This window comes from Streptomyces sp. NPDC051183 (genome assembly GCF_040682455.1).
Taxonomy (GTDB): domain Bacteria; phylum Actinomycetota; class Actinomycetes; order Streptomycetales; family Streptomycetaceae; genus Streptomyces.
On record NZ_JBFBBA010000018.1, the window covers coordinates 57,672 to 115,342 of the forward strand.

At 72.8% G+C, this 57,671-nt stretch carries 40 protein-coding genes and 2 pseudogenes (2 of these 42 cut by a window edge); 23 read left to right on the forward strand and 19 right to left on the reverse strand.

Features of this window, described 5'->3' with window-relative positions:
- A protein-coding gene (locus AB0M99_RS17855; RefSeq protein WP_365921363.1) for a sugar ABC transporter substrate-binding protein crosses the window boundary here: on the reverse strand, positions 1-102 show its beginning. 1,233 nt of this gene lie to the left of the window's left edge; 102 of the gene's 1,335 nt are visible here — the first part of the coding sequence; the start codon lies at positions 100-102; its stop codon lies off the left edge, out of view.
- A gap of 317 nt (positions 103-419) precedes the next feature.
- Positions 420-785 carry a hypothetical protein gene (locus AB0M99_RS17860; protein WP_365921365.1) on the reverse strand — a complete coding sequence of 122 codons (366 nt, stop codon included), beginning with the start codon at positions 783-785 and terminating at the stop codon, positions 420-422.
- A gap of 201 nt (positions 786-986) precedes the next feature.
- Here AB0M99_RS17860 and AB0M99_RS17865 point away from each other — a divergent pair, with 201 nt between their 5' ends.
- A complete protein-coding gene (locus AB0M99_RS17865) occupies positions 987-1,436 on the forward strand; it encodes a universal stress protein (RefSeq protein WP_365921367.1) in 450 nt (149 codons plus the stop codon).
- A 13-nt stretch (positions 1,437-1,449) separates the two neighbouring features.
- Here AB0M99_RS17865 and AB0M99_RS17870 read toward each other — a convergent pair whose 3' ends face one another.
- From AB0M99_RS17870 to AB0M99_RS17880, 3 genes are all read right to left on the reverse strand, one after another.
- The gene (locus tag AB0M99_RS17870; RefSeq protein WP_365921369.1) at positions 1,450-2,439 is read right to left on the reverse strand and encodes a hypothetical protein; all 990 of its coding nucleotides are present in this window, start codon (positions 2,437-2,439) and stop codon (positions 1,450-1,452) included.
- A gap of 124 nt (positions 2,440-2,563) precedes the next feature.
- Positions 2,564-3,502 carry a serine/threonine dehydratase gene (locus AB0M99_RS17875; protein ID WP_365921371.1) on the reverse strand — a complete coding sequence of 313 codons (939 nt, stop codon included), beginning with the start codon at positions 3,500-3,502 and terminating at the stop codon, positions 2,564-2,566.
- Between the two features lie 14 nt (positions 3,503-3,516).
- Positions 3,517-4,158, reverse strand: a complete 642-nt coding sequence (locus tag AB0M99_RS17880) for a TetR/AcrR family transcriptional regulator (RefSeq protein WP_365921373.1) — start codon at positions 4,156-4,158, stop codon at positions 3,517-3,519.
- A gap of 171 nt (positions 4,159-4,329) precedes the next feature.
- On the opposite strand from AB0M99_RS17880, the gene AB0M99_RS17885 reads away from it, so the two are divergent.
- The 6 genes from AB0M99_RS17885 (at position 4,330) to AB0M99_RS17910 (ending at position 12,819) form a co-directional block, all read left to right on the forward strand.
- Positions 4,330-6,027: a ricin-type beta-trefoil lectin domain protein gene (locus AB0M99_RS17885; protein WP_365921374.1), complete on the forward strand. Its 1,698-nt coding sequence runs from the start codon at positions 4,330-4,332 to the stop codon at positions 6,025-6,027.
- A 23-nt stretch (positions 6,028-6,050) separates the two neighbouring features.
- Positions 6,051-8,318, forward strand: coding sequence for an alpha-N-acetylglucosaminidase (locus AB0M99_RS17890; protein WP_365921376.1), 2,268 nt, complete (start codon positions 6,051-6,053; stop codon positions 8,316-8,318).
- A 232-nt stretch (positions 8,319-8,550) separates the two neighbouring features.
- A complete protein-coding gene (locus tag AB0M99_RS17895; protein ID WP_365921378.1) occupies positions 8,551-8,889 on the forward strand; it encodes a hypothetical protein in 339 nt (112 codons plus the stop codon).
- The gene (locus tag AB0M99_RS17900; RefSeq protein ID WP_365921380.1) at positions 8,882-9,916 is read left to right on the forward strand and encodes a polyprenyl synthetase family protein; all 1,035 of its coding nucleotides are present in this window, start codon (positions 8,882-8,884) and stop codon (positions 9,914-9,916) included. Before AB0M99_RS17895 ends, AB0M99_RS17900 begins: the two co-directional genes overlap by 8 nt.
- 99 nt (positions 9,917-10,015) lie before the next feature.
- Positions 10,016-11,203 carry an oxygenase MpaB family protein gene (locus AB0M99_RS17905; RefSeq protein WP_365921382.1) on the forward strand — a complete coding sequence of 396 codons (1,188 nt, stop codon included), beginning with the start codon at positions 10,016-10,018 and terminating at the stop codon, positions 11,201-11,203.
- Positions 11,204-11,235: 32 nt separating this feature from the next.
- Entirely contained in the window at positions 11,236-12,819 is a 1,584-nt protein-coding gene (locus AB0M99_RS17910) for a molybdopterin-dependent oxidoreductase (protein ID WP_365921384.1), read from the forward strand.
- A 28-nt stretch (positions 12,820-12,847) separates the two neighbouring features.
- Here the strand turns inward: AB0M99_RS17910 and AB0M99_RS17915 are convergent, their stop codons facing one another.
- Together AB0M99_RS17915 and AB0M99_RS17920 are read right to left on the reverse strand one after the other, a co-directional pair.
- Positions 12,848-13,801 carry a DNA repair exonuclease gene (locus AB0M99_RS17915; RefSeq protein WP_365921386.1) on the reverse strand — a complete coding sequence of 318 codons (954 nt, stop codon included), beginning with the start codon at positions 13,799-13,801 and terminating at the stop codon, positions 12,848-12,850.
- A gap of 86 nt (positions 13,802-13,887) precedes the next feature.
- Positions 13,888-14,709 (reverse strand): hypothetical protein, encoded by an 822-nt coding sequence (locus AB0M99_RS17920; protein ID WP_365921388.1) that lies wholly within the window; start codon positions 14,707-14,709, stop codon positions 13,888-13,890.
- Between the two features lie 188 nt (positions 14,710-14,897).
- On the opposite strand from AB0M99_RS17920, the gene AB0M99_RS17925 reads away from it, so the two are divergent.
- Positions 14,898-15,968, forward strand: a complete 1,071-nt coding sequence (locus AB0M99_RS17925) for an alpha/beta hydrolase-fold protein (RefSeq protein WP_365921390.1) — start codon at positions 14,898-14,900, stop codon at positions 15,966-15,968.
- 114 nt (positions 15,969-16,082) lie between these two features.
- Here the strand turns inward: AB0M99_RS17925 and AB0M99_RS17930 are convergent.
- From AB0M99_RS17930 to AB0M99_RS17940, 3 genes and pseudogenes are all read right to left on the reverse strand, one after another.
- Positions 16,083-16,388, reverse strand: a pseudogene (locus tag AB0M99_RS17930) (transposase); the annotation flags it as partial.
- A 321-nt stretch (positions 16,389-16,709) separates the two neighbouring features.
- The gene (locus AB0M99_RS17935) at positions 16,710-17,120 is read right to left on the reverse strand and encodes an SMI1/KNR4 family protein (protein WP_365921392.1); all 411 of its coding nucleotides are present in this window, start codon (positions 17,118-17,120) and stop codon (positions 16,710-16,712) included.
- Positions 17,121-17,333: 213 nt separating this feature from the next.
- Positions 17,334-22,577, reverse strand: coding sequence for a DUF6531 domain-containing protein (locus AB0M99_RS17940; RefSeq protein WP_365921394.1), 5,244 nt, complete (start codon positions 22,575-22,577; stop codon positions 17,334-17,336).
- 527 nt (positions 22,578-23,104) lie between these two features.
- Here AB0M99_RS17940 and AB0M99_RS17945 point away from each other — a divergent pair.
- Positions 23,105-23,950: an IS5 family transposase gene (locus AB0M99_RS17945; protein WP_365921396.1), complete on the forward strand. Its 846-nt coding sequence runs from the start codon at positions 23,105-23,107 to the stop codon at positions 23,948-23,950.
- A 29-nt stretch (positions 23,951-23,979) separates the two neighbouring features.
- Here the strand turns inward: AB0M99_RS17945 and AB0M99_RS17950 are convergent, their stop codons facing one another.
- Positions 23,980-25,236, reverse strand: coding sequence for a putative Ig domain-containing protein (locus AB0M99_RS17950; protein WP_365921398.1), 1,257 nt, complete (start codon positions 25,234-25,236; stop codon positions 23,980-23,982).
- Between the two features lie 165 nt (positions 25,237-25,401).
- Positions 25,402-26,295 carry a LysR family transcriptional regulator gene (locus AB0M99_RS17955; protein ID WP_365921400.1) on the reverse strand — a complete coding sequence of 298 codons (894 nt, stop codon included), beginning with the start codon at positions 26,293-26,295 and terminating at the stop codon, positions 25,402-25,404.
- A gap of 539 nt (positions 26,296-26,834) precedes the next feature.
- On the opposite strand from AB0M99_RS17955, the gene AB0M99_RS17960 reads away from it, so the two are divergent.
- The 9 genes and pseudogenes from AB0M99_RS17960 (at position 26,835) to AB0M99_RS18000 (ending at position 46,716) form a co-directional block, all read left to right on the forward strand.
- Entirely contained in the window at positions 26,835-33,968 is a 7,134-nt protein-coding gene (locus AB0M99_RS17960) for an SDR family NAD(P)-dependent oxidoreductase (RefSeq protein WP_365921402.1), read from the forward strand.
- Positions 33,965-38,517, forward strand: a pseudogene (locus AB0M99_RS17965) (beta-ketoacyl synthase N-terminal-like domain-containing protein). The gene AB0M99_RS17960 and the pseudogene AB0M99_RS17965 overlap by 4 nt, the downstream one beginning before the upstream one ends.
- Positions 38,507-38,890 (forward strand): acyl carrier protein, encoded by a 384-nt coding sequence (locus AB0M99_RS17970; RefSeq protein ID WP_365921404.1) that lies wholly within the window; start codon positions 38,507-38,509, stop codon positions 38,888-38,890. Before AB0M99_RS17965 ends, AB0M99_RS17970 begins: the two are co-directional and overlap by 11 nt.
- Before the next feature lie 7 nt (positions 38,891-38,897).
- Positions 38,898-39,746, forward strand: coding sequence for an alpha/beta hydrolase (locus tag AB0M99_RS17975; RefSeq protein WP_365921406.1), 849 nt, complete (start codon positions 38,898-38,900; stop codon positions 39,744-39,746).
- Positions 39,743-40,915, forward strand: a complete 1,173-nt coding sequence (locus AB0M99_RS17980) for a glycosyltransferase (protein ID WP_365921408.1) — start codon at positions 39,743-39,745, stop codon at positions 40,913-40,915. The genes AB0M99_RS17975 and AB0M99_RS17980 overlap by 4 nt, the downstream gene beginning before the upstream one ends.
- A gap of 182 nt (positions 40,916-41,097) precedes the next feature.
- Positions 41,098-42,873, forward strand: coding sequence for a class I SAM-dependent methyltransferase (locus tag AB0M99_RS17985; protein ID WP_365921410.1), 1,776 nt, complete (start codon positions 41,098-41,100; stop codon positions 42,871-42,873).
- Positions 42,870-44,075, forward strand: coding sequence for a galactokinase (locus tag AB0M99_RS17990; protein ID WP_365921412.1), 1,206 nt, complete (start codon positions 42,870-42,872; stop codon positions 44,073-44,075). The genes AB0M99_RS17985 and AB0M99_RS17990 overlap by 4 nt, the downstream gene beginning before the upstream one ends.
- A gap of 38 nt (positions 44,076-44,113) precedes the next feature.
- Positions 44,114-45,367: an alkaline phosphatase family protein gene (locus AB0M99_RS17995; protein ID WP_365921414.1), complete on the forward strand. Its 1,254-nt coding sequence runs from the start codon at positions 44,114-44,116 to the stop codon at positions 45,365-45,367.
- 23 nt (positions 45,368-45,390) lie between these two features.
- On the forward strand, positions 45,391-46,716 hold the full coding sequence (locus AB0M99_RS18000; RefSeq protein WP_365921416.1) for an MFS transporter: 1,326 nt from the start codon (positions 45,391-45,393) through the stop codon (positions 46,714-46,716).
- Here AB0M99_RS18000 and AB0M99_RS18005 read toward each other — a convergent pair.
- Complete coding sequence (locus AB0M99_RS18005) at positions 46,640-47,422, reverse strand: hypothetical protein (protein ID WP_365921418.1); 783 nt, start codon at positions 47,420-47,422, stop codon at positions 46,640-46,642. The two genes, AB0M99_RS18000 and AB0M99_RS18005, sit on opposite strands and share 77 nt — an antisense overlap.
- A 150-nt stretch (positions 47,423-47,572) precedes the next feature.
- On the opposite strand from AB0M99_RS18005, the gene AB0M99_RS18010 reads away from it, so the two are divergent.
- Positions 47,573-48,499, forward strand: a complete 927-nt coding sequence (locus AB0M99_RS18010; RefSeq protein WP_365921420.1) for an SDR family oxidoreductase — start codon at positions 47,573-47,575, stop codon at positions 48,497-48,499.
- Positions 48,500-48,521: 22 nt separating this feature from the next.
- Here the strand turns inward: AB0M99_RS18010 and AB0M99_RS18015 are convergent, their stop codons facing one another.
- Complete coding sequence (locus AB0M99_RS18015) at positions 48,522-49,334, reverse strand: TetR/AcrR family transcriptional regulator (RefSeq protein WP_365921422.1); 813 nt, start codon at positions 49,332-49,334, stop codon at positions 48,522-48,524.
- Between the two features lie 39 nt (positions 49,335-49,373).
- Here AB0M99_RS18015 and AB0M99_RS18020 point away from each other — a divergent pair, with 39 nt between their 5' ends.
- Positions 49,374-51,677: an excinuclease ABC subunit UvrA gene (locus AB0M99_RS18020; RefSeq protein WP_365921424.1), complete on the forward strand. Its 2,304-nt coding sequence runs from the start codon at positions 49,374-49,376 to the stop codon at positions 51,675-51,677.
- Positions 51,678-51,699: 22 nt separating this feature from the next.
- Here the strand turns inward: AB0M99_RS18020 and AB0M99_RS18025 are convergent, their stop codons facing one another.
- On the reverse strand, positions 51,700-52,767 hold the full coding sequence (locus AB0M99_RS18025; RefSeq protein WP_365921426.1) for an enoyl-CoA hydratase/isomerase family protein: 1,068 nt from the start codon (positions 52,765-52,767) through the stop codon (positions 51,700-51,702).
- Between the two features lie 46 nt (positions 52,768-52,813).
- A complete protein-coding gene (locus tag AB0M99_RS18030; RefSeq protein WP_365921428.1) occupies positions 52,814-53,569 on the reverse strand; it encodes a helix-turn-helix domain-containing protein in 756 nt (251 codons plus the stop codon).
- Positions 53,570-53,659: 90 nt separating this feature from the next.
- Here AB0M99_RS18030 and AB0M99_RS18035 point away from each other — a divergent pair, with 90 nt between their 5' ends.
- The 3 genes from AB0M99_RS18035 (at position 53,660) to AB0M99_RS18045 (ending at position 56,034) form a co-directional block, all read left to right on the forward strand.
- The gene (locus AB0M99_RS18035; protein WP_365921430.1) at positions 53,660-54,892 is read left to right on the forward strand and encodes an MFS transporter; all 1,233 of its coding nucleotides are present in this window, start codon (positions 53,660-53,662) and stop codon (positions 54,890-54,892) included.
- Positions 54,893-54,965: 73 nt separating this feature from the next.
- The gene (locus AB0M99_RS18040; protein ID WP_365921432.1) at positions 54,966-55,409 is read left to right on the forward strand and encodes a MarR family transcriptional regulator; all 444 of its coding nucleotides are present in this window, start codon (positions 54,966-54,968) and stop codon (positions 55,407-55,409) included.
- A 52-nt stretch (positions 55,410-55,461) separates the two neighbouring features.
- Positions 55,462-56,034 carry a hydrolase gene (locus tag AB0M99_RS18045; RefSeq protein WP_365921434.1) on the forward strand — a complete coding sequence of 191 codons (573 nt, stop codon included), beginning with the start codon at positions 55,462-55,464 and terminating at the stop codon, positions 56,032-56,034.
- A 21-nt stretch (positions 56,035-56,055) separates the two neighbouring features.
- Here the strand turns inward: AB0M99_RS18045 and AB0M99_RS18050 are convergent, their stop codons facing one another.
- The 3 genes in view from AB0M99_RS18050 to AB0M99_RS18060 are tightly spaced (at most 32 nt apart) and all read right to left on the reverse strand, a layout consistent with a single transcriptional unit that may run on beyond the window.
- On the reverse strand, positions 56,056-56,610 hold the full coding sequence (locus AB0M99_RS18050) for a DUF6434 domain-containing protein (protein ID WP_365921436.1): 555 nt from the start codon (positions 56,608-56,610) through the stop codon (positions 56,056-56,058).
- A gap of 9 nt (positions 56,611-56,619) precedes the next feature.
- Complete coding sequence (locus tag AB0M99_RS18055) at positions 56,620-57,114, reverse strand: aldehyde dehydrogenase family protein (protein WP_365921438.1); 495 nt, start codon at positions 57,112-57,114, stop codon at positions 56,620-56,622.
- Positions 57,115-57,146: 32 nt separating this feature from the next.
- Positions 57,147-57,671, reverse strand: partial view of an ABC transporter ATP-binding protein gene (locus AB0M99_RS18060; RefSeq protein WP_365921440.1) — the 3' portion only. 1,308 nt of this gene lie beyond the right edge of the window; only the last 525 of its 1,833 coding nucleotides appear in the window; its start codon lies beyond the right edge, outside the window; it ends in the stop codon at positions 57,147-57,149.

A 57,671-nucleotide genomic window follows, 5' to 3' on the forward strand; every position in this document is an offset into this window, starting at 1 on the left:
CACCTCGTCGGCGCCGCCGCTCACGCCGCACGCGGAGGCCGATAAGAGGGTGCCGGCCGCCAGCGCGGCAATGGCTGTACGGGTCACGTTCGAACGGGTCATCGTCGCCGCCTTCGTGAAGTCCGGCCTCGCTGCCGGAGAGCGGTGCCCACGTTCGCCCGAGTTCAAGACGGCGTCAATGGGCCCGAAGTCCCGCTGGCCGACGGCATGCACCCGTAAAATCCGGAGAGGGGACCGGCCGGGCCCCGAAACCGCATGATCAACTGCGACTTGATCTGCGCTGATGCGCTTTAGTCCCAAATCCCCTTGCAGGTACCATCAGTTGAATGACGAAGCGGCTCGTCCGTCAAATTTTGACTCCTTGACACCGGTCCCCGAAGCCCCGCACTAATGCGCTTTACCACGCACACCGACCGGACCTACTTCATGCGGTACTGGACCTTCTCCGCGAGCTTGCCGTCCTTGTAGCAGAAGCGGTAGACCGTCTCGGCGGCGTCCTTGCCGTCGCCGCCGGACGCGTACCAGGAGCAGGACGTGCCGGGCGGCTCGGCCGGGCCGCCCTCCTTGAGGGCGGACTTGATGAAGGTCTCGCCGGACGGCATCTTGCCGCGGACCGCGTCCTCGGCATCGCCCACGTTCACCGACTGGTAGACCCCGGGCTCCAGGAAGGCCTTGTCGGCGACGTCCTTGAGCTTCCCGATGCCGAACAGCAGCAGCACGAGCGCACCCACGCCCAGGACCAGCGCCACCCCGCAGCCGATCAGACAACCCTTGCGCTGTGCCACGCCCGTTCCTCCGTACGTCCCCTGCCCGGCGCGGTTCGCCGGGCCCTCAGACCTTCGCAGGGGGCGGGGCCGCGGAGCTGTCCTCGAAAGTCTTCGACTGCCGCAACGATCGTCGTTCGGGGCAGGGTGCACCGCGTTCGGGGGGCATATCCGTGTATACAGGGAGGGAACGACCATTCGGACGAACCGAGAGGAACCACCGTGACTGACCCCATCGAGCCTCTGATCGTCGTCGGCGTGGACGGCTCGAACCATTCGAGGCAGGCGCTGCGCTGGGCCGTCGATCAGGCCAGGGCCATCGGCGGGCGCGTGCACGCCGTCATGAGCTGGGAATGGAACACCAATCCCTTCGGCGTGAGCCCCACCGTCCAGGACGAGCTGGTCGGCGCCGAGGAGGCCGCCCGGCAGAAGCTCGCCGACACCGTGGCGGAGTCGATCGGCAACTCGCCCGGCGTGCCGGTGTTCCGCCGGGTCGAGCAGGGCGCGCCGGCCCAGGTGCTGGTGGACGCCTCGAAGGAGGCCGAACTGACCGTGGTCGGCACCCGCGGCTACGGCGGCATCAAGGGTGCGCTGCTCGGGTCGGTGAGCCAGCAGGTGGTGCAGTACGCCGCCAGCACGGTGGTCGTGGTGCGCGAGAACGACGGCGTCTGAGCGGGCGCCGGGCTCAGGCCGCCGGGCAGAGCTGCGTGTACGTCCGGATGTAGGTCCAGGGACTCTCGTTGCCCTGTACGTCGGTGGCGCGCAGGGCGTAGACGTGCGGTTCCGGCGAGACGCCGAACAGGCTGATGCTGTTGTTCAGCTCGGAGCCCGGGGCGAGGCCGACCGGATCCCACTTGTTCCTGTCGAGCGAGTGGTGCAGGTCGTAGCGGTGGATGCGGTGCACTGCGAAGGGCTGCCAGTTCAGGACGATCTGCTTCGGCGTGGCGCCGCAGTGCCAGCTCGGGCTCACCAGGAACGGCGGCGTGTCCGTCAGACGGTCGTTGCTGATCAGGAAGGTGTTCAGCCGGCCGACCAGGTCGTCCGCGTCGAGGACGGCCAGTTGCGGGCAGTTCTTGAGGGTCAGCGACACGAGCGTCTTCACCGCGCCGACGGCCCGCAGGTCCGCCCGGCCGAGGTACGCCCCCAGGGCCACCTCGGGGGTGCCGAGCCGCACCGACTGCCGGCACAGCTCGGCCGCCAGGTTGCCCACCGTTTCGCCACTCGCGCCCTGCGCTCCCGCGGCGTTGAACAGCGCTGCGGCCTCGCCGGCGGACTGCTCGTCCGTGCCGCCCGGGGCCGGTGCGAAGTTCGCATCGTAGTCCCGGCGGCTCGGGGGGTCCCGGAGGTCGCCGCTCAGGTACGGGAGCGACTGGACCGCGGGGAGGAGGACGTCCTTCGGGCACTTGCCGTTCGCGAAGTCGAGGACGGCCGTCGACCCCAGACCGAAGAGGCCGTCCCAGCCCCCGGCGCGGCCCGTCCCCGCCGTGATGTCACCGACGATCCCCTTCGCGGCCGCCTTCAGGCGCTCCTTCCCCTCGGGCGTCGGGTCGTTCCACACCGTCGCCTTCAGCTTCTCGCACGTGTCGGCGACCCGGTCGGTCGGCGCCGCGCGGGCCGGCGCCGCGCCGGCCGCACCGACGGGCGGCGCCAGCAGGGCCAGCACGGCCGCCGTCACGACGGTTCCGCGACGACGACAGCGGCGACCACGGCCCGAGACGGGGTTACCGGCGCGAACGGACATGGCTTCACGGCCCCTTGGCAAGAGCTCGAACGTCCGCCCCCATCTTAGTCCCGGCGCCCTACGACGGCGCGCCGCCGGCCAGGTCCGCCGGGTCGGTGTTCGCCCCGCACAGGACCACCGCGACCCGTTCGCCCGGCGCCCGCGGCACGCTCCGCAGGCCCGCCAGGGCCGTGGCCGCGCCCGCCTCGACCACGATGCGGTGCTCCTCCCACAGCGCGCGCCGGGCGGCGGTGATGGCCGCGTCCGGGACCAGCACGGACTCCACGTTCTTCTCCTGCGCTGCGGCCAGCGCGGCCGCCGAGACGCGGGTGGCGCCCAGCGAGTCGGCGGCCACCGAGTCCACGGCCACGTCCACGGGGCGCCCCGCCGCCAGGGCCGCGTTCAGCGCCCGGCAGTTCTCCGGCTCCACCGCGAGCACCCGTACGCCGTGTTCGCGCGCGGCGGTGGCGATCCCGGCGAACAGCCCGCCCCCGCCGACGGCGACGACCACGGCGTCCAGGCCGGGCAGGGCGGCCCGGATCTCGTCCAGCAGGGTCCCGGCGCCCGCGGCGATGAGCGGGTGGTCGTACGCGTGGCTGCTCAGGGCCCCGCTCGCGGCGGCGAACTCCTCGCACGCGGCCAGCGCTTCGGCGTACCGGCCGCCGACGAGCCGTACGTCGGCCCCGTAGCCGCGCAGCCGCTCCACCTTGACGCGCGGGGCGTTGGCGGGCAGGAACACGGTGGCGGGCACGGCGTGGGCGCGGGCCGCCCAGGCGCAGGCGAGGCCGGCGTTGCCGCCGGAGGCGATGGTGACGCCGGCGTCCGGGAGGGTGCCGGCCCGGTGGTGGGCGGCGAGGAAGTTGTGTGCGCCGCGGGCCTTGAAGGAGCCGGTGTGCTGGAGGTGCTCCAGGGCGTACCAGACACCGTCGGCCGCGGGCACCACCGCGACGGGCCGCAGCGCCCCGGCCGTCCGGTCGGCGGCGGCGCGTACGGCGGCGTAGTCGAGCTGCTCTTCCATGGACTCACTCCCCATCAGGCGGCAGGCCGGGCGGCCTCGATCAGCTGGCGCAGGGCGCCGTAGTACACCTCGTGGTCGGTCAGGGCGGGCAGTACGTCGGCCAGCCCGCCCGAGAGGACCGGGAACCGCTCCGGGTCCAGGGCTGCGAGGGCGGCCCGCGAGGCGGCGGTGGCCCCGGCCGGATCGCGGTGGTCCACGAAGGCGGCGCTGCCCAGGGTCAGCAGGTACATCCGGCGGTACGCGGTCATCGCCTCGGCCGGGGTCATCCCGGCGGCCACGCTGTCGGCGAGGGCCGGTTCCACGAGCCGGGCCAGCAGCTGCCGCCCGAGCCAGGGCCGGCCGCCGCGCAGCACGAGCAGTCCGGGGTGCGCGGTGAGCAGCCGGTACAGGGCGGTGAACCGCTGCTCGGCGGCCTCCGCCCAGCCGGTCCCGGCCGGGATCTCGGGCAGCTGCGCCGCGAGGTGCTCGGTGCAGAGGTCGAGCAGTCCGGCGAGGTCGGTGCAGCGACGCTGGACGGTGGCGTGCGAGACCTCCAGCCGGTCGGCGAGGGTGCGGAAGCTCAGCACTCCGGGCCCCTGCTCGTCGAGGATCCGCAGGGCGGCGACGGCAATGGCCCCGGGCGTGGCGCGGTCCAGGGCGGCTGATCTCCTCGGCATGAGATACAGCGTATCAGCCGACGTACCGTACGCCGTATCGACCCCTTCGCATGACGCCGACTACACCCATATTGCTGGTCATCGGCCAATAATCAGCGCCTTATGTTGACAGCGGGTAGTCACACCGCTGCACTGAGCCGTCGACAGCCGTCCCCACGTCAAGGAGACTCCGTGCCGCCTCGCCTGCGCGCCTCGCTCCCCTGCCTGACCGCGGCCGCCCTGCTCGCCCTCTCGCTCTGCCCCGCCCCCGCGGCGGCCGAGCCGACGGCGACCTCGGACACCCCGCTCGCGCTGACCCCGCCCATGGGCTGGAACAACTGGGCCCACTACATGTGCGACATCGACGAGGCCAAGGTCGTCGCGAACGCCGACGCGCTCGTCTCCACCGGACTCGCCGCCAAGGGCTACGACACGGTGACCATCGACGACTGCTGGATGACCAAAAGCCGCGACGCGCAGGGCAACCTGGTCGTCGACACCGCGAAGTTCCCGCACGGCATGGCCTGGCTGGGCGACTACCTGCACGCCAAGGGGCTGAAGTTCGGCATCTACCAGGACGCCGGCTCCCTCACCTGCGAGCGCTACCCCGGCAGCGGCTCCCCCGAGGGCGGCGGCCCGGACCACTACGCACGCGACGCCCGCCAGTTCGCCTCCTGGGACGTGGACTACGTCAAGATGGACGGCTGCAACCTCTGGGTGCCCCCGGGCAAGACCAAGGAGCAGGCCTACCGGGACGCGTACAACTCCGTCGCCAGGGCCCTGCGCGACAGCGGCCGGGACATGGTCCTGTCCGCCTCCGCGCCCGCCTACTTCCAGCAGGGCGAGTGGGGCGGCCCCGACTGGCACAAGGTGCTCGGCTGGGTCGGCGAGACGGGCCAGCTGTGGCGCGAGGGCCGCGACATCAAGGTGTACAAGCCGACCGCGCCGAACACCTCGCGGTGGAGCTCCGTCATGGGCAACTACGGCTACAACCGCTGGCTCGGCCGGTACGCGGGCCCCGGCAACTGGAACGACCCCGACTTCCTGATCGCGGGCGCCCCCGGCCTCACCGAGGCGGAGAGCCGCAGCCAGGTCGGCCTGTGGGCGATGATGGCCGCGCCGTTCATCCTCTCCTCCCAGGTCTCCGAGCTCTCGCCGGCCGGGCTGGCCGCGCTCGGCAACACCGAGCTGATCCGGCTGGACCAGGACCCGATGGGCCGCCAGGGCGCGGTGGTCTCCTCCAACGCCACCTTCGACATCCTGGTGCGCCCGCTGGCGGGCGGCGACCGCGCGGTGGCCGTGCTCAACCGGTCCGGCGCGGCGCGCGACATCAGGGTGCCGCTCGACGAGATCGGGCTGCGCGACGGGCAGCACGGGGCCTGTACGGCCGAGGCGAAGGACCTGTGGAGCGGGGAGCGCCGCGAGGTCTCCGAAGCGTTGACCGGGAAGCTGGGCGCCCACGACACCGCGGTGTGGCGGCTGACCCCGCGCGGCTGCGCCGAGGCCGTGCCCACCGGCCAGATCACCGGGGACGGCGTCAAGTGCGCCGACGGGGCCAACACCACCGGTGTCGGCGCCGTCGTGATGGCCGGGTGCACCGGCGCTCCCGACCAGCGCTGGACCGCGGGCCGCGACGGAACCCTGCGGCTGGCGGGCGAGTGCCTGTCGGCGGGCGAGGACGGCCTGGTGGAGCTGGCCGACTGCGCGGACCGCCGGCAGCCGGGGCAGAGCTGGACCCCGCGCCGCGACGGGGCCCTGATCGAGGACGCGAGCGGACTGTGCCTGACCGCTCCGGCTCCGGTCGCGACCCCGGACGCTCCCGCCGAGCGGCTGCGGCTGACCGAATGCGGCGATCACCGGGTCGACCAGGCCTGGGCGCTGCCGGTCTGACGGGTACGGGGATGAGCGATCAGATGCCGCGTACCCGACGCCTGTCCGCCTCTCTCGCGGTGCTGCCCGCCGCGCTGCTGACCCTGGTCTGCGCGGGGGCCGCGCCCGGAGCCGCGGCGCCCGCGGCCGAGCCGGGGGGCGCCGTACCGGATGCCGTACGGGCGCCCGCGCGGGTGACGCCGAAGCCGCGGGCCCTCGACGCCGGTCCGGCGCGGGCCGCGCTGCAGCGGCTGCTCCCGCGGCACGCCGCGCAGTTCGCCCTCGTACCGGACCCGGCCGCCGGGGCCGACACCTTCACGGTGTCCGGAGTGGCCGGTGCGATCACCGTCCGGGGCTCCACCGGCGCCACCCTGCTCACCGGGGTCGGCTGGTACCTCCAGCACGTCGCCGGCGCCGACATCGGCTGGCCCGGCGACAGCATCACCATGCTGCCCGCCGTACTGCCGCGGGTTCCCGAGCCGGTCACCCGCAGTGCGCTGGTCCCGCACCGGTACGCGCTCAACGACACCGACGACGGGTACTCCGGCCCGTACCGCTCCTTCGAGGAGCACCAGCGGCAGATCGACCTGCTCGCCCTGCACGGCATCAACGAGGTGTTCGTGCAGGTCGGCGCCGAGTACCCGTACTACCGGGCGCTCCAGGATTTCGGCTACTCCGCCGAAGAGCTGCGGGAGTGGATCCCCGGTGCCGGGCACCAGAGCTGGTGGCTGCTGCAGAACCTGAGCGGCTTCGGCGGCCCGGTCACCGAACGGCTGATGCGCGAGCGCGCCGAGCTGGGCGGGCGGATCGCGGAGCAGCTGCGCGGGCTCGGCATGACGCCCGTGCTGCCGGGCTACTTCGGCACCGTGCCGCCGGGGTTCACGGCGCGCAATCCGGGCGGGGCCACGGTCGCGCAGGGCGACTGGGCGGGCTTCGACCGGCCGGACTGGCTGGACCCGAACTCGGCGGCCTTCGGGAAGCTGGCCGCCGCGTACTACCGGGAGCAGCGGGCGGTCTTCGGCGACAGCACGATGTACCGGATGAGCCCGCTGCACGAGGGCGGCCAGACGGGCCCGGTCGACGTGAAGTCGGCGGCGGGTGCGGTGCAGTCGGCCCTGGAGGCAGCACATCCGGGCGCCCTGTGGGCGGTGCTGGGCTGGCAGGACGACCCGACGAAGGAGCTGCTGGCCGGGGTGGACACCTCGCGCCTGCTCATCCTGGACGGGCTGTCCGACCGGTACAACCGCCTGGACCGGGAGGCCCGTTGGGGCGGCACCCCGTACGCGATGGGGACCATCTACAACTTCGGCGGGCACACGACGATCGGCGCCAACACCTCGGTGTGGATCGACCGGTTCGGCTCCTGGCGGTCCAAGGCGGACAGCGCGCTGGCCGGCATCGCCTATCTGCCGGAGGCCACCGGGACCAATCCGGCGGCCTTCGACCTGTTCACGGACCTGGCGTGGGAGCCCGGTCCCGTGGACCAGCGGAAGTGGTTCGCGCAGTTCGCCCAGCGGCGGTACGGGCGGGCCGACCCCGCCTCGGCGGCGGCCTGGGAGGAGCTGCGCAAGGGCCCGTACAGCACTTCATCGGGGCTGTGGTCGGAGTCCCAGGACAGCCTGTTCACCGCCCGGCCGGACCTGGCGGCGGTGGGGGCGGCGTACTGGAGCCCCAAGTCCATGCGCTACCAGGCCGGTTCGGTGCGCCGCGCCCTCGGTCACCTGCTCAAGGTGGACCCGGCGCTGCGCGGCTCCAGCGCGTACCGCTTCGACCTGGTGGACACGGCCCGGCAGGCCCTCGCCAACCACTCGCGGGTGCTGTTGCCGAAGATCAAGGCGGCCTACGAGGCCAAGGACCTGCCCCGTTTCCGCGAACTCACCGCCGAATGGGCGTCCAGGGAACACCAGTTGGACGCACTCGTCGGATCCGATCCGAACTTCCTGCTCGGCGGCTGGCTGACGGCGGCCCGGTCCCGGGGCGCGGACGCGGCCGAGCAGGACCGGCACGAGTACGACGCCCGCTCGATCCTGAGCGTGTGGGGCCGGCGCAGCACGAGCGAGGGCGGTTTCCTGCACGACTACGCGAACCGCGAATGGGGCGGTCTCGTCTCGGAGTTGTACGCCAGGCGGTGGGCGTCCTACTTCGCGTCGCTGGAGGAGGCCCTGGTCCGGCGGGCCGCGCCCCGCCCGATCGACTGGCACGCCTTCGAGGAGGAGTGGGCGCGGCGCACCACCCGCCACCCGGACCGGCCGGAGGGGGACCCGTACGCCCTGGCGGAACAGGTCGCCGCCTCCCTCCCCGCCACCGGCTGACGTACCTCACCCGGACGGTGGCGATCACATCATGCGGTGATCGTCACCCTCCCGTGGGAATCTCGGTACCCGTGCGGGGGAGATGGCCCGCTGCGGTTCGTCGCGCGGGGCGGCCACTCGGTTCACTGGCTCGGAAATGATCAGGGGCGGTCGTCGGCGCGATCCGACTGCCGCCCCTTCCGACGCCATGACGGCGCGCCGCCGTCGTGCATCAGGCAGGAGTGCGCCGAAGATGTCCGACACCGAACAGGGACGGCCCGAGGCCGCCGCGCCGACGGCCGCACCGGCCGCACCGGCCGCGGGAGGGTTCAACCCCTCCGCGACGCTGGAGTTGCTGACCCTCCTCGCCGCCGGGGTCGCCGATCTGGCCCTCGACCAGTTACGCCAGTCCGCCGACAAGGCCCAGGACGTGCTGCGCCGATCCGATCTGCGGGAACTGCTCACCGACGGGGTCGTGGAGCTGCGCAAGCGCGGGGAGCTGGCCACCGCCAGAGTCGGAGCGGGCTCCGACAACTACCTGGAGACCATGGCCCGCCGGGCCGCGGAGAGGGCCGGTCACCCCCGTGCATGACCACACCGGCTTCAAGGACCGCATCGACGAGGTACTGGTCCGGCTGGCGGACGAGGAGGAGCGTGCCCTGCTGGGCCTGCACGTCGAACTCTCCCCGCTCTCGGAGCAGTTGCGCCGTTCCATCGCCCGCGGGAAGCGCATCCGGGCCGCGTTCCTCTACTGGGGCTGGCGGGCGGCCGGACAGCCCGACTGCGAGGGCGTGATCCGGGCCGCGGCCGCGATGGAACTGGTGCACGCGGCGGCCTGCACCCACGACGACATCATCGACGACAGCCGGATGCGGCACGGGCAGCTCACCGCGCACGCCGCCTTCGCGGCCGCGGGGCAGCGTTCCACCGCGCTGGCGATGATCCTCGGCGATCTGCTGATGGGCTACGCGGGCCACGTCTTCACCTCCTGCGGGCTGCCGGGGGCCTATCTCGCGCGGACCGTACCGCTCTGGTCCACGCTGCTGCGCGAGACCATGGCGGGCGAGTTCCTCGAAGTGCTGCGCACCGACGCGGGCCCGAACCGGGAGCCGCAGGTCGCGGAGTCCCTGGAGGTGTGCCGCTACAAGACGGCCAAGTACACCGTGGAGCGGCCCCTGCACCTCGGCGCCACCCTCGGCGGCGGCTCCCGTGCCCTGCTGGAGTCCTTCTCGGCGTACGGACTGCCCCTCGGCGAGGCCTTCCAGCTCCGCGACGACCTGCTGGGCACCTTCGGCGACCCGGCCAGGACCGGCAAGTCGAACCTGGACGACCTGCGGGACGCCAAGCCCACCGCGCTGCTCGCCCTGACCGTCGCGGCGGCCGGCGAGGACGACCGGCGGCTGCTCGCCAAGCTCGTCGGGAACCCCGAGCTCGGCGAGGAAGAGGCCGCCGCAGTACGGGAGTTGATGGAACGCTGCGGCGCCAGGCAGCAGGTCGAGGACATGATCGGGGAGCGGATCGTCCGCGCCGGCGAGGCGCTGGACACCGCCCCCATGCCGGCGGAGGCGCGATCCGCGCTGCGCGGGCTGGCCGGCACGGCGGCCGACCGGTCGCTGTGAGGCCCACGACGCCGCCCGCGCCGACCTCCCCCACCGAGCCGCCCGTGCCGACAGCCCTTCGGCTCAAGACTCCGAGCACCCTGAACGACGAGGACTGACGTGAACGCCAACGCCACCAACACCGCTCCCCCGAAGACCCGTTACACGCACGCGGCCCTGGACACGCTGCGCACCCAGGGCGATCCGCTCGCCGACGAGACCGTCGCGACGATGTTCCGCCGCAAGGAGGTGGGCGACCTCAACACCCTGATGCGGTTCTTCAGCACCGCCGGGGACAAGCTCCCCGAGAAGCTCCCGGCCGCGGCGGCCGCCTACTTCGAGGCCACCGCCATGCCGCCGAGCTGGGTGGACTGGGACGTCATGGAGCAGGCCCGGCTGTTCTTCATGGACAACGCGGCCCACATCAACACCGGCCTGTCCTTCGCCGCGATGCCCGCGACCTACGCCATTCCCCGGCTCTCGCGGCTGCTCTCCTCCACGCACTCGCTCTCGTACCCCTCCCGGCGCATGGCCAACACCGGCCAGTTCGTCACGTACCTGATGCAGACCAACTCCTTCGCCGAGGGCAGCAAGTTCATCCCCGCCGCGCAGAAGGTGCGGCTCCTGCACGCGGCGGTCCGCCACCACCTGCGCGAGGGCGGCCACTGGGACATCGAGAAGGACGGACTGCCGATCTGCCAGGAGGACATGATCGGGGGTCAGATCTGCTTCTCGCTGCTCGTCCTCGACGCCATGCACCGGCTCGGCATCCACATGAGCGAGGACGGCGCCGATGCCTACTTCTACGCGTGGCGGGTCGTCGGCTCCATGCTGGGCTGTGACATGTCGGCCGTGCCGGAGAACCTGACGGAGGCCCGCGACTACTGCGACCTCTACCTGCTGCGCAACCTCGGACCCTCCCCCGAGGGGGTCAAACTGAACGCCCAGCTGATGCGGATGTACGAGGACGTCGTGCCGGGCACGCTCTTCGACCCGATGGTGCCCGCCACCGTCCGCCACCTCGTCGGCGACACGATCGCCGACTGGCTGGAGATCCCCCGCAGCCCCTGGGACACCGCGGCGAAGGCCGTGCCCGTGTTCCTCGGCCTGCTGGAGACCGTCGAGGACAGCAGCCCCTTCGCGGAGTGGGCGCTCGACAAGGCGGGCTCGATGCTCGCCGGCTTCGAACTGTCCGCGCTGACCCGGGGCCGGGTGATGCACCACGCCATCCCCGCGGAGCTCAAGACCGAGTACGGGGTGAAGCCGCCGCGCACCGGACGCTGGGTGCCGCCGGCGCCCGTGCACTGACGGGGACCGCGGGGCGGGGTCACACTGGCCCTGTGAACGCACAACCCGCACCACCTGCGGACCGAAGCGACCGCCTGCGCGGCGCCGTCAGCGGGCTGGTCGCCGCCGTCGCCGGACTGGCCCTGGCGGAGCTGGCCGCTGCGGCCGTCCGGCCCGAGGCCGCCCCGCTCACCGCCGTCGGCGGAACCGTGGTGGACCGTACGCCGGTGGCGGTCAAGGAGTGGGCGATCCGCCAGTTCGGCACCGCGGACAAGCTGGTGCTCACCCTCGGCATCGTCCTGGTACTGGGCGCGGTCGCCGTGCTGGCCGGCTTGCTCGCCGTACGCCGCCTCCCCGCGGCCATGGCGCTCGCCGGGAGCTTCGGGGCCGTCGGCGCGGTGGCCGCGGTCAGCCGCCCGGAAGCGACCTGGCGGGACGCACTGCCGTCGCTGGCGGGCGGGGCGGCCGCGGCCGCGGTGCTGTACCTGCTGGTCACGGCGCTGGGCCGGCCCCGGCCGGAGCACTCCCCGGCCGGCGGCGCCTGGGCGATGGACCGGCGCGGCTTCGGCCGGCTGGTCGCCGCCGCCCTCGCGGCCTCGGCCGGGGCCGGACTCGCCGGGCGACGCCTGGGTGCCTTCGGCTCGGCGGGGGCGACGGCATCGAGGGCGGGCTTCGTCCTGCCGCCGCCCGCGGTGCCCGCACCGCCGGTACCGGCCGGGGCCGATCTGCGGGTGCCGGGGGTGTCGCGGTTCCTCACCCCCAACCGGGACTTCTACCGCGTGGACACCGCCCTGGTCGTCCCGCGCGTGGACGCGGACACCTGGCGGCTGAGGATCCACGGGGACGGGGTCGCCAAGCCCCTCACCCTGGACCTGCGGGAGCTGCTCGCCCGCCCGCTGGTCGAGCACGACATCACCCTGACCTGCGTGTCCAACGAGGTCGGCGGCCCGTACGCGGGCAATGCCCGCTGGCTCGGCGTGCGCCTCGCCGACCTGCTCCGCGAGGCCGGGGTGCGGCCGCCGTCCCAAGGGGGTCCGGCCGACCAGCTGGTGGCGCGTTCCGTGGACGGCATGACCCTGGGCACTCCCGTCGAGGCCGTGATGGACGGCCGGGAGGCGCTGCTGGCCGTCGGGATGAACGGCGAGCCGCTCCCCTTCGCGCACGGCTTCCCCGTCCGGATGGTCGTACCGGGCCTGTACGGGTACGTGTCGGCCTGCAAGTGGCTGCGCGAGCTCCGGCTGACCACCTTCGACGCGTACGACGCCTACTGGGTGCGCCGGTCCTGGGCCGCGCAGGCACCGGTCAAGACCCAGTCGCGCATCGACACCCCGCGGCCCTCCGCCGACCTGGTGGCCGGACCGGTGGCGGTGGCCGGGGTGGCGTGGGCGCAGCACCGGGGCATCTCCCGGGTCGAGGTACGGGTGGACGGCGGCCCGTGGCAGGAGGCCCGGCTGGGGGACGCGGACGGCGACGACACCTGGCGCCAGTGGGTGTGGCGGTGGGAGGCGACTGCCGGCCGGCACACCTTGGAGGTCCGTGCGACGGACCGCGGCGGCGCGGTCCAGACGGGGGAACGCACCGGAACGGTCCCCGACGGGGCGACCGGCTGGCACTCGGTCCCGGTGCGCGTGGCGTGAACCGGGTCCGAGGTCTTCCCGCGGTGGCTCAGTGACGGTTCACCGGGGTCGCTCCGGTGCCGGGTCCGGCGCAGATCATGGACTGGGGGCCGGCCAGTTCCCGGGCGAGGTGCAGGAGGTCCGGGTCGGTGGGGCCGTGCACCGTCCAGACCACCGCGCCGGAGGGGGCCGAGGGGGCCACGGCGGCGAGCTGTGCGCGGATCCCGGCCTCGGTGACCGCGCCGTGCGGCAGGTGGAGCGTTTCGTAGCGCACCGGCGCGGTGTGCACCTCCCGTACCTCGATCCGGCCGCCGTCCTCGATCAGCAGCTCCGCGAAGCCGCGGCCGCCCGCCTCGGCGGGGCCGCGGCCGTGGGTGTTGCCGGCGTACGCCGCGTCAAGGCCGATGGCGGGGACCAGCCGGTGGTGGACGTGGCCCAGGGCCCAGTAGTCGTACCCGGAGTCCGCCAGCGTGCGCACACTGGTCGGCGCGCAGATCCGGCGGCTCCAGGCGCCGTGCAGGCTGGTGTGCAGGAGGCCGATGTTCACGGTCCGCGGGATCCGCCGGGGATATCCGGCCGCGAGGTCGCGCGTCTCGTCGGGGTCCCCCACCGACTGGCCGTGGACCGCGATCCCGAGGTCCGGCCAGACGACGGTCTCCGGCGCGTCGGCCGCCGGCCAGCGGACCGAGGGCGGCAGCAGCAGCTTGCGCGGCAGCGGCGTCTCGGCGTCGTGGTTGCCGGATACGACCACGGTCGGCAGACCCGATTCGTGGAAGGCCCCGAGGATCTCCTGGAAGGCGGCCAGCGCGTGGCTGTCCGAGTGGCGGCGGTCGAACACGTCCCCGGCGACGAGCACCGCGTCGTAGCCGCCCGTGAGGATCCGGTCCGCGGCCGCGCGCAGCGCCTCGTACGGGGCCGCGTGCGGGTCTATCTCCGGTGCGCCGGCGTACTCCTCCAGCCCGTGGAGGAAGGAGCCGATGTGCAGGTCGGCCAGGTGGGCCACGCGTATTCGGCCTGGATCGGCTCGGGTGGGGTCGGATGAGCCGGGGTCTGGCGGTCCGGGGTCCGCCGGGCCGGGAGGCGCGGCCATCAGCGTGCACCTCCGTGTATCCGGTGGTGGGCGAGGATGAGGTCGGTCTTGAAGGCGTCCCGCTCCAGCAGCCAGCCCTCCGCCCGGAGCATGCCCATCAGGTGGGCGCGGAGCTCCAGGGCTTCGGGGAAGGTGCCCGCCTTGGCGGTGATCTCCGCGAACCAGGCCCGCTCCCCGTCGCTCCCGGTGCGCAGCCGGGACACCTGCAACTCGATCGCGCGGTCGAGCACCCGGCCCGGGTGGTTGGTCTGCCGCACGGGGCCGTGGATCAGGGAGCCGGCCGCCGCGGACTGCGCCCGCTGCCACAGCCCGTCGGGCAGCCGGTCCAGGGCGAGGGCTCGGGAGGCCTCGGGGCCGGGGAGCTCGCCGGGCGCGAGGTGGGGCGCCGGGGCGCGCCGTTTCGCGGAGAAGTCGAGGGTGGCGCTCGTATGGCTGAGGTTGACCCGGGCGGCGCGGAAGCACCCGTCGGCACCGAAGCCGGCCCGGCCCGCCCGTTCGAGCGCGCGCCGCAGGGCCGCCGGGTCGGTGCCGTCGCCGTCGATGCCGAAGCGGGCCTTGTACGCGAGGCGGATGCGCCCCTCGTCGTCGTGGCGCCGCATCCGGACGATCCAGCCCTGGCCGCTGAGGCTCCGCTCGGCGTCGTCCAGGTACTGAGCGACCTCGAAGCTGCCGGCCGCGCCGAGCGAGAGCGTGGCGGCGGCCCCGTCGAGCGGCGCGCCGTCGGCGTCGAGTACCTGGCACGGGTCGACCAGCAGCTTGACCTGGTACGCCCCGTGGTTGATCCGGCGAAGCAGGGCGTCCTCCATGGGTCCGTAGATCACGTCACATACGACACCAGCGCGCCCGGCGTCGTCGGGGCAGCGCCACTGCCCGCAGTCTGAACCTACCCCGGGAGCGCGGCGACGCCACCCGGATGGCCCTCCACCCGGGGGGTACGGGCGCCGTACATTTGACGGATTGTCCGGACATCACTCGTATGTCGCCGTCCCGGACGTCAGGAGCCGGCGCAGTGGAGCTGACCAGTACGTCGTTCCTCGTCACGCTGATCGTCGTCACCGTGCTCGCCATGCTCGCGGCACTGCTGCTGTGGAACCGGATCCCCGGGCCGGGCTGGCTGCGCTGGCCGGCGCGGCTGGTGATGATCGGCCTGTGCCAGCTCACCGCCATCTGCGTGGTGGCCACGTGGATCAACGGGAGCTACGGGCTGTACTCCTCCTGGGACGACCTGCTGGGCACCCCCGACGGCGAGGACGCCTCCGTGATGACGGGGCCGCCGCTGGGCAGGGCCAAGTTCACCCAGGGCAGCGACGGCACCCGGATCACCTACTTCCGCGGCTCCCACTCGAAGCTCGCCGGGCAGGTCACCGTATGGACTCCCCCGGAGTACAGCGCGCCGGGGGCGGACAGGACCCGGTTCCCCGTACTGATGCTGCTGCACGGGTACCCGGGCTCGCCGCGGACCTGGATCGACCTCGGCAACATGCCGGGCGCCCTGGACCAGCTCGTCCAGGTGGGCGCGGCGCACCCGTTCATCCTGGTGATCCCCGAGCTCTACCCGGGCGGGGTGAACACCGACTGCACCAACACCCCGCAGCGCAAGCTGGCCAGCTGGCTGGCGGAGGACGTGCCGGATCTGGTCGCCAAGAACTTCCGGACCCTCCCGGAACCCAAGGGCTGGGGGCTGATGGGCGTCTCGACCGGAGCCTTCTGCGCGGCCAAGCTGCCGCTCCAGTACCCGAAGGCCTTCCGGGCGGGCGTGGCCCTGGACCCGGACCCCCTGACCGGGGATCCGGGCGTGCTGGCCGACCCGGTGCTGCGCGAGCGCAACAGCCCGATGTGGCTGGTCCAGCACGTCAAGAAGGCGGACGTCGGGCTGTTCCTGGCCACGTCGGCGCAGGACAAGGACAGCCCGCCCGGTCAGCTGGCCGCCTTCGTCAAGGCCGCGGAGGGCAGCGGGGTACGGGTCAAGACCCTGGTGCGACCGCAGGGCGGCCACAACTTCCAGACCTGGACCGGGATGTACCCGGACGCGCTGGGCTGGCTGAGTACGGAGATCTCACCGCCGGAGGGCGCCCCGTAGGCCTCTCAGAGGACGTCCTGTTTGAACAAGCGATAGTTCATGGTTTGTGCCAGGTTATGACTGTTTCGCCGGTTGCTCGTTTCGCGAGGTTGGAGATCATCGCGAGGCGGATTCGACCGCGTAGAGAGCCTGGTCGATGCGGCGCCGCCGCTGGAGCAGGCTGGGGAAGAAGCTACCGGCCCGCAGTTTCGGGATCGCCAGTTCCAGGTCGCCGGCCTGCGTGGTCACGGTCTTCTCCCGGTGCCCGTTGCGCCAGGCGGTGCGAGTCTCGGTGCGTTCGCCCCACTCGGCACCGATCCGGGCGGTGGCCTCGGCCTCGATCAGCTCCTGAAGCAGCCGTTCGGCGACTTCGCGGACGAGTTCAAGACCGTCTGCCGAACGTAGTGACTCAAGCAGGCGAAGTAGGTCATGCTGGGACAAGGCCACCGGGCACCCCCTTGGAACGAACTGGCAGTTCACCAAGGACAGTTGCACGGTGGCCTGCCCCGTTCTCAGGGAGCGTTCACCGGCAGCCGATGCACGCCAGGGCACGGAAACGGCGCACTTCCCAGCCAAGATCCGTTACACCACATCACGGGACGCCATCCCTGCCGTGGTCCACGGCTGATCAAAGATCGGATGGTAGATCAGGCCAACAGCCTCTCCATCCGCACACAAATCCAGGGCAGAGAGTCATCCGAATCTAATTTCGATCGACCGCTAACCGATATCGCGCGATTTGCTCCAGTTCCAAATAAAACCTCACCCGAGCGCCGCTAGATATCGATCCACCCAACACCGGAGCCAATCCGTAAATTTCGGCGAATCTTGCTTCGGAGTTGAATCCCCCTCGCAGTATGACCAGACTTCCGGATCATCGCCAATACCTCGGAGGAAGTAGAACTGATACCCCTGATGCATCATGAATACGCGATCGGTTGACTGCAGGAATGGAGGGCAGTCATTTTCATCCAGCAAATCCTTGGAATCGCCCCAGAGGCCGAGCATTTGCGGGAAGAATATATCGCTCCCAACGAATAGACGGCCGGCGGATTTTCCTGCAATCTTCAGAAACTCACGATACGCTTCACCTATTGAGGCGGATTGATCTCCGGCAACTGCAGCGATTTCTGCTGCATCCAACCCCGCGACACGGTGTCTGGCGTCGGTCAATCGAGTGGCTACGATATGGATCGCAGCTCGAACCCGCTCAACCGGAGTGCTATCGCCCCACGTGGGCGGCCATTCTCGATCCCTCATCGCTCTTCGCAACTTTCGATCAAAGTAGAATCTACAGAAGTAGTCACGCTAGTGACAGTAACACCTCATTGCCCTCCCAGCCCGTGGCGACGGGCTGGGAGGGCAATGAGGTGTGGAACGCCCGGACTAATTGAGCAGATCCATGTCGAGCGAGAACAAGCGCACCTTAATGTTCGGATAGCGGGCTGCGAAAGCGGCAGCCACAGCCTGACATGAGTCGCAGACTGGTCGCGAAGATCCAACAGTGAGAGTGCCGGATTTGATTCCGGATTCCTCTACAAGCCGGGCAGCCTGTTCGAATATCTTCTGCTCTGCATCACTTACCCTCCATATTTTCTCGCCGGAGAACTGGTGGTCATTAAAATATGGAGCAGAGCCGACCTGTGAGTTACCTTTTCCACTGCCGGATGGGATATCGTGAACCCCAGTGTTTCCCAGCTTTAGCTCACCGAAGGCTGCCGACTTCTTTTTTCCGATACTGGATGCATCGCGTGCGAGTCTGACCCTGTAGCTGAAATAGCTTACGTCGATTCCGGCGGCAGCGGCATCGCCGACAGTCTCATAGAAGGAGTAGTTTCCTCCCTTTACCACCGTCGGCGCCAGCCGAACACCCGGACCTCCGCCCATCTTCGGCCCAGGAAGTACGAGCAGGCCAAACTGTCCTACCCCGCCAAGGCATTGTGCGACTCCGTCTACCGTGTCGCCTTGCTGGAAGGAATCAATGCCGCGCCGGACCGAACCCATCCCCGTGAACTCGTCCATGCATCCGGTCCAGCCCCATCGGCCGTTCTCCTTCGCGTACTCGGCGCCCGCCTTGCATGAATCCATGTATGAATTGGTGATCCATTTCATACTCGTGGAGAGCGGGATTGATGAAGTTCCCGGTATTTCAGCGGTCCAGCAGCTTTCCTTTCCGCTACCAGGGATCCACCAGCAGGTGCCTGCGGGGTCAAAGCGGTTGGTGGGTGCGTTGCCGACGTAGGCGTAGGAGGATTCCGTTGGAGAGTCCTGACCTGCCGTGTAGGGGTCGTGGCTGGTGAAGCGGCCTGTCGTCTGGTCGTACGAGCGGGCTCGGAGGTTGTAGCCAAGGGCCTCTGTGGGTGTGCCCTCTTCTCCCCTGATCAGCTCCTTGTACTGGCCCGTGTAGCCGAAGTTACTCCGGGGGGCTTCAATGTCGGTAAAGGGGCCGCCGGCGCCGAAGGCATCCGTGTAGTCATACGCCGCCGCCATGGTGCCGCTGGGGGTGGTAAGGCCAGTGATGGAGCCGACAAGGTCGCGATGGTAGTAGACGGCGGCGGAAGTTGGGTAATTCGGGACGTGGCCGTATTCGATTTCGCCGAGGGGGTTGTAGGTGTAATCGGAGTTCACTGCGCCTGTGCTGCTGTACTCGGCGGCGAGGAGCGGCAGGCTGTTGTTGATGTCCCAGGCGCGGGTAGTGCTGTCGCGCTTGGCCCGGTTGCCGTCCGCGTCGTAGGTGAAGGTCGCCCAGGTCTTGGTGCCCTGGGTCATTGCGGTCAATCGGTTCTGGGCGTCGAAGCGGTAGGTGTGTGCACCGGCCTTGACCTGGTTGCCGTCCGCGTCGTACTCGTATGCCACGGTGGTCGCGTCTTGGACCGTCTGGGTGAGTTGGTCCGCTACATCGTGGCTGTAGGCCGTTGCCCTTCCGTCAGCCTCGACAGTGGTCTTGCGGTTTCCGACCTTGTCGTAGGTGTATGCAACGGTCGGGGAGCCCGTGGGGCAGCTGTCAGCCTTGGTGGTCGAGGTGCAGTCTGTGAGTAGGCGGCCGGCGTTGTCGTATCCGTAGTAGTGCGACTTGGCCATGCTCTGGTTGCCGAAGGTGAGATCCACGGAATCGACGCGCCTAGGCTGACCAGCAGGGTCGAGTGTTGCCTGTCGGCTGGTCAGTGTGACGCCTGCCTTGACACTCGCGATGCCGGTCATGCGACCTGCGTTGTCGAAGGTGCGGGTCTCGGTGTAACCGCTGCCGTTGGGCAACTGGGTACTGGTGAGATGTCCAGCGGGGTCGTAGCCGTAGGTGATGGCCGCGCCGTCGGTTGTAGCGGTGCGACGGTTGCCGTCGTCGTAGGTGTAGGTGGTGGCCCGTCCGTGCGGCAGAGTGCGGGTCGTGAGCTGCCCAGCGTCGTCGTAGTTGTAGGTGAAGCCGTTGGTCTGATCGGGTACCGAGGCAGCCTTGAGCCGGTTGCGCGCGTCGTAGGTGAAAGTGCGGCTGCCCGAGCCGTCGACGACTGTCGTGCGGTTGCCGACGGCATCATACGTGGTGATGACGTCGGGGGTTGCGTCCGCGTAGTCGATGCTGGTCGGGCGGCCAACAGGGTCAAAGACGGTCGTGGTCACGATGCCGCGGGCATTTGTGACGGTCTTTCGGTTGCCGTCCGCGTCGTAGCTGTATCGGACCGTTCGATTCAGCGGGTCGGTCACCGAGGTCAGTTGCTGGGCCGCGTTGTAGTCGTAAGTGGTGGTGTGCTGATTGGCATCGACTCGCGTCTTGACGTTGCCGGCCACGTCGTAGGTGTATGCCGTCTGGCCACCGTCCGGAGCAGTGACAGTCTGGATGCGTCCCAGGATGTCGTAGGCGGTTTGAGTGGTCCTGCCGTTCGCGTCGGTTGCGGCGGTCCGCTGTCCGGTTGTGTCGTAGCTGAAGGTCTGTGTTCCGCCCAGAGGGTCAGTCACCTTCGTCGGGTTACCGGCAGCGTCGTACGCATACGTGATGGTGTGTTTCGCTGGATCGGTACCAGGCATGTTCCCTTGGGGAGCAGTCTGGGTCGCTATTCGGCCGCTGGCGTCGTAGGTCCAGCTGATCTTGTGACCCAGCGGAGACGTAGCGGCGGTGCGACTGCCGTCGGCGTCATAGGTGTAAGTGGCAGTCTTTCCCAACGGGTTCTTGGCCGTGCTCAGCTGGCCGGATGGCGTGTAGGTGAGAGTGGTGACCTTGCCCAGGGCGTCGGTCACCTCTATTACGTTGCCGTTGCCGTCGTACTTCCTCTTGGTCACTCGCCCCAGCGGGTTGGTCACCGAGACCGGGCGGTTCGACCCGTCGAACTCTGTGGTGGTCAGTGCTCCCGTCGGGTCGACGGTCTGGGTTCGGTTCCCGTTCGCGTCGTAGCCGTAGGTGGTGGTGTACTTGGCCGGATCAGCGCCGGCGACATTGCCCCGGGGGGTTGTCGTGGCGACCAGGCGGTTCGCCTTGTCGTAGTTATAGGTGCTCTTGCCGCCAGCTGCGTCAACGGTCGCTGTGACGTTGCCGACTGCGTCGTAGACCGAGCTCGTGATGGAGCCGCCAGGCGCCGTCACAGTGACGGGCCGGTTGGAACTGTCATAGGTGTAGCTGGTGACCCGGCCAACGGCGTCCGTCACCTTCGTCTTGTTGCCATTCGCGTCGTATTCGAACGATGTCACGCGACCAGCAGCGTCAGTGATCTTCGCCAGATAGCCAGCGGCGTTATACGCATTGGTGGAGGTGTACTTGGCCGGGTCTGCGCCCGCGACGTTCCCAAGGGGCTCAGTGGTCGTCAGGAGGCTGCCCGCGGCGTCGTAGGTGTACGTGGTCTTGGCGCCCGACGGCGTTGTCTCCGATGTCAGGTTGCCCTTGTCGTCATAGGTGAACGCACGGACCTTGCCACCTGGCGATGTCGTGGTCTTGACCTGGCCCAGAGCGTCGTAGGTGTAGGTCCGCTTGCCGTCCGGGCCATTCTCCTCGGCCAACTGCTGCTTGCCGTCATACGTGTATGTCGTCTTCGCGCCGCGCCCGTCCGTGTACGAGGCGATCTTGTCGCTCGCGGTGTACGTCCACGTCTGTGTGAGCGCGCTCTCGGTCCTGCTCAGCAGGTTCCCACGAGCGTCATATGACATCTTCGTGCGGCTACCGCGCGCATCTACGACGCCGGTCAGCCTCAGAGCCTCGTCGTAGACGAGCTGAGTCATGCTGCCGAACGGGTCGATGCGGGTGCTCAAGACGCTGCCATTGTAGAGGTCGGTCCAGATGCCCCCATTGGAGTCCTTGAAAGAGCTCTCCTGGACGGCACGGGTGAATTCTGTTTCCTTCCCCTCGGCATCAACCTGCTTGGAAACCCGTCCGGAGGCGTCGTAGGTGGTCTGCATGACCTTGCGGCCCGCAGGGTCCGTGATGCCGGCCAGCCGACCAGCCGCGTCGTAGTTGTACGCGACAGTTTTCCCATCCACACCCTTGACCGACGCCAGCAGACCCGCGGTATACCCGTAGGCAATCGTCCGCCCATCGGACAACTCCACCCCCGTCAGCAGGCGGGTGGTGCCGTCGATGCTGAACTTGGTCGTACGCCCGTGTACGTCCGTGGCGGTGGCCAGACCAGCGGCGCTATAGGCGAACATCATGCCGCGCCCAGCCGAGTCCTTCCAGGACGTGAGGCGTCCCGAACCGTCGAACTCGAGAATTCTGCCGTCCGGTGTGGTCAGTTTGAACCCTGAGGCAAGAGATCCGGACAGAGCCGACCGGACCCCCACGGAGACAGCCTTGTAGACCCCGGGATACTCTTCCGTATAGCGCGCCTGAACGCCCGTGTCCGATGTGTAGGTAACAGTCGGGCCAGATATCTCCAGGCGTGTGTCATAAGGAAGTGACCACCCCTTACCGAGTGACCCGGAGGAGGTGTTGGTCGAATTGTAGGCCCTCCCTATACTGAGTGACACACCCGGAGCGGGAATAACGGCGTCCACCGAGGTCTCAGTCAGTGCCCCAGTCGACGTGTTCACCGGGTCACCCATGTGACCGTTGATCGTCGGCCGCCCGGTCGCATCGACGCACACGCACCCCGTCAGCTCCGCTGCCGGAAGCGTGGCTCTGCGCGCCTGAGGCGGCATGGCGGGTGATTTCGCCTCCGCGCTCCAGTTTGTCGCGCAGTTCCAATTGAACGGATTGGAGTTTAGGTCGTCCTTAGCGATTGCGACCTTAATGTAATACTCGTCAGCGAGAGACATTGTGTCGTACTGGCTATTGTAATATGTATTGCTGGCGTGGGCTTCGCCCCAGACCCCGCAGCTTTCATTCAGCAGTACATTATCGGAGGCTCGATAGAATGCTATATGCGCCGCCCACTTGTTGACGCCATCAGGATTATCCCATTGCATTCCACCCCATTCGAGCGGCCAGCTGACATAGCCGATCGGAACGGGCCTGAAATTTGTTGGTGCGCTGGGAGCCGCTCCCGTGGTTACAGCAAGACGAGTGATCAGGGATGGTTCCATTTGCTTCTGCGTGCTCTTGGGGATCCTTGAGTAGGCCCTGACCTCCCCCTTCTCGCCCACGGAGGCAACTCCAGGAGCGTCACGAACCTTCAATCTCTCGATTTGGGCGCTGCGCTCCTCTTTCGTCATCGGCTTTGGGGGCTCCAGAGGCCTGGAGGAGCGTCCCTTGCCCACCGCCCCACCATCAACAGGCGCGACACTTGGGGTGGTGCGCTCGACTTCAGCTCTGGCGGCCACTCCCCCCGTCAAAAGTGACATCGCTAGCGCGCCGACGACAGCGAAGCGACCCACACGCATGCGGATCCACACAACTATCCCTCCCTTTCAGGAGACCTGGCACCTCCCCAGCGCCAGGATTGATCACCGTAACCCTTGCAGAGCCCAACATCACACTGAACCGTTCTGGTTCGGTAGAGATCTCAGAGGACGTTCACACCGCTAATGCGTAGGTATGGAATGGTTTGCCGCTTGGTGAACTTGCCACTATGCAGGGCTTTTACGCAGATTGTGTCGATTCTGAGGCGGGCTTGGAGGCCCCTTTCATCCGTAATCCGGCCGATAGCTCCTGTCCGGTTCGAGGATGACCCGCCGAGTGCTGTTTTGCCTCGCTCGTTCGAGCGATGGCGGCCCTGCGGGGCACGTGCATCAGTGTCTGTATGACGCCGCAGCCCTCCCGCCTGCCCTATCCCAGCGATCTGTCCGATGCCCGCTGGGCGTTGATGGAGCCGATCTTGACCGCCTGGCGGACCGAGCGGCAGAAGACCTCGCTCAACCTCGGTGGAAAGGTCGCCGACCTGCGGGAAGTCATGAACGCCATCCTCTTCCTCAACCGGACCGGGGTGCCTTGGCGCTACCTGCCTCACGACTTCCCGCCGCACACCACCGTCTTCGGGTACTTCAGCGCCTGGACCGCCGACGGCACGATCGAGAAACTCGGCGTCCACCTGCATCGCATGGTCCGTGAGCAGGAAGGACGTGCCGCCGAGCCCACCGCATGCGTCATCGACGCCCAGTCCGTCAAGACCGCTCCCAGCGTGCCCGTCGACACCCAGGGCACCGACGCCGGCAAGAAGATCGTCGGACGCAAGCGCAGCATCGTCGTGGACACCCTCGGCCTGTTACTGCTGGTCATGGTGACCGCCGCCAGCGTCTCGGACAACGAGGCCGGCATACGGCTCCTCACCCGCGTCGCCGTCGACCACCCCACGATCCGCAAGGCGTGGGTCGACACCGGCTACAAGAAGAAGGCGATCGAACACGGCGCCTCGCTCGGCATCGACGTCGACGTCGTCCCTCGAAACGAGCAGGTCAAAGGCTTCTCCGTGATCCCGCGGCGCTGGGTAGTCGAGCGAAGTTTCGGATGGATCATGATGCACCGCCGCCTCGCCCGCGACTACGAGACCAAACCCGCCCACTCCGAGAGCATGATCCGCCTCGCGATGATCTCCAACCTCGCGAAACGAGCAACCGGCGAAACAGTCATAACCTGGCACAAACCATGAACTATCGCTTGTTCAAACAGGACGTCCTCTCAGAACCAGTTGAGGGTGAGGGGGAAGGTGGTGGTTGCGGTGGTGGGGGTGGTGTCGGTTGCGGTGGCGGTGATCTGGACGGTTCCGATGGCCCAGGGTTTGCCGGTGATGCGGCCGGTGTTGGTGTCGAGGGTGAGGCCGAAGGGGAGTCCCGTGGCGGTGTAGCGGGCGGGGGGTTTGCCGCCGGTGGTGGTGAGTTGGATGGTGCAGGTCTGGTTGAACTTGCAGGTCTGGGGGCCGGGGTTGGTGATCTTCAGATCACCCGGAGTCGGCGTGGGCGTGGGTGTGGGTGTGGGTGTGGGGGTCGGCGTGGTGCCGCATCCGGGGGTGGCCTCGGGCGGCAGCGGGACCCGCCAGATCTGGGTGTCGTTCTCGGAGCCGACCAGCAGGTTCGTGCAGTCGGCGTACGTCACCGTCTCGCCCTGGGACTGCGCGGGCAGGGCCACGTCCGCGAGCTTGGTCCCGGCGGCGCTGTACACGGAGGCCGTGTTCGCGCCGAGCGGCCCGCCGCTGCGCAGGGTGTACGAGGCACCCGACGGCGAGAACGCCCCGTCGGTGGCGAACACCGGTCCTGGCCGGACCGCGGTGAGGGTGCCCAGTTGGCCTGCGACCGGCGGCAGCGGAGCCTTGTACAACTGGCCCGCGGCGCCGATCAGTTTGCTGGCGATGTAGAGCTGACCGGTGACGGGGTCGGCGAGCAGGGACTCGGCGTCGTGCTTGCCGTCGGCGTAGGCGAAGCGGTAGGTGACCGGGGTGACCGCGGTGTTGGCGAGCTGGTCGGGTTCGGCGAAGCTGTGCACGGTGATCTCGGCGCGGTTGCCGAAGTTGTCCCCGATGTCGCCGACCAGGATCACCGGACCGCCGGCCGCGTCCTTGCCGATGGCGAGGCCCTCCCAGTCGGTGTTGCCCACGCCGGAGACGGTGAAGGTGGCCTTGAGCTGCCCCGTCGCGCCGTTGCAGTCGATGGCGAAGACCTGGTTGGTGTTGCCGCTGTCGTTGACGGCGTAGAAGACACCGGCGTGCTTGCGGCTCATGGCGAGACCGCTCAGCTCCGCCAGGCCGCCGGGGAGGGTGCACTTCTTCTCGGGCGCCAGGGCGCCGGCGGCCGCTGCCGCTGCCGCGGGCGCGGGCGCGGGCGCGGACCCGGCCGGGGAGGCGGTGGCGCTGCTCAACCAGGCGGCCGCCGGCAGGAGGGTGGCGAGCGCCGCGGTCGCGATGACGGCGGCGGCCCGTGGGGGTGTGAGGTGTCGGGACATGCGCACAATGTGATGGGCCGTCATTCAGTGGCGCCAGCGCCAACGACAGCCCGTTTGAGCATCGTTCAATGCCGTGCGGGCATGCCTGGCGGGTTGTGGGGGCACTTCCGGTCGACCCCGGCCCCGTCCGCCGGGTTGGCCGGGTCGCCGAGCCGCCGGGCCGGGTCAGGGACCCGGCTCCCGTATGGGCGTGTTGTGCCGGGCGTGTGCGATGAACGCGCGCGCCGCCCGGCCCAGCGGGCGCCGGGCGTGCGCGATGCCCACCGGGCGCAGCAGGGGCGGGGTGAAGGAGCGGATCTCCGCGCGGCTGCCGAAGGCCCTGGTCACGACGTCCCGGTACCAGATGAGTGAGCCGCGGCCGTCGGTCACGCCCGTCACCCAGGCGAGGCGCTCGTCCACCTCCAGGCTCGGTACGGGGCGCACGCCCAGGCAGCTGAACATGGCCTCCATCTCGGTGCGCCGGCCGGTCCCCGGGCAGGGCAGCACCATGGGCAGCCCGTCGAGCGTCCGGAACGGCACCGGGTCGGGCAGTCGCGAGCCGATCGGCGAGATCAGCACCACCTCGCGTTCCTGGATGTGATGGGTGGACAGACCGCTGTCGACAGGCAGGTCGACGAGGGCCAGCTCGGCTCTGCCCTCGGTCAGTTCCCGGACCAGGACCTCCCGGCTGTCGTGCTGCTGGAGTCGCACGTCGACGCCGGGATGGCGTTCGGTGAAGCCCGCCACCAGGTCGGTGGCCAGGTCGAGGGCCAGGGTGGGGGTGGTGACGAGGGTGAGGACGTCCCGGGTCACCTTGCCGTGCGGGGTACCTATGTCGTCTATCGCCTCCACGGCGTTGAGGACGGTCCGCGCCAGCCGGACGACCCGGGCCCCTTCCGGCGTGAGGTCCACCCCCCTTCCCCGCCGGGCGAGGAGTTCGACGCCGAGGTCGCGTTCCATGGCCTGGACGGCCCGGGAGAGGGCGGACTGGGCAACGAAGACCGAGGCGGCCGCGCCGGTGATGGAGCGGCAGTCCGCGACGGCGACCAGGTAGCGAAGCTGCGCGAGGGTGGGGGTCATGACCGGACGGTAACCGCGCGATGCTGTACCTGTAAGGGCCGACGGGTGAACAAATGTCCGCCTCGCCAAAGGCTTTCATGCCGGAACGGCGACAAGACAGACCGGTGCGGCATGACCTCGGGCCGGTCGGTACGCCGCCCCGGGGGTCGGGGTCCCGCCGCCCGGGCGGGGAACGCGCAGGCCACCGGCTCGGCGAGGGGTGGATTCCGGTCCGCCCGGGGCGCGTTCGGGGTGCGCTGAGCGTGCCGCGGATGCGAAGCAACGTACTCCGTATGCCCGTTGACAGTGCGCGGTGGCCACCGCACGATGCAACCCGGCATCGGGGAAGTTGACCACCGTTCAAGCCCGCCGCGCCGCGTGGCGGGTCGCCCGGCCGGTCCGTGTGCCGCGCCGCGACGGTTCGCGTCGCGTCGGACCGTGCCGCCCGTTGCCTCCGCTCGTTGCCTCCGTCCTTCGTCGCTCGGACCCCGGTACTCCCGGGGGCGCACCACCGCGTCCGGCCCTGCGAAATGTGACACAGCACTCGATGAGGAGCGCCCGTGACCCCCCAGCCCGAGCCGTCCCCGCTGTCCGAGCCGTCCCCGCCGTCCTCCGCCACCCGCGACCTCGTCGTCGCGGTCACCCCCTTCGAGGAGCCGAACGCCGGGATCACCGCTGCCGCCGAGCGGGCGGGGGCGCTCGGGCTGCTCGATCTCGGGCGGGACCCCGACGCCGCGCGGGCGGCCTTCGCCGAGCTGGGCCGACGGCTCGGGGGCGGCGGGGGCCGTGGGGGCGGCGGGGGTGGCCGGGGCCGGGGTGGCCCGGGCGGTGATCGCCGGTACGGGGTGCGGGTGCCCGCCGGGTGCGCGCTGGGGCCCGGCGAACTGCCGGCCGGGGTGGACACGGTGCTCCTCGCCGACCCGGCGGACCACACCCCCGAGCGGGTGGCCGGGTGGGCCGCGGGCGGGCTGCGCCGGGTGTGGGCCGAGGCCGTGAGCCCGGCGGAGGCCCGGACCGCGGTGGCCGCAGGGGTCGCGGCCATCGTCGCCAAGGGCCACGAAGCGGCCGGCCGGGTCGGGTCGGCCACCACCTTCGTACTGCTCCAGCAACTGCTGGCCGGACCCGGCCCCGGGGTGCCCGTCCTCGCGTACGGCGGCATCGGACCGCACACGGCGGCCGCGGCCGTAGCGGGCGGAGCCGCCGGCGTGCTGGTTGACGTACAACTGGCCCTGACCACGGAGGGAGCAGCCGCCCTGCCGGCCGAAGTGGCCGCTGCCCTGCGGTCCATGGACGGCTCCGAGACCCGACTGGACGACGGCCACCGGGTGTTCGCCCGGCCGGACCTGCCCCGCCCCGAAGGCCCGGTGGCCAGGCTGCTCGGGGCCCGGGACCTGCACGCGCAGTTGCTGCCCGTCGGGCAGGACGGCGCCTCGGCGGCCCGGCTCGCGGCCCGCCACCGCACCACGGGAGGTGTCCTCCAGGCCGTACGGGCCGCCGTGACGGGGCACTTGGCGGCAGCCGCGGCGGCCCGGCCCCTGCTGCGGCCGCGACCCGTCGCGCAGGGCCCGATGACCCGGGTGAGCGACCAGGCGGCCTTCGCCGGGGCGGTGGCCGCCGAAGGCGGGGTCCCGTACCTGGCCCTCGCGGTGATGGAGGGCCCGGACGTACGCCGGCTGCTCGCCGAGACGGCCCGCCGGCTCGGGGACCGCCCGTGGGGCGTCGGCCTGCTCGGCTTCGCCCCGCCCGAGCTGCGCCGGGAGCAGCTCGCGGCCGTCGCCGAGGTGCGCCCGCCGTACGCGATCATCGCCGGCGGCACCCCCGCGCAGGCGGATCCCCTGGAGGCGGCCGGGATCTCGACGCACCTGCACGTGCCCTCCCCGGGGCTGCTGGAGCGGTATCTCGCCGAAGGCGCACGGCGGTTCGTGTTCGAGGGGCTGGAGTGCGGGGGCCACGTCGGGCCGCGGGCCTCGTTCCCGCTGTGGGAGGAGCAGATCGAGCTGCTGCTCTCCTGCCCCGAACCGGCCGCGCTCGACGTGCTGTTCGCGGGCGGCGTGCACGATGCCCGGTCCGCCGCGATGGCGGTGGCGGCCGCGGCTCCGCTGGCCGAGCGGGGAGCACGGATCGGGGTGCTGATGGGGACCGCGTACCTGTTCACCGAGGAGGCCGTGACGGCGGGCGCGGTGCTGCCGGTCTTCCAGCGGGCGGCGTTGGAGTGCGCGGACACCGTGCTGCTGCACACCGCGCCCGGACACGCCACGCGCTGCGCGGCCACCCCGTACGCCGAGACCTTCGAGGCGGCCCGGCGGCGGCTCACGCAGGACGGGACCGAGGCGCGCGCGGTGTGGGAGGAGCTGGAGCGGCTGAACCTGGGCCGGCTGCGGATCGCGAGCAAGGGGCTGCGCCGGGGTCCGGCCGGACTGGAACCGGTCGGGGAGGAACAGCAGTACCAGGACGGGCTGTTCATGCTCGGGCAGGCCGCGGCACTGCGGTCCGGGACGACGACGATCGCCGCACTGCACGGCGAGGTCACCGAAGGCGCCACCGCGCTGCTGGAGCGGCGGGCCCGGGACTTCGCGGCCGCCGCACGGCCGGAGCCGGCCGAGCCGGCCGAACCGCTCGACATGGCCATCGTCGGGATGGCCTGCGCCTACCCCGGGGCACCCGACCTCGCCGCCTACTGGGCGGCCGTCCTGGCCGGGAAGGACGCGGTGACCGAGGTCCCGGCCGAGCGCTGGGATCCGGCGCTCTACTACGACGCCGACCCGGGACGGGCCGGCGAGCGCACCCCGTCCCGCTGGGGCGGCTTCCTGGACCCGGTGCCCTTCGACGCCCTCGCGCACGGCATCCCGCCGGCCTCGCTGGCGGGCATCGAACCGGTGCAGCTCCTGGCGCTGGAGATCTCGGCGCGCGCCCTCGCGGACGCCGGATACGGCAAGGAGCGCGTCTTCGACCGCTCGCGGACCTCGGTGGTGTTCGGCGCGGAGGCCGGCACCGAGCTGGCGGGCGCGTACGGTCTGCGCGCGCTGCACCCCGCATACCTGGGCGAGCTGCCGCCGGAGCTGGACGGGCAACTGCCCCGGCTGACCGAGGACTCCTTCCCCGGCATCCTGGCCAACGTGATCGCCGGCCGGGTCGCGAACCGCCTCGACCTCGGCGGCGCGAACTGCACGGTGGACGCGGCCTGCGCCTCCTCGCTCGCCGCCCTCGACCTCGCCTGCCGCCAACTGCGCGACGGCGACAGCGACATGGTGTTGTGCGGGGGCGCGGACGTGCACAACGGCATCAACGACTACCTGATGTTCGCCTCCGTACGGGCCCTGTCGCCGACCGGCCGCTGCCGGCCGTTCGACGCGGCCGCCGACGGGATCGCCCTCGGCGAGGGCGTCGGCGCGCTGGTGCTCAAGCGGCTCGCGGACGCGGAGCGCGACGGCGACCGCGTGTACGCGGTGGTCAAGGCGGTCGGGGCGGCCAGTGACGGCCGCTCCCTCGGTCTCACCGCGCCCCGGCCGGAGGGCCAGCGGCGGGCGCTGGAGCGGGCCTACGCGCGGGCCGGCATCACGCCGGCCGAGGTGGGGCTGGTGGAGGCGCACGGCACCGGCACCGTGGTCGGGGACAGCACGGAACTGGCGGTGCTGAGCGACCTGTTCGGCTCCTCGGGCGCCGCGCCCGGCTCGTGCGCACTGGGCTCGGTGAAGTCCCAGCTCGGACACACCAAGTGCGCGGCGGGCCTGGCCGGACTGATCAAGGCGGCCCGGGCGGTGCACGCGGGGGTGCGGCCGCCGACGCTGCACCTCACCGCGCCGAACCCGGCGTGGGACGCGGACCGGAGCCCCTTCTTCTTCGACACCGAGGCCCGGCCCTGGACGGCGCCGGTGGAGCGGCGGATCGCCGGCGTGAGCGCCTTCGGCTTCGGAGGCACCAACTACCATGCGGTGCTTGCCGGTTACTCCGGCGCGGCCGAGCCGGTGCACGGCCACGAGGAGTGGCCGGCCGAGCTGTTCTGCTTCCGCGGCGAGGACCGGCGCGCGGCGGGGCGGGCGATGGCACGGCTGGCGGCGCGACTGGAGGAGAACGACGCAGCCGGGCGGCCCTGGGCGCTGCGCGACCTCGCGGCGGAGAACTCCCTCGCCGCGGGCCCGGCCAGGGGGGCGGGGCGGGGTGTGGGGCGGGGCGTCGGCCCTGGTGGGAGCCCTGGCGCCGGCCCCGGTGGCAGCCCTGGCGCCGGCCGGGACACGATCCGGGTCGCGGTCGTCGCCGCCGACCTGGACGAGCTGGCGGACCGGCTGGCGCGGGCCCGGGCGTTCACCTCGGGCCCGGGGGTCCACGTACGGGAGGAGGGGGCGGATCCGGGCCGGGTGGCGTTCCTGTTCCCGGGGCAGGGCAGCCAACGCGTGGGAATGCTGGCGGAGTTGTACGCCGCCTTCCCGGCGCTTCGCGCACAGCTCGACGAGGCCCCGGAGGCGGTTGTCTCGGCGGTGTTCCCCCCGGCCGCGTTCACCGCCGGGGCCCGGGCGGAGCAGCGGGCCGCGGTCACCGACACGCGGGTGGCACAGCCCGCGCTGGGGCTGGCGGGGGTCGCGGCGTACCGGCTCCTCGGGGGGCTCGGCGTACGGCCGGACTGCGTGGCGGGGCACTCGTACGGGGAGCTGACCGCGCTGTGGGCGGCCGGGGTGTACGACACGGCGGACCTGCTGCGCCTCAGCGGGCGGCGGGCCGAGGCGATCGTCGCGGCCGCCGGGGACGATCCGGGGGCGATGGCCGCGGTGGCGGCCGCACCGGAGGAGGTGCGCGAGCTCGCGGCGCAGGCCGGGTGCGTGGTGGCGAACCACAACGCGCCGCGGCAGTGCGTGGTCTCGGGCCCCACGGCGGCGGTCTCGGCCGCGGTGGACTCGCTGCGCGAGGCCGGGCTGTCGGCCGAACTCCTGCCGGTGGCCTGCGCGTTCCACAGTGGGGTGGTGGCCGCGGCGGCCGGGGAGCTGGCGGCCGAGCTGGCCGGTACGGTACTGTCCGCCGCCACCGTTCCGGTGTGGTCGAACACGACGGCGGAGCCGTACCCGGCCGAGCCCGGGGCGGTACGGGACCTCGTGGCCCGGCAGGTGGCCTCGCCGGTCCGCTTCGTGGAACAGGTCGAGGCCATGTACGCCTCCGGTGTACGGACCTTCGTGGAAGCGGGCCCCGGGCGGGTCCTGTCCGGGCTGGTGGGACGCATCCTCGGCGGGCGCCCGCACACGGTGGTGCCGCTGGACGTGCCGGGCGAGCCGGGGCTGCGCCGGCTGGTCACGGCGCTGGCGGAACTCGCCGCGGCGGGCGTCCCGGTGGACCCCGAGCAGCTGTTCCGGGGCCGGTGCGTCCCGCTGCCCGAGCGTGCTCCGCGCCGCCCGGGCTGGCTGGTGGACGGCCACCTGGTCCGTACCGCGGACGGCGCCCCGGTCGCCGGCGGACTGCAACCCGCCCGACGCGTGACCCCGGCGGCGCCCGCGGCCGCCGCCCCCTCCCCCTCGCCGGACCGCCGCGAGGAGGCGCTGCTGGAGTACCTGCGCGGGACGCGCGAGCTGGTCGAGGCTCAACGGGACGTGCTGCTCGGCTACTTGGGAGCCCCGGCGGGTACCCGGAGCCCTGCCGCCGGGGCGGCGCCGATGGCAGCCTCCGCGACGGACGCGTGGTGGGCGGACGGGGCCGGCCCCGCGACGGGCAACGGCCATCACCCGCGCGACGCCGCCGACAGCACGGCTCCGGCCGAGGAACCGCAGCCGGCGGGCCACGGCGCGGCGGCGGCCCGGACCCCCGAGGAGGTGATGGACGTGGTCCTGGAGATCGTCCACACCCGGACCGGGTACCCGCGGGACATGCTCGGTCCCGAGCTCGACCTGGAAGCGGACCTCTCCATCGACTCCATCAAGCGGGTCGAGATCATCGGCGCCCTCGCCGACCGCATCGGCCTCCCCCAGGGCACCGACGCCTCCGCCGAGTCCGCGGTCGAGGAACTGTCCCGCATCAAGACCCTGCGCGGCATCGTCGACTGGATCGCCACCCGCACGGCAACCCCCGACCAACCCGAACCAACCCCGACTGCCACCGGCACACACACCGGGTTCCCGCCCCGGGCTGAGGCCGGGGCCGGAGTCGGGACCGGGGGCGGAGTCGGGACCGGGGCCGGAGTCGGGACCGGGGCCGGAGTCGGGACCGGGGCCGGAGTCGGGACCGGGGGCGGAGTCGGGACCGGGGGCGGAGTCGGGTTCGGGGTGCCGGGGGCGGCGGGGGCGCCTGTGGTGCGGCTGCGGGTGGATACGGTGGTCGTCGGGGCTGCCGACGGGGACCCGGGAGGGCTGCGGGGACTGCGGATCGGGGTGGTCGAGGACGGGCAGGGCCTGGCCGCGGCCCTGGGGGCGGCCCTGCGGGAGCACGGGGCCGAGGTGCACCTCCTGGCGGAGGCCGGGTCCGGGTTCCACGGGATCGTCGACCTCACCGCGCTGCGGGCCGGACCGGCCGCGGCCGAGCCGGGGGCCGAGCCCGTGCTGCCCGGGGCGTTCGCCGCGCTCCAGCGCGCCCTGACCGGCGGGGTGGGCCGGCTGCTCCTCGTGACCGCACCCGGCAGCGCCGGCGCCGGCCTGCACGGCTTCGCCCGCAGCGCGGCCGTCGAGTTCCCCGGCACGCTGGTCCGCGCCGTGGGCGTGCACCCCAAGGAGGCCCCCGAGCAGGTCGCCGCACAGCTCCTCGCCGAGCTGGCCGGGACGGCCGACGGGCCCGCCTCCGTCGCCTACACCGCCGAGGGGGTACGGGTCTGCCGCCGCGCGGTACCCGCTCCACTTCCCGCCGCGGAATCTGACGCCCCGGCCCCGCTCCTGGAGCCCGGCTCCGTGGTGCTGTTCACCGGCGGCGCCCGCGGGATCACCGCCCGCGGCGCGCTCGCCCTGGCCGACGCCACCGGATGCCACGTCGAGCTGATCGGACGTACGCCCGAACCGTCCGCCGAGGCCGAGGAGTTCGGTCACGCTCACGACCGGGTCGCCCTGCGCGCGGCCCTGATCGGCGCGGGCCTCCGGACCCCCGCGGAGATCGAGGCGGCGGCTTCGCGGATCCTCGCCGAGCGCGAGGTACGGGCCAACCTGACCGCCCTGCGCGAGGTGGCGGCCTCCGTGCGCTACCACTGCGCGGACGTCACCGACGAGGAGGCCGTACGGGCCGTGGTGGCCGGCGTACGGGACCGGCACGGCCGCCTGGACGGCATCGTGCACGGTGCGGGCACACTGCGCGACGGGCTGCTGTGCGACAAGCAACCGGCGGCGTTCGCCGAGGTGTTCACCACCAAGGTGGCCGGCGCCCGGCACCTCGCGGCCGCGGCGGCCGAGCACGGCGACACCCCCGCGCCGCGGTTCCTCGTCCTGTTCGGCAGCGTCGCGGGCGTGTACGGGAACCGCGGCCAGACCGACTACGCCGCCGCCAACGACGCGCTCGACACGCTCGCCCTGGCCTGGGCCGGGACGTTCCCCGGCCGGGTGCTCAGCGTCGACTGGGGCCCCTGGGCGGCCGAGGCGGGCGGGATGGTCACCCCCGAGCTGGAGCGGGCGTACGCGCGGCGCGGCATCCCGCTCATCGCCCCCGGGGCGGGCACCGCGGCGCTCCTGGCCGAGCTCGCGCACGGGTCCGACGTACAGGTGGTCCTGATGGCGCAGGAGGGCCGCGGCGATGAGTGAGCGACGGCAGCGCGGCCCGCGGCCCACCGATGCGGCCATCGTCGGGATGGGGGCGGTGTTCCCCGGCGCCGGCGACCTGGCGGCGTACCGCCGCAACCTCCTCGCCGGTGCGGACTGCATCGGCGAGGTCCCGCCCGGGCGTTGGGACCCGGAGGTGTACTACGACCCGTCCGGCGCCACGGGTCCGGCGGCCGGCGACCGGTTCTACTGCCGGCGCGGGGGTTTCGTCGACGGCCTGGCGGCCTTCGACCCGACCCGGTTCGGGATCATGCCGGCGGCCGTGGAGGGCGCCGAACCGGACCAGATGCTGGCCCTGCACGCGACCGCGGAGGCGATCGCCGACGCGGGCGGCGAGGACCGGCTGCCGGCCGACCGCTCCCGGATCGGGGTGGTGCTGGGGCGCGGCGGGTTCATGGGCGTGGCCACCGCCCGGCTGGACCAACGGGTCCGTACGGCACACCAGTTGGCGCAGACCTTGCGCGAACTCGCCCCGGAGCTGGGCGAGCGGCGGATCGCGGCGGTGCGCTCGGCCTTCCAGGATGCGCTGGGGCCCGAGCGCCCCGACGCCTCGATCGGCCTCGTGCCGAGCTTCACGGCCGCCCGGACGGCGAACAGGCTGGACTTCCGCGGCCCCGCCTACACCCTGGACGCGGCCTGCGCCTCCTCGCTGCTGGCCGTGGACCAGGCGGTGGGGCTGCTGGCGGGCGGGCGCTGCGACGCGGTGGTGGCGGGGGCGGTGCACCACTGCCACATCGCCACGCTGTGGAGCGTGTTCACGCAGTTGCGGGCGCTCAGTCCGAGTGAGCGGATCCGGCCCTTCGACCGGCGGGCCGACGGCACCTTGCTGTCGGAGGGCACCGGGGTGGTGCTGCTGAAGCGGCTGGCGGACGCGGAGCGGGACGGCGACCGGATCTACGCCGTCGTCCGGGGCACCGGTGTGGCCGGGGACGGACGGGCGGCCAGCCTGATGAGCCCGCTGGTCGCAGGCCAGGTACGGGCCCTGGAGCGGGCCTGGCGGGAGGCCGGGCTGGACCCCCGGGCGGCCGGTGCGCTGGGCCTGCTGGAGGCGCACGGCACGGGCACCCCGGTGGGTGACGCGGCCGAACTCGACACGCTGGCCCAGGTGTTCGGGCCCGCGGACGGGTCCGGGCCGGGGGTCGGGTTCGGCTCCGTGAAGTCGATGGTCGGGCACACCATGCAGGCTTCCGGGATGGCTGGGCTGATCAAGGCCGCGCTCGCGGTCCACGAGGGGGTGCTGCCGCCGACGCTGCACCTGGAGGAGCCGCACGCGGACCTGGCCCGGACGCGGATGCGGCCGGTGACGGCGGCGGAGCCCTGGGAGCGCGGCCCGGCGCCGCGCCGGGCGGGGGTCAACGCGTTCGGGTTCGGCGGGATCAACGCGCACGTGGTGCTGGAGGAGGCGCCGGGCGCCGCGGCCCCGGCGGCGGCCCCGGTGCGGCGGTTCCTGCCCCTGGGCGCGGCGGGCACGGCAGGCGCGGCGGGCACGGCGCCGGCCGACCCGGCCGCGCGGGACGACGTACTCCTGCTCGCGGCGCACGGCCCGGCGGAGTTGGCGGCGCTGCTGTCGCAAGCGGCGGCGGCCGGGCCGGGTACCGCCGGGACCGGGCCGGCCTCCACCGGGGACGGGCCGTGCCGGCTCGCGGTGGTCGGGCCGACTCCGCAGCGCCTGGCGCTGGCCGCGAAGGTGGTGGCGCGGGGCCGGGCCTGGCGCGGGCGCGGGGACGTGTGGTTCGCACCGGAGCCGCTGGGCGGACGGGTCGCGTTCCTCTTCCCGGGCCTGGAACCGGAGTTCGCGCCGGTGCTCGCCGATGTGGCGGACCGGCTCGGGCTGGAGCAGCCGCCGCTGAGCCGGGGCGGGGAGCTGATGGAACGGGCCCTGGACGCCATCGCGACGGGCCGGTTCTTCGCGCGGGTCCTGCCGGAGCTCGGCATCGAGGCCGATGTGCTGGCGGGCCACAGCCTGGGCGAGTGGGCGGCGATGGTCGCGGGCGGGATGTACCCGCCGGACGCCGCCGACGCCTTCCTCGCCTCGCTGCGGCCGGGATCGCTCAAGGTCCCCGATCTCGTGTACGCGGCGCTCGGCTGCGGGGCGGGGCGCGCCGAGGCCGCGCTGCACGGGGTCGACGGGGTCGTGGTCAGCCACGACAACTGCCCGCACCAGTCGGTGGTCTGCGGCGCCCCCGCCGGAGTGTCCGAGGCCCTGGACCGGCTGCGCGGCGAAGGGGTCCTGGGCCAGGAGCTCCCGTTCCGCTCGGGCTTCCACACGCCGATGTGGGAGCCGTACCTGGGCCAGGTCCGCGCCGCCTTCGCCCGGCTGCCGCTACGGCCGTCCGCGCTCCCGGTGTGGTCGGCGACGACCTGCGCGCCGTTCCCGTCCGAGCCTGCGGAGGTACGGGAGTTGGTGGAGCGCCACCTGCTGGAACCGGTGCGCTTCAGGGAGTTGACGCTGCGGCTGTACGAGGAGGAGGGCGTGCGGACCTTCGTGACGCTGGGCCCGGGCAGCCTGCCGGGGTTCGTCGAGGACACCCTGCGCGAGCGCCCCCACCTCTCGGTGTCCACCGCGTCCCCCCGCCTCCAGGGCCTCGCGGCCCTGCGCCGCACCTGCGCCGCCCTCTGGACGGAGTCCCGCTCCCCCCACTGGCCCCGCCTGAACCCCGCCCCGGCCCGGGACATGCCGGCCGGGCGGCCCGGGACCACCGCCACGGCGGCCCGGCCGGGGGGCACGCCCGGGGCCGTGGTGCTGGACCTCGGGTCGCCGCTGGTGCGGCTGGGGGAGGCGGCGCGGGTCGCGCTCGGCGGGCCGCTGCCGATGGCCGCGCCGACCGCCGCGCCGGAACCCGCGCCGGCGGGCGGGCGGCCGGTGCTGCTGTCCGCCCTGGACGCGGTCCTCGCGGACACCCGCTCGGCGGCCGCCCGCGTCACCGAGGCCTGGTCCGCCGCGCGCCCCCCGGCTCCGGCCGGCGGGGCCGGGGGCAGCCGTACCCTGCGGCTCTCGCTCGACACGCTCCCGTACGTCCGCGACCACTGCGTCTACCTCCAGCCCGACAACTGGCCCGAGGATTCCGACCGGTTCCCGGTCGTGCCCATGACGACCATGCTGGAGCTCGCCTCCGAGGCCGCGCTCCGGGGCGCCCCGCCCGGCACGGCCGTGCTCGGCTACGACGACGTACGGGCCCTGCGCTGGCTCCCCGTCGAGCCCGCCGTCGACGTCGAGGTCACCACCCGCCCCGACGGCCCCGGCCGGATCCGCGTCGTCCTGGGCGCGTACGCCACCGTCGTCGTCCTGCTCGGGGAGCGCTACGGCCGGCCCCCCGCGCCGGACACCACCCCGATCCGGGACCCGCGCCCCGCCCCCGTCAGCGCCGAGGCGCTGTACCGCGACCGGTGGATGTTCCACGGCCCCCGGTTCGCCGGCGTCCACGAGGTCCGGGCCGTCGGCGACGACGGCATCCGCGGTGTCCTGCGGGCGCTGCCCGACCTCGGCGCCCTGCTCGACGCCGCCGGGCAGCTCTTCGGGCACTGGATGCAGCTCCGACTGCCCGTGGACCGGCTGGTGTTCCCCGCCACCGTCGACCGGATCCGCTTCTACGGGCCCCCGCCCGCCCCGCACTCCCTGGTCGGGGCCACCGCCCGGATCCGCGAGGTGCGCGACGTCACCGTGCGGGGCGATCTCGACCTGCTGGACGCCACCGGCCGGCTCTGGGCCCGGATCGACGGATGGACGTACCGCCGGTTCGGCGCCGACGAGCGGGTCTGGCCGATGAAGTTCACCCCGGAGGTCTGCGGCATCGGCGAACCCCAGCCCGCCGGCTGGTGCCTGGCCCGGCGCCGGTGGACCGACCCCGCCTCGCAGGAGCTGGTGATGCGCCGCTACCTCGGCGCCTCCGAACGCGCGGCGTACGAGGGGCTGTCCCCGCGCGCCCGGGCGCCCTGGCTGCTGGGCCGGATCGCCGCCAAGGACGCGGTGCGCCGACTCCTGTGGGACGGCGGCGCGGGTCCCGTGTTCCCGGCCGAGGTGCCCATCGGCAACGACCCGGCCGGCCGGCCCGTCGCCGGGGGCCCGCTCGCCCGCGGGCTGCGGCTGTCCATCGCCCACAAGGACCGGCTCGCCGTCGCTCTCGCGCACCGCGACCACGCGGTCGGCATCGACGTGGAGCCGGTCACCGCAGACCCCGACGCGCTGATACGGATCGCCCTCACCGCACACGAACTGCGCCTCGCCGAGGCCCTGTCGGACCGGGAGGGCACGGAGCTGCCCGCCGCCCTCACCGTGCTCTGGTGCGCCAAGGAGGCCGCCGCCAAGGCCGAGGGCGTCGGCCTCGGCGGTCGGCCGCGCGACTGGCACGTCGCCGACGACCCGGGCTCCGGCGGCCTGCGGGTGCTGTCCCCGGACGGGCGCCCGCATCGCGTCCGCACCACCGCATTGCCCGAAGGCCACGTCGTGGCCTGGACCGCCCCGCCGGCTTCGTCCTCGTCGGCCCCTTCCCCCGTCCCCTCCCCCTTCATGGAGACCCGCCATGGCCACTGACATCCTCGCCGAGATCACCGGCATGCTCGTGGAGATCGTCGGAGACGAGTTCCTCCTCGCGGAGGAGGTGACGATGAGAACGAGCTTCAACGATGATCTCGCCCTGGAGAGCATCGAGTTCGTCGCTCTCGCCGAGCTGCTCCACCACCGCTACGGCGCCGGGGTGGACCTGATGGGCTTCCTCTCCGAGAAGGACATGGACGGCATCCTCGCCATGTCGGTCGGCGAACTCGTCACGCACATCGGCCGGATCACCCACGCCTCCCTGGCCCGCGGCGCGGCCCCGACGAGCCCGGCCGCGACGAGCGCCGCCCCAACGAACGCCGCTGCCCCGACGGCCGCTGCTCCCACCGCCGCCGCCCTGGCCGGCTGAGCCCGCCGTGGCCTTCGTCTCCGCGGGCTCGCTCCGCTTCCACGTCCAGCAACTCCCCGCCACCGCCACCGCCACCGCCGGCCCGGACCGCCCCGTCGTCGTGTTCCTGCACGGGCTGGTCGTCGACAACCTCTCCTCCTTCTACTGCCCCCTCGCCCTGCCGGTGGCCCGCGCGGGGCACGAGGTCGTCCTCTACGACCTGCGCGGCCACGGCCGCAGCGAACGCCCGGCCACCGGCTACGACAGCCGCACCGCCGTACGCGACCTCCTCGCCGTGCTGGGCTCCATCGGCCTGGGCGGCCGCCCGCTCCATCTGGTCGGCAACAGCTACGGCGGCACCCTCGCCCTGCACGCGGCCCTGGCCCGGCCCGACCTCGTGGCCGGACTCACCCTCCTCGAACCGCCGCTCAGCGGGGCCTGGGTGGAGAACATGGTCGACACCCTGTCGGCCGCCGCGCTCAGCCTGGAGGACAGCCCCGTCCCGGCCGAGCTGCTCACCCTGCGGCTGCGCAAGGCCGCCCACCTCACGGCCATCGCCGACGCGCTGCTCAACCGCACCACGCTCATCGACGACATGGCCGCCAGCCGGACCTTCACCTCGGCGGACTACGCCCGGCTGCGCTGCCCGGTGCTGATCGTCTGCGGGGAGCACTCCGAACTCGTACCGGGGGCACGCGAGTTGGCCAAGCACGCCGCGCACGTCGCCTCGCTGGAGATCCTTCCGGGCCTGGGTCACGACGTACTGAAGGAGAGCAGCGGGGCGCTACGGGCGGCCGTGCTGGCCCACCTGGACGCGACGGCCGTGCACCGGGCTCCCGGCCGGACCGAGACCCGGGTGGGAGCGCTGGTCCCATGAGGGTGCTGTTCGTGGTCCCGCCGCTGGCGGGGCACGTCAATCCGACGGTGGCCGTGGCCGCCGAACTGGCCTCCCGGGGGCACGAGATCGCCTGGACCGGGCCGGCCGGCCCGCTGGCCCGGCTGCTGCCCCCGCACGCCCGGATCCTGCCCTCGGGAGAGCGGGCCGGCGGCGGTTACGCCGACCTGCACGAGCGGTGGCGGGACCTGCGCGGGGTCGGGGCCCTGCGGTTCCTGTGGGAGGAGGCTCTGATCCCGCTGGCCCGGGCGATGGTGCCGGGGGTGGCGGAGGCGGCCCGGGCCTTCGGGCCGGACCTGGTGGTCGCCGACCAGCAGGCGCTCGCGGGGCCGGTGGTCGCGCGGCGGCTCGGGATTCCCTGGGCGACGTCCGCCAGCACCTCGGCCGAGCTGACGCGGCCCTTCGCCGACTTCCCCAAGGTCGGGGACTGGGTGGCGGGGCAGATCGGCGGACTCCTCGCCGAAGCCGAATGCGGCGGCGGGCCCGGCACCGACTGGGATCCGCGGTTCTCCGACCGGCTCGTGCTGGTCTTCTCCACCCCCGAACTCGTGGGCAGGGCGGATGACTTCCCCGCCCACTACGCCTTCGTGGGCCCGGCCTTCGGGGCCCGGCCGACCGGGCCCGGATTCCCCTGGCAGGCGCTGGATCCGAACCGGCGGCGGGTGCTCGTGTCCCTGGGGACGCTCAACCAGGAAGCCGGCGCCCGCTTCTACGGCGCGGTGCTCGGCGCCGCCGAACGCCTCGCGGACGAGGTCCAGTTGGTACTCGTGGCACCCGCCGGACTGGTCGGGCCGGCGCCCGGCAACGTGCTGCACCTGGAGCGCGTGCCGCAGCCGGCGCTGCTCCCGCACCTGGACGCGGTGGTCTGCCATGCCGGGCACAACACCGTCTGCGAGGCCCTCGCGCACGGGCTGCCGCTGGTGGTCGCGCCGATCCGGGACGACCAGCCGATCGTGGCCCGGCAGGTCGTGGAGGCGGGGGCCGGGGTCCGGGTGCGGTTCGGCCGGACCCGGGCCGAGGAAATGCGGGACGCGCTCACGGCCGTGCTGGACGAGCCCGGCCCCCGCCGGGCCGCCCGGCGGATCCAGGCCTCCTTCGCCGCGGCCGGCGGAGCCGCCACCGCGGCCGACCGGTTGGAGAAGCTCACATGACACCGTCCGCGCGCCCTCCGCTCCTCTCCCGCCCCCCTCTTCCCCCACTCGCTTCCCTCCCCTCTCTCCCCTCTCTCCCCTCCCTCTCCCCGTTCCCCCGGGTCCCGTGGGCCTGTGCCGCGGCGCTCGTCGCCCTCGGCGCGGGCACCGTGCGGGCGCGGCGACGGCTGCGGGCGGTGCCCGTGCTGCCCGCGCCCCCGGCCGCCCCCGCCGGACTTCCGCGGGCCGCCGGGTGGCGGCTCCTCTCCGCGCGCGGGGTCGAGGCGGACGGCGCCACCTTCCTGGCCGCCTGCGCGTACGCCGAACGGGAGGGCCTGCGGGTACTGGACCTGCTGCCGGGCGATCTGGCCGCCGAGCGGGCGCTGGGGCTGCTGCGGCTGGTGGACCCGGCGCGCTACCGGGAGGACCGGCTGGGCGAGGGGCGCGGGGCCGGGTACGCCGTGCTCGTCGCCGAGGAGGTGCTCGCGCGGGCCGGCTGCGTCACGGACGGGCCGCGTCCGGAGCCCGCGGAACTCCTCGCGCTGCTCCGCCGTTTGAAGGAGTATGCGGCGGACTCGACGGGGCTGGTCATCGCTCCGGGGCTCAGCGCGGGCCGGCCGGCCGGGGCGAGCGGTCCCGCGCGGGTCGCCGAGCTGCGGGCCCAGGGCCTGCCCGCGGGGGCGCTGGCCGCGGCGCAGCTCGCGGGGCTGGCGCTGCTCGCGCGTGCCGCCGTACGCCAGGGCGGGTGGGGCGCGGCCGCGGCCGGGCTGTACTGGCTGCAGCCGTACCTGGCCCTCGGCGAGCCGGGGGCCGGGTTGCGGCCCGCCGATCTGGCCCGGGCCACGGCGGCCCGGCCGGTGCGTTCGCTGGGCGCCGGGCTGCGTACGGTCGCGGCGGCGAATCGGGCGCGTACCGCCGTCGGCGCCGACGCCGACTCCGCGCGGGCCGCTGCCGCGTACCGGGCCGAACTGGCCGACGGCACCGACCGGTTCCTCGAACCTCGTCGCCCGGACTGCCCGTGGTGCGGATCCCGGCAGCTCTCGGTCCAGGTCACGGTGCCGGACCTGCTCCAGGGCAAGCCGGGGAGCTTCACCCTGGAGCGCTGCGGGCGGTGCGCGCACGTCTTCCAGAACCCCCGACTGACCCCGGAGGGGCTGGAGTTCTACTACCGCGACTTCTACGACGGCCGCGGTGGCGAGGGCGCGGGCACCGTCTTCGGGCGGCTCGGCGCGGCGTACCGGGGTCGGGCCGAGATGCTCCGGCCGTACACCGGTTCCGCCGCCCCGGCGTCCTGGCTCGATGTCGGCACCGGGCACGGCCACTTCTGCAACGCCGCCCGCGCCGTGTGGCCGCGGACCCGCTTCGACGGCCTGGACATGGGCGACGGGGTGCGCGGGGCGGAGGCGCGCGGGTGGGTGGAGACCGGGTTCCAGGGGCAGTTCCCGGAGTTCGCGGGGAAGCTGGCGGGTCAGTACGAGGTGGTGAGCATGTACCACTACCTGGAGCACACCCGGGAGCCGCTCGCCGAACTGGACGCGGCGACGGCGGTTCTGGCCCCCGGCGGGCACCTGACCATCGAGGTCCCCGACCCGCAGTCGCGGATGGCCCGGCTGCTGGGGCCCGCGTGGCTGCCCTGGTTCCAGCCGCAGCACCAGCACCTGATCCCTGCCGCGAACCTGCGGGAGGCGCTGGCCGACCGGGGGTTCACCGTGCTGTCCGAAGAGCACGGCCCGGCCCACCAGGGCAACGACTTCTTCGGGGCGGTGGCCCTGACGGCGTCCCGGCTGGCCCCGGATCCGGACCGCCCGTGGGCTCCCCCGGCCACGGCCCGGGCCCGCGTCCTGGCCGGCGCCGTACGGGCGGCGGCGCTCCCGCTGTTCGCCGGCGCGGCGGTACTGGACGCCCTGCGCACGGCAGCGGCCCACCACGCGGACGGCGGCAACGCCTACCGGGTCCTGGCCCGCAAGGACACCCCATGACACCCCCCACCGCCCGCCGGCCCGACCCCACGGCTCCTTCAGCACCGCCCCGGGCCCGACCGGCCGGACGCCCCGCGGACCGCACTCCCGCAGAACCCCACACGGTCGGAAGCGACCCCGCCCGCCGGGCCGCCGCGGACACGACCCACCGCGCCGCCAACTACCCCCACCGGGGCGCAGCCCAAGCCCCCGACTCCGCCGAGGGCGACCCGGGCCGCCGGGACACCGCAGCACCGCCCGGACCCGGCGGGGGCGGCCCGGACCGCCCGGACACTGCGGAGGGCGCGTACCGCGCCGGAGGCGGGTTGGCTCGGCGGGCTACCGCCGATCCGTTGTTCCGGCTCGTCGCGTACGCGCTGGAGGCCGCGCACGGGCGGCCTCCCGGGGCCGTGTGGAGCGCCCCGTACGCCTTCCACCTCGGGTCGCCCGGGCTCGTCGCCGCCGCCGGTTGGCCCGTGGCGGCGGCCGCCGCCCCCCGTACGGACGGGCTGGTACGGCTCAGCTCCCTCGCCCACCCCGCCGACAGCTGCGATCTGCCGCTGACCCTGTCGGGGCCGGTGCCCGACGCCCCCGCCTGGGCCGTGCGGCCGTACGCCCTGCTGCGGGCGCTGGCCCGCGCCGGTTACGGCCGCGGCGGCACCGACCTGCACGTGCAGGGCTCGCTCACGCCCGCGGCCGGGCTGGCCACGGCGGAGCCCGCCGACTGCGCGCTGGCGCTCGCGGTGGCCGACGTACACACGCCGCCGGGCGAGGAGCCGGACCGCGCGCGCCTGGCCCGGCTGTTGGCCGGGACGCTGCCGGACGGGGACGAAGCCCTGCGCCGGGCGGTGCTCTTCGCCCGGCCCGGCACGGCGCTGCTGTCGGGCGGCGCAGGACGCGCACCGCGGTACGTCGCCTTCGACCCGGCGGCCACGGGCGCGCGGCTGGTGCTGCTGGCGGTGCGCGGCGGCCCCGGGGCCGCCGACCGGCAGGCGGATCTGGCTCGGGCGGTGGCCTGCGCACGCCGGGCCGGGGCGCTGAGCGCCTGGCCGCCCGGGCACGGCCCGGGACCGGGACCGGGGCGCAGCGTGCTCGTGCTGCTGCCCGGGGCACGCCTGACGGCGGTGCGGGCCGCGGTCGCGGAGGACTTCCGCGGCCGGGGCCGGCCCGTACCGCGCTTCCTGAACATCGCCGTGGCCGGTGCGGCCCGGCGGGAGGAATGACACCACCGAGTTCACCGACAACAAGGAGGAACCACCTCATGCAAACCCCCTCAAGATGGCGGGCACGCCGGTCCGCACTGGTGGCAGGACTGGGCGCCATCGGGCTGCTCGGCGCCTTCACCATCGCCAACTCGGAGGCGGCGGTCGGGATTTCGGCCTCTGCCCCCGCCGCAGCCACCGGCAGCGCCGCGGCCGGGCTGCCCTCGTACGACCGCGTGGTCGTGGTGGTGTACGAGAACAAGCAGTACGGCGAGATCATCGGCAGCTCGGGTGCCCCCTACATCAACCAGCTGGCGAACGGCGGCGCGAGCCTGACCGGCATGAAGGCGCTGACCCACCCCAGCCAGCCGAACTACTTCAACCTGTTCTCCGGCGCCACCCAGGGCATCACCGGAGACGGCTGCTACACGCCCCAGTCGATGACCGCGGCCAACCTCGGCCAAGAGGTGATCGCGGCGGGCAAGTCCTTCGCCACGTACAACGAGGACCTGCCGAGCGAGGGTTCCACGGCGTGCACCAACGGCCAGTACGCGCAGAAGCACAACCCGTGGTTCGCCTTCAAGAACGTCCCGCTCAACACCGGCAAGACGTGGGCCCAGTTCCCGCAGAACAACTTCGCGGCGCTCCCGAACCTGTCTTTCATCGTGCCGAACCAGTGCAACGACATGCACTCCTGCTCGGTGGGCACGGGCGACACCTGGACGAAGAACAACCTCGACGCCTACGCGCAGTGGGCGAAGGCCAACAACAGCCTGCTGGTGCTCACCTGGGACGAGGACAACTACCTCGGCTCCAACCAGATCGCCACCGTGTTCTACGGGGCGCACGTCAAGACCGGCAAGTACGCGACCGCGTACAACCACCACCACCTGCTGCGCACGTTCGAGGACCTGTTCGGTACGGCCACGCACGCGGGCAACGCCGCCAACGTCCAGCCGATCACCGAGGTGTTCGACGGCACGACCCCGACGCCGACGCCGACCCCCACTCCGACACCTACACCGACGCCCACCCCCACGCCGACTCCCGGTGATCTGAAGATCACCAACCCCGGCCCCCAGACCTGCAAGTTCAACCAGACCTGCACCATCCAACTCACCACCACCGGCGGCAAACCCCCCGCCCGCTACACCGCCACCGGACTCCCCTTCGGCCTCACCCTCGACACCAACACCGGCCGCATCACCGGCAAACCCTGGGCCATCGGAACCGTCCAGATCACCGCCACCGCAACCGACACCACCCCCACCACCGCAACCACCACCTTCCCCCTCACCCTCAACTGGTTCTGACACACCGACCCAGGGAGACATCCGTGTACCTGTCCGCCGGCCGGGCGGCCGACGCCGCCCGGGGCCTCCCCCAGCCCGGCCGCCGCACCCCGGTCCCCGCGACCGTGATCGTGCTCGGCCTGGTCAGCATGGTCACGGATGTCTCCGCCGAGATGGTCACCTCCGTACTGCCGCTGTACCTGGTCGCCGGGCTCGGCATGACCCCCTTGGCCTTCGGCGCCCTGGACGGGCTCCAGCAGGGCGCCACGGCGCTGCTGCGCATCCTCGGCGGCCGCGTCGCGGACCGCACGCACCGCCGCAAACTGGTCGCGGGCGCGGGCTACGCACTCTCCGCCGCCTGCAAGGCCGCCCTGCTCGTCGTCACCACCCCCTGGTCGGTGGCGGCGGTGCTGGCCGCCGACCGGACCGGGAAAGGCCTGCGCACCGCACCCCGCGACGCGCTGATCTCGCTGTCCTGCCCGCCCGGGGAGCAGGGCCGGGCCTTCGGGGTGCACCGCGCCCTGGACACGGCCGGTGCCCTGCTGGGGCCGCTGGCCGCGTTCGGGGTGCTGTGGGTGGCGGTGGACGGGTACGGCGCCGTGTTCACCGTGAGCGCGTGCGTCGCGGTGTTCGGGGTGGTGCTGCTCGCGCTGTTCGTACGGGAGGCCCCCGCGCCGGCGCCCGCCGCCGCGCCCGCGCCCGCCCCGGCCCTGCGGACGCTGCTGCGCGTCCCCGGCCTGGGGGCGCTGTGCCTGACCGCCGCCGCGCTGGGCCTGTTCACCGTGGGCGACGCCTTCCTCTACCTGCTGCTCCAGCGCCGGCTCGACCTGCCGGCCGTCTACTTCCCGCTGCTGCCCGTCGGTACGGCCGCGGTGTTCCTGCTGGCGGCGCTGCCCGCCGGCCGGCTCGCCGACCGGCGGGGGCGCCACCGGGTGTTCCTCGGCGGCCACGCACTGCTGCTCGGCGCCTGCCTGCTGCTCCTGGCGCCGCTGCCCGCCGGGCCCCTGCTGGTCGTCGGCGTCCTCGGCCTCCTCGGGCTGTTCTACGCCGCCACCGACGGGGTGCTGATGGCCGCTGCCGGGCCGCTGCTGCCGGACGGGCTGCGCGCGACCGGGCTCGCGGTGCTGCAGACCGTGCAGGCCGTGTCCCGGTTCGCGGCGTCGCTGCTGTTCGGGGCGGCCTGGACCCTGTGGGGACCCGGCCCGGCGCTCGCGGCGGCGGCCGGCGGTCTGCTGCTGGTCCTGGCCGCGGTCGGCGCGGTCGGCGTGTACCGGCTCCGCGCGGGCCGGCGGGTCAGCGGGCCAGGTGCAGCCGCGTGTGGAAGTACCCCGCGGACTCCTTCCCGGCCGGGTCCTCGCCGAGGGCGGTGACGGTCTCGACCGCGATCCGCTGCTCCTGCGGGTCGGTGAAGCGCCGCTGCGGGTGGGTGGCGGTGGAGCGCTCGACGGCGAGCCCGTACGAGCGCAGGCACTCGGCGATCGGCCGGTAGTCGTGGGTGCGCAGCACGAAGGCGGCCACCGGGACCGGCCGGCCGGCGGCGGTGAACAGCCGCCCGAAGGTGCGCTCGGAGAGGAAGCTGACGCCGCCGGTGACGGTGATCAGCCCGGCTCCGGCGGCCGCCCGGCGCAGGCCCGTACCGGGTTCGGCGGTCTCCAGGTTCTCGCAGTACCCCTCGTCGAGGAGGCCGACGGACAGCGCGTAGGCGACGGCGGGCCCCGACACGTCGACGCCGATGGCCCGGACGGCGTCGGGGCGCCGCCGGGAGGCGTAGAACTCGCGGTCCCATTCGATGAGTTCGGCGGTGGTCAGTTCGGCGGTCTTCGCCGAGGTGTAGCGCTCGTACAGCTCCTCCAGGGTCACGTCGTGGTTGACGAGCGCGGCGTTGATCCCGTAGGAGCAGCACAGGTCGAGCATCGCCGAGCGTCCGGGCGGGAGTTCGCGGCCGGTGAGGGCGCGGAACACCGCCTGTGCATGGTGCGGGGTCTGGTATCCGTACGGTTCGAGCCCGGTGAAGTATCCCCGGGGGTCGGGCAGTCCGTAGATCTCGTCGAAGCTCGTCATACCGGGTGCGCTCATCGGGGGCACGTCTCCCTGGGGTCGCGGGCAGGACACGGGCCCCAGTCGTACCCAGCCCCGGGTCCGCGCGAAAGACCGCCGTTCCGGCCACCCGTACGCGCGGGCCCGCATTGCCGTGCCGGGCGGGCGCGGGCGACGTAGGGTCGGAGCATGGCGCAGGCACAGCAGACTCTCGAAGGCAGGGTGGCCCTGGTGGCGGGGGCCACGCGGGGCGCGGGGCGGGGCATCGCGGTCGAGCTCGGCGCGCGGGGCGCGACCGTGTACGTGACGGGACGCAGCACGCGCGGCCACCGCTCGGAGTACGACAGGCCGGAGACGATCGAGGAGACCGCGGAGCTGGTGACGGCGGCGGGCGGGCAGGGGATCGCGGTGGTCACGGACCATCTGGTGCCCGCGCAGGTCGAGGCTCTCGTCGGGCGGATCGATGCCGAGCAGGGCCGCCTGGACGTGTTGGTGAACGACATCTGGGGCGGTGAGCTGCTCTTCGAGTGGGAGAGCACGGTCTGGGAGCACGACCTGGACAAGGGGCTGCGGCTGTTGCGGCTCGCGGTGGAGACCCATGCCGTGACCAGCCACTACGCGCTGCCGCTGCTGCTGCGCGGGCCGGGCGGCGGGCTGGTGGTGGAGATGACGGACGGGACGGCCGAGTACAACGCGAGCCGCTACCGGGTGTCGTTCTTCTACGACATCGCCAAGTCGGCGGTGCTGCGCATGGCGTTCGCGCTCGGGCACGAGCTGGGGCCGCGGGGCGCGACGGCGCTGGCGCTGACGCCCGGCTGGCTGCGTTCGGAGATGATGCTGGACACCTTCGGTGTGACCGAGGCCAATTGGCGTGACGCCCTGGAGAAGGTTCCGCACTTCGCGATCTCCGAGACCCCCTCTTACGTGGGGCGTGCGGTGGCGGCGCTGGCTGCCGACCCGGAGGTGTCGCGCTGGAACGGGCAGTCCCTCTCCAGTGGTCAGCTCGCCGGGGTCTACGGCTTCACGGATCTCGACGGCAGCCGTCCGGACGCCTGGCGGTACATGGTCGAGGTCCAGGACCCGGGCCGCCCGGCGGACGTCACCGGCTACCGCTGATCACCCGCGGTCCCGCTGCCGGCTACGGCTGTCCGGCCCGCGAGTCGATCAGCCGGGCCAGTCCGTCCAGGACGCACCGCAGGCCGAACTCCCATACGGCTGCGGGGTCGTACGCGCCCACCGTGCTGCCGACGCGCACGCCCAGCGGGTAGCGCCCGGGGTCCATGGCCCGCTCCAGGAGCGGAGCGCTGACGGCCCACCACTCCTCGTCGCTCTGGCGGCTGTTGTGGGCGGCCGCGTCCGCTGCCGCCAGGGCGTTCGCGTGGACGAAGCCGAGGAGGTGGGTCAGGGCGGCGTCCATCTCCGCGTCGGTCAGCCCGATGCCGTCGAAGGCCGCCAGCTCGTACTCGTACTTGCCGATCACCCCCGGGCCGAGCGGCGGGCGGGTGACGGCGAGGTCGGCGATCCAGGGGTGGCGCAGGAGCAGGGCCCGGTTGTCCTCGGCGACTCGGGTGATCCTCGCCCGCCACGGCTCCGCGCCACCCTCGGCGCCCGCTCCGGTACCGGCGGCTCCCGCTCCGCCGCCCCCGGGGCCCTCCGAGCGCGCCATGCCCTTGTACGCGTCGTCGAGCATGAGGTCGAGCAGCTCGGCCTTGCCGGGGACGTAGGTGTAGGGCGTCATCGGGGTGACGCCGAGCCGCTGGGCCAGCGCGCGCATCGTCACCGAGGCGAGCCCCTCCTCGTCGGCGAGGGCGGTGGCGGCCAGGACGACGGCGTCCACGCTCAGCCCCTGCCGCGGGCCGCGCCGCCCGGGCCTCGCCCCCTCCCCCGGCTCGCGCCACAGCAGCTCCAGGGTGCGGACGGGGTCTCCCGCGCCGCTCCGGTCCTTCGCCATTCGATCTCCCTAGAAACTCACTACGACGTATAGAGTACAATGTATAAAGTAAGCCGAAACACCGCCACCGCGAGGAGTTCCGTGCAGATCACCGCCGACAGTCACCAGGTCATCCAGGTCCGCGGAGCCCGGGAGAACAATCTGCGGGACATATCCCTGGACATCCCCAAGCGCCGGCTCACCGTCTTCACCGGCGTCTCCGGCTCCGGCAAGTCCTCGCTCGTCTTCGGCACCATCGCCGCCGAATCGCAGCGCATGATCAACGAGACGTACACGGCCTTCATCCAGTCGTTCATGCCGAGCCTGGGCCGCCCCGACGTGGACGGACTGCACAACCTGAGCGCCGCGATCGTGGTCGACCAGGAGCGGATGGGAGCGAACTCCCGCTCCACCGTGGGCACCGCCACCGACGCCTACACGATGCTGCGGATCGTCTTCTCCCGGCTCGGCGCCCCGCACATCGGCACCTCCAGCGCCTTCAGCTTCAACACCCCCGACGGCATGTGCCCGCACTGCGAGGGCATCGGCCAGGTGTCCGACATCGCGGTGGACCAGCTCGTCGACCGCGAACTCTCCCTCAACGAGGGCGCGATCACCGTGCCCGGCTTCGCCGTGGACTCCTGGTACTGGCAGATCATGGCGAACAGCGGCTTCTACTCCCCCGACGCGAAGCTGAAGGACTTCACGGAGCAGGAGTGGGCCGACTTCCTGCACAAGGACCAGGTGAAGGTGAAGGTCGGCTCCAACAACTTCACCTACGAGGGCCTGATCACCAAGATCCAGCGGACCTACCTCTCCAAGGACCGCGAGTCCATGCAGTCCCACATCCGGGCGTTCGTGGACCGCGCCGTGATCTTCGCCGACTGCCCCGACTGCGCCGGCACCCGGCTCTCGGCCGCCGCGCTCTCCTCTCGGATCGGCGGCGTGAACATCGCCGACTGCTCGGCCATGCAGATCAGCGACCTCGCCGCCTTCGTCCGGCGGATCGACGACCCCGGGGTCGCGCCCCTGCTGGCCGGCCTGCGGGACCTGCTGGACTCCCTCGTCGAGATCGGCCTCGGCTACCTCAGCCTCGACCGGCAGTCCGGGACGCTGTCCGGCGGCGAGGCCCAGCGGGTGAAGATGGTCCGCCACCTCGGATCCTCGCTCACGGACATCACGTACGTCTTCGACGAGCCGACCACCGGCCTGCACCCGCACGACATCCAGCGCATGAACGACCTGCTGCTGCGGCTGCGCGACAAGGGCAACACCGTGCTGGTCGTCGAGCACAAGCCCGAGGTCATCGCCATCGCCGACCACGTCGTCGACCTCGGCCCCGGCGCGGGCACGGCCGGCGGGCAGCTCTGTTACAGCGGGGACGTGGCCGGGCTGCGCACGTCCGGCACCCTCACCGGCCGCCACCTCGAACACCGGGCGCGGCTGCGGGAGTCGGTGCGCACACCGCGCGGCCACCTGTCGATCAAGGACGCCGACCTGCACAACCTCAAGGACGTCAGCGTGGACGTGCCGCTCGGCGTGCTCGCGGTGGTGACCGGGGTGGCGGGCTCCGGCAAGAGCTCGCTGATCCACGGCTACCTGGCGGGTCGGGAGGGGGTGACCGTGGCCGACCAGTCGCCGATCCGCGGCTCGCGCCGGTCCAACCCGGCCACGTACACAGGCCTGTTGAACCCGATCAGGACCGCCTTCGCGAAGGCCAACGGCGTCAAGGCGGCGCTGTTCAGCGCGAATTCGGAAGGCGCCTGCCCGAAGTGCAACGGCCTCGGCCTGGTCTACACGGACCTGGCGATGATGGCCGGGGTGGCCTCGGTGTGCGAGGAGTGCGAGGGCAAGCGCTTCACGCCCGAGGTGCTCACGTACCTGCTGCGCGGCAAGAACATCAGCGAGGTGCTCGACATGCCGGTGGCGGAGGCGTACGAGTTCTTCGCCACCGGGCAGGCGCGGGCGATCCTCGGCCGGCTCGCCGACGTGGGCCTCGGCTACCTGCGGCTGGGGCAGCCGCTGAACACCCTGTCCGGCGGCGAACGCCAGCGGCTCAAGCTCGCCATCAACATGGCGGAGAAGTCCTCGACCTACATCCTGGACGAGCCCACGACCGGACTGCACATGGCCGACGTGGACAAGCTGCTCGCGCTGCTGGACCGGCTCGTCGACGACGGCAACTCGGTCATCGTCATCGAGCACCACCAGGCGGTGATGGCGCACGCCGACTGGCTGATCGACATCGGTCCGCACGGCGGCCACGACGGCGGCGAGGTCGTCTTCGAGGGCACACCGGCGGCGCTGGTGGCCGGGTCGGACACGCTGACCGCCCGGCACCTCCGGGAGTACGTGGCCTCGTAGCCCCGGCGCACGCCCTCGCCGCTCAGCCGAGGGTGGAGTCGGCCTCCGGGAAGGGGAGTTCCACCGCGTCCCCGAGCGGGGTGAGGAAGCGGGCCACGTCCGCGCCGGACACCCCGGCGAGCGCCGCCGGGGACCAGCGCGGCCGCCGGTCCTTGTCCACGACCTGGGCCCGGATCCCCTCCACCAGGTCCGGCGTGCGCAGCGCGTGGCACGAGACCCGGAACTCCTGGGCGAGCACCCGCTCCAGCGTCCCGAGCGCACCGGCCCGGCGCACGGCGGCGAGGGTCACCTTGAGCGCGGTCGGGGACTTGGCCAGGATCAGCTCGGCGGTCTCCTTGGCGGCCGGGTCGCCGTACGCGAGCAGCCGCTCCACGATCTCCTCCACCGAGTCCGCGGCGTAGCAGTGGTCGATCCACTCGCGCTGCTCGTGGAGCACACCGCCGGGCGCGGGTGCGGCGTAGCGCTCCAGCACCTCGCGTACGGGCAGCAGCGCGAGCTCGGCCGTCAGCCCGGGGAGCAGGGCGGCGGGCACGAAGTGGTCGGCGAGCCCGCACAGCAGCGCGTCGGCCGCGCCGACGGCGGAGCCGGTGAGGGCCAGGTGGACTCCGAGCAGGCCGGGGGCACGGGCCAGCAGGTGCGTGCCCCCGACGTCGGGGACGAAGCCGATGCCGGTCTCGGGCATGGCGACGCGGGAGCGTTCGGTGACGATCCGGACGCTCCCGTGGGCCGATACCCCGACCCCGCCGCCCATCACGATGCCGTCCATGAGGGCCACGTAGGGCTTCGGGTAGCGGGCGATCCGGGCGTTGAGCCGGTACTCGTCCCGCCAGAAGTCGGCCGAGGCGCTGGTGCCCGCCTTGGCGTCGTCGTGGATGGCCCGGATGTCCCCGCCCGCGCACAGTCCCCGCTCGCCCGCGCCCCGGATGAGGACCTGGGCGACGGCCGGGTCGTGATCCCAGGCGGTCAGGGCCTCGTCGATGCGCAACACCATGGGGTGGGTGAGGGCGTTGAGGGCCCGGGGACGGTTGAGGGTGATGACCGCCGTCCGGCCTTCGGTGTCACACAGGACTGTGTCGTCTTCGGCATTCACACCGGCCAGTATGTAGTGCGGACCAACATGGAGTGCGGACGTTCCGTTACGGGAGCTCGCGCAGGTGCGCCCCGGGCGTGTGCCCGAAGGCCCGGCGGAAGACGTCGATGAAGGCGCTCGCCGAGGCCCAGCCGCAGCGGTGCGCGACCGCCGTCACCGGGGTTCCCACGGCGAGCAGCCGCAGGGCCCGGTGCAGCCGCAGCTGGGTCCGCCACTGCGGGAAGGTCATCCCCAGCTCGGCGCGGAACAGCCGGCTCAGCGTCCGCTCCCCCGCCCCGGCCCCCGCCGCGGTACCGAGCGCGGCCAGCCCGCGCGGATCGGCCGGGTCCGCGTACAGCAGCGCGCACACCGCCGCGAGCCGCGGGTCCGCGGGGGCCGGCAGGTGCAGCGGTTGCAGCGGTGAGGCCCGCAACTGGTCGAGCAGCACCCCGCGCATCCTGCGCCGCTGGGCGCTGCCGTCGTCGGGGGCCCGCGTGTAGGCCAGGATCAGCTCGCGCAGCAGCGGGCCGACGGCGAGCACGGCGGGGGCCGAGAGGCCGAGCGGGTTCAGGTGGACCGGCAGGCCCACGCTGTGCAGGTCGGTGCGGCCGTAGGCGCGGTGCTCGTGCACCGTTCCGGCGGGGATCCACAGCGCCCGGGTCGCGGGGGCCACCCAGGTACCGGCGTCGGTGGTGATGGACAGGACCCCGGAACCGGCGTAGGCGATCTGGTGGTCGTCGTGACGGTGCGGGTCGATCCCGCGGTGGGTGTCGAGCTCGCGGATGCTGGTCGCGGCCCTCGGGGTGTGGCGGATCTTCTGCATCACCCGGCAATTTATCGGAAGCGGGATGCCCGCGGCGAGGGCGATTCTCGACCGGTGACCTCAACGAATCCCGTACGGGACCCTGCCGAAATGCCTGCCGGAAAGCATGCCGAGAAGCATGGCGAGAAGCCTGCTGCGCCGTCCGCCGGCACCGCTGGTGCGACCCCTGCGAGGAGTGGGCCGGCCGCCGCCCGGGGGCGCACCGCCGCCTTCTCGGCCGGGCACTCGTGCGTGGACGTGTACCAGGGCTCCGTCGCCGCGCTCGTCCCCTTCCTCGTCGCCGAGCGCGGGTACGGATACGCCGCCGCGTCCGGCATCGTGCTCGCCGCCTCGCTCCTGTCCTCCGTGGTGCAGCCGCTGTTCGGCGCCCTGGCCGACCGGCGGCCGATGCCCTGGCTGATACCGCTGGCCACGGCGGCCGCCGGACTCGGTGTGGCGCTGGTGGGCCTGGACGCGGGCTACTGGGCCACGCTGGCGGCCGTGGCGCTGTCCGGGCTGGGCGTCGCGGCCTACCATCCCGCGGCGGCCCGGCTGGTACGCACCGTCGGCGGGGCCGGGCACGGCGCGATGAGCTGGTTCGCGCTCGGCGGCAACATCGGCTTCGCCTGCGCGCCGCTGCTCGTCGCGGGAGCGCTGTCGGTGTCCGGCCCGGCGGGCTGGTGGCTGCTGGCGCTCCCGGCGGCCCTCGGGGTGTTCCTCAACCGGCCGCCGCGGCCGGGGCGTTCCGCCGCCGGACCGAATCCGGGCGGGCAGGGCGGCGGGACCCGGCCGCCCGGCCCCGAGGACCTGCGGGCGTTCCTGCGGCTCACCCTGGTCGTCATCGTCCGGTCGGTCGTCTTCATCGGCCTCAGCACCTTCATCGCGCTGTACGTCCGCGAGCGCGGCGGGAGCGGGACCGCGGGCGCCGTGGCCCTGTTCGCCCTGTTCGCGGGGAGCGCCGTCGGCACCCTGCTCGGCGGTCGGCTCGCCACCCGCTGGGGCCGGGTCACGATCGTGCACCGGGCCTACGCGGCCGCCGGGCCCGCCATCGCCGGCGTCCTCTTCCTTCCGCTCCCCCTCGTGTACGTGTGCGCGGCGCTGGCCGCCGCCGCGCTGTACGTGCCGTTCTCCCTCCAGGTCACCCTGGGCCAGGACTACCTGCCGACGCGCATGGGCACGGCGAGCGGAGTCACCCTGGGCCTGACGGTCAGCGTCGGCGGTCTCACCGGACCGCTGATCGGCGCCGCCGCGGACGCCTCCTCCCTGCACACCGCCCTGCTGCCCCTGGCCGTCCTCCCCCTGGCGGCCTGGGCCCTGGCCCGCCGCCTGCCGGAGCCCGCCTGAGCAGCACGGTCAGGCCCGCAATAGTCGTAAGGCTTCCTTGCAAGTTTGGCTGTATGTCCCGTAGTGTCGAATCATGCCCGTTCCGGAAGCCGACACCGCCGAGCCCCGCGACATCGCGGAGGAGTTGCAGCACGCGATCGGCATGCTGGTGCGGCAGATGCGCGGGGCCACGAGCGGCGGGGTGAGCCTGTCCCAGATGTCCGTGCTCAAGCGGCTCGACCGGACCGGCCCGTCCACGGCCTCGGACCTGGCGCGCGCCGAGAAGATCCGGCCCCAGTCGGTCATCGCCACCGTGAACGCACTACAGGCCGACGGCTACGTCACCCGCATCCCCCATCCCACCGACGGCCGCCGGATGTTCGTCACGCTCACCGCCGAGGGGCAGACCCTGGTGGACGAGCGCCGCAGGGCCGGACACGGGCGGATCGCCGAGCTGATCGCCGAGCGGCTGACCCCGGCGGAGCAGCAGCTGCTGGCCGGGGCGGTACCGCTGCTGCGGCGCCTCGCCGAGGACTGACCCACCCGCACGCCCCACGGACACGGACGTGGCACCACCCGAAGGGAAACCGATGAGCCCCAGCCTGACCCTCGGCGAGGACACCGCCCTGGTTCTGATCGACCTGCAGAACGGGATCCTGGCGCTGCCGACCGCCAGGCCCGCCGCCGAAGTCCTGGAGAAGGGCGTCGCGCTCGCCGAGGCCTTCCGCGCCCGCAAGCTGCCCGTGGTCCTGGTCAGGGTCGCCTGGTCGCCCGACGGCGGCGACCTGCCCACCTCGGAGGTCGACCGGCCGGGCCCGGCCACCGCGCCGCCCGCCGCGTTCTCCGAGATCCCCGCCGAGCTCGCCGCCCTCGGCGACGTCGTCGTCACCAAGCGGCACTGGGGCGCCTTCACCGGTACGGAGCTCGACCTCCAGCTGCGCCGCCGCGGCATCCACCGCATCGTGCTCGCCGGGATCTCCACCAGCGTCGGCGTCGAGTCCACCGCCCGTACCGCCTGGGAGAACAGCTACCGGCTCGTCTTCGCCGAGGACGCCACCGCCGACCTCGACGCCGACTCGCACGCGCACAGCTTCGGCAAGATCTTCCCGCGCATCGGCAAGGTCGCCACGACCGACGAGATCATCGCCGCCCTCCGGCCCTGAGGACGGCAGCGGCCCTGCGGATCACGCGGTCCTGGGCCGGTCCCGGTGCTCCCGCCAAGCCGTCAGCGCCTGGTCCCGCGAGCCCTCCGGGTGCTCCGCGTGCCAGTCGCGCAGGAACCGGTTGAACTCGAACTGGGCGCCCACCTCCTGCGGTTCGGCGGCGCGGGCGCGCGTGGCGTGCCAGTGGTCCACCGCCTCGGCGAGGGTACGGCCCGCGCCGCGGGCCACGTACTCGCGCATGTACGCGTCGAAGTGGAAGCCCGGACCGATCTCCCGGCGGAAGAACTCCCGCAGCACCTGGCTGCACCGCTGCCCTTCGGGGATCACGGTCCGCCCGTCGACGGGCGCGGCCAACTGCCGCCCCGCGGGCGCCCGGCGGACCACCGGCTCCACGGGCAGCCCGTCCAGCGCCGCCCGCAGCCGCCGGGTCAGCACCGCCTTGCCGCCGCCCCGGGGCACGCCCATCTCCCGTGCCAGTCCGGTCAGTTCCTCAAGGGTCCAGTACCACCGGGCCAGCTCGTCCCCGGTGAGCCGCGGACTCGGCGCCGGCCGGACCTCCCCCGCATTCGTACTCATGTTCCCATTCTACGGGGTCACCCGTACGGTCACCGTTTTGGGCCGCTGGTACTCGTGCAGGGCCAGGACGCTCAGGTCGGTGCCGTGGCCGGACGCGCCCCGGCCCCCGTGCGGGAGTTCCGCCGTCTGCACCAGATGGCAGTTGACCCAGGCCTCGCCCGCGTTCAGGCGCGCGACCAGGTCCAGGCCGGCCCGTAGGTCCGTGGTCCACACACTGGCCGCGAGCGCCTGCGGGACGCTGTTGGCAAGGGCCAGCGCCGCCTCCACGCCGTCCGCCCGCTGGACGGTGAGCAGGGGGCCGAAGACCTCCTCCGTGACCGCCGGGTCGTCGTGCGGCAGGTCCGCCAGCAGCCGGGCCGGGCGCCAGTGGCCCCGCTCCCCGCCGACGTCCGGGGCGATACCGGCGGCGAGGTTGCGCTTGGCCTCGGAGGAGGCGACGAGGCGGTCGTAACGCGCGGCCTGGCGCACTGGTACGGGCGCGTCGCGCGGACGGGCGAGTTGCACTCTCCGGGCGATGCCTAGTGCCGCGTCGGGGCTCAGCGTTTCAGGTCGGCCCGCGCGGGGGTGTCGTCGAGGAAGCCGCCGGACTGGTGCTGCCAGAGCTTCGCGTAGGCGCCGTGTGCGTCGAGCAGTTCCTGGTGGGTTCCCTGCTCGACGATGCGTCCGCGGTCGAGGACGACGAGCCGGTCCATGCCCGCGACCGTGCTGAGCCGGTGCGCCACCACGAGCGCCGTCCGCCCTTCCATGAGCCGCCACAGCGCGTCCTGTACGAGGATCTCGCTCTCGGAGTCCAGGGCACTGGTCGCCTCGTCGAGCAGCAGGATCGGCGCGTCGCGCAGGATCGCCCTGGCCAGGGCGACCCGCTGGCGCTGCCCGCCGGACAGCTTCACCCCGCGTTCGCCGACCATGGTGTCGAAGCCGTCGGGGAGCGCATCGGCGAACTCCGTGACGTGCGCGGCTTCGGCCGCGCGGCGGATCTCGGCGTCGGTGGCGTCCGGCCGGGCGAAGGCGATGTTGTCCCGCAGGGTGCGGTGGAACATCGCCGGGTCCTGCGGGACGTA

Coding starts and splice junctions, on each gene's coding strand:
- AB0M99_RS18050 (WP_365921436.1), bottom strand. CDS start 56,610: ATGAGTACGAATGCGGGGGAGGTCCGGCCGGCGCCGAGTCCGCGGCTC.
- AB0M99_RS18010 (WP_365921420.1), top strand. CDS start 47,573: ATGGCGCAGGCACAGCAGACTCTCGAAGGCAGGGTGGCCCTGGTGGCG.
- AB0M99_RS17955 (WP_365921400.1), bottom strand. CDS start 26,295: ATGACCCCCACCCTCGCGCAGCTTCGCTACCTGGTCGCCGTCGCGGAC.
- AB0M99_RS17995 (WP_365921414.1), top strand. CDS start 44,114: ATGCAAACCCCCTCAAGATGGCGGGCACGCCGGTCCGCACTGGTGGCA.
- AB0M99_RS17895 (WP_365921378.1), top strand. CDS start 8,551: ATGTCCGACACCGAACAGGGACGGCCCGAGGCCGCCGCGCCGACGGCC.
- AB0M99_RS18040 (WP_365921432.1), top strand. CDS start 54,966: ATGCCCGTTCCGGAAGCCGACACCGCCGAGCCCCGCGACATCGCGGAG.
- AB0M99_RS18015 (WP_365921422.1), bottom strand. CDS start 49,334: ATGGCGAAGGACCGGAGCGGCGCGGGAGACCCCGTCCGCACCCTGGAG.
- AB0M99_RS17990 (WP_365921412.1), top strand. CDS start 42,870: ATGACACCCCCCACCGCCCGCCGGCCCGACCCCACGGCTCCTTCAGCA.
- AB0M99_RS17875 (WP_365921371.1), bottom strand. CDS start 3,502: ATGGAAGAGCAGCTCGACTACGCCGCCGTACGCGCCGCCGCCGACCGG.
- AB0M99_RS18035 (WP_365921430.1), top strand. CDS start 53,660: ATGCCTGCCGGAAAGCATGCCGAGAAGCATGGCGAGAAGCCTGCTGCG.
- AB0M99_RS17880 (WP_365921373.1), bottom strand. CDS start 4,158: ATGCCGAGGAGATCAGCCGCCCTGGACCGCGCCACGCCCGGGGCCATT.
- AB0M99_RS17950 (WP_365921398.1), bottom strand. CDS start 25,236: ATGTCCCGACACCTCACACCCCCACGGGCCGCCGCCGTCATCGCGACC.
- AB0M99_RS18005 (WP_365921418.1), bottom strand. CDS start 47,422: ATGAGCGCACCCGGTATGACGAGCTTCGACGAGATCTACGGACTGCCC.
- AB0M99_RS17945 (WP_365921396.1), top strand. CDS start 23,105: ATGACGCCGCAGCCCTCCCGCCTGCCCTATCCCAGCGATCTGTCCGAT.
- AB0M99_RS18020 (WP_365921424.1), top strand. CDS start 49,374: ATGTATAAAGTAAGCCGAAACACCGCCACCGCGAGGAGTTCCGTGCAG.
- AB0M99_RS18030 (WP_365921428.1), bottom strand. CDS start 53,569: ATGCAGAAGATCCGCCACACCCCGAGGGCCGCGACCAGCATCCGCGAG.
- AB0M99_RS17890 (WP_365921376.1), top strand. CDS start 6,051: ATGCCGCGTACCCGACGCCTGTCCGCCTCTCTCGCGGTGCTGCCCGCC.
- AB0M99_RS18045 (WP_365921434.1), top strand. CDS start 55,462: ATGAGCCCCAGCCTGACCCTCGGCGAGGACACCGCCCTGGTTCTGATC.
- AB0M99_RS17970 (WP_365921404.1), top strand. CDS start 38,507: ATGGCCACTGACATCCTCGCCGAGATCACCGGCATGCTCGTGGAGATC.
- AB0M99_RS17940 (WP_365921394.1), bottom strand. CDS start 22,577: ATGACGAAAGAGGAGCGCAGCGCCCAAATCGAGAGATTGAAGGTTCGT.
- AB0M99_RS17980 (WP_365921408.1), top strand. CDS start 39,743: ATGAGGGTGCTGTTCGTGGTCCCGCCGCTGGCGGGGCACGTCAATCCG.